The organism is Amycolatopsis sp. NPDC039088 (genome assembly GCF_055598845.1).
On sequence record NZ_JBVKAE010000003.1, the window covers coordinates 285,191 to 342,179 of the forward strand.

The following is a 56,989-nucleotide window of genomic DNA, read 5'->3' on the forward strand; positions in this document are numbered from 1 at the left end:
AACGACACCGTCCGTGGCTCAAGGTCGATCAGCCGGGCCTCCGCGGCGGGCGCCAGCGCTTCCGGCTCGACGGTTTCGCCCAACAGCGCACCGGCCGCCGCCAGCGTCTCGGTGATCGACCCGGTCTCGTTGAGCGCCGCGACCAGCAGGGTCGTGCGCACAGGTTCCGGCAGGGCGACGAACCGGTCACCGAACGTCCGCTCGAGTCGTTCGGTCAGCGGCAGCACGGGATCGGCCGCCTCGGTCATGGCCGACGGCAGCTCGGTCAGTGCCAGCGGATTCCCGGCGGCCTCGGCGAGCAGCCGGGTCCGGACGGGAGTCGTGAGCCTGGGGGCCACGGAGTCGAGCAGTTCGGCCGCGACCGCGTCGGGAAGGCGCTCCAGGTCCATCGAGGGCAGTCCCGCGTCGCGCAGTGGCGACGGCTCCCCGTCCCGCAGGGTCGCGATCAGGACGATCGGCTCCGACTCGATCCGCCTGGCCACGAACGTGAGGACGTCGGCGCTCTCCCGGTCCAGCCAGTGGACGTCCTCGGCGACGATCAGCAGCGGCTTGGCCGCCGCCTCCTCCGAAAGCAGCGTCAGTGTGGCGAGCCCGACGAGGTACGCGTTGGGCTCCGCCGCCTCGGCGAGGCCCAGCGCCGCCCAGAGCGCGGAACGCTGCGGCGCGGGCAAGGTGTCCGCAGCCGCTCGAACCGGGAAGAGCAGCTGGTGCAGACCGGCGTAGGCGAAGTTCCGTTCGGCCTCGACGCCGGTCGTGCGCAGTACCCGCAAACCGCCGACCGTCGCCGCGGCGACCGCTTCCGCCACGACGGCGGACTTGCCGACCCCCGGTTCGCCCTGGATGAGGACACCGCCGCAGCCCGCGGCAGGACCGTCGACGAGCTCGCCGAGGCCCTTCAGTTCGGCTTCACGCCCGAAAAGCTGCACTTGCGATCCTCACTCCGTGAGAAGTTCCGGCGTTCCCTTTGCCTTACCCCTCAAAAGTACGGTATTGACGACAAGGACGGCACCACGAGCCGACGGCGGCGTCGGCGTCCACTCTGGTCTTCAGGCACTGGAACCTCTTGCACGGCAACGGATTCGCCGAGCGGAACCGTCCGCCCGGGTGCCATATCACCCGGCGCTCAAGCCCGTGGATATGACCCAAATGGTATGTACCAGTTCCGTGATGCGCCTCGTACGGTCGGGAACGTTCCGTCTCCTCTCCCCCCGCCCGTTTCGAGGAAAGCGTCGACATGAACAGAAAGATCCTCGCCACCACAGCCGCGGCCATCACCGGCGCGGGCTTGGTCACGGCCATCGCCCTCACCCCGAGCGCGAGTGCCGGGCAACCGGCAACGGCCGCAGACCAGGCCCAGTCGGAAATGCTCGCGGCGATGTCGCGAGACCTGAAGATCAGCCCCGAACAGGCCAAGCTCCGGCTCGCGAGCGAGCAGCGTGCCGCGGTCACCGACAACACGCTGAAGAAACAGCTCGGCACGTCGTACGCCGGATCGTGGCTGGACACCACCGGGACTTCGCTGACCGTGGCCGTCACCGACGCGGCGCAGGCCGACCTGGTGCGCGCCGCCGGTGCGACCCCGAAGACCGTCGCCCGGAGCGCCGCCCAGCTCGATGCCGCCAAGCTGGCGTTGGACGCCAAGTCCACCAAGGCACCGAAGACCGTGCCCGGCTGGTACACCGACGTCGTCACCAACTCGATCGTCGTACTGGCCAACGCCGGCGGTGAGGCCGCCGCGAAGTCGTGGGCGGTCGAGTCCGGCGTGCAGGCCGGCCTGGTCCGCGTCGAGGCCAGCACCGAGAAACCGCGAGCGCTGATCGACATCATCGGCGGTAACGCCTACACCTTCGGTTCGGGCCGCTGTTCCATCGGCTTCCCGGTCGAGGGCGGCTTCGTGACCGCCGGGCACTGCGGCACCACGGGCACGCGCACCTCGAACCCGAGCGGGTCCGTCGCGGGCTCCAGCTTCCCCGGCAACGATTACGCCTGGGTCCGTGCCGACGCCGGCAACACCCCGCGTGCGCTGGTCAACCGCTACCCGGGCACCGTGCCGGTCGCTGGTTCGACTGAGGCCGCGGTGAACTCTTCGGTCTGCCGTTCCGGCTCCACCACGGGCTGGCACTGCGGCACGATCCTGCAGAAGAACACCTCGGTCACCTACCCCGAAGGCACCATCACCGGCCTGACCAGGACCAACGTCTGCGCCGAGCCCGGCGACTCCGGCGGTTCGTGGATCACCGGCGACCAGGCGCAGGGCGTCACCTCCGGCGGCTCCGGCGACTGCACCTCCGGCGGCACCATCTACTTCCAGCCGGTCACGGAGATCCTGAGCGTCTACAACCTGCGCCTGATGGTCACCGGCACCCCGCCGTCCAGCACCACCACGACGCCGACCACCACCCCGACCGGCCCGACAACCTCGAACCCGCCGGGCGGCACCTGGGCGCCGTACACCTACTACGGCTCCGGTGCGACCGCCACCTACGGCGGCAGCAACTACCGCGTGATCCAGCCGCACACCTCCATGCCCGGCTGGGAACCGCCGAACGTGCCCGCGCTTTGGGAACTCGCCTGACCTGGACCGCCCCCGGCGAACGCGCCTCGCCGGGGGCGGCTCCTTTTCCGGACGACGGTGCGCTGACGGAGGATCTCGAATCCCTCGTTCCCCGCGCCCGCGACGGTGATCCCACCGCGACCGAGGAACTGATGGAGATCGTCCAACCGGTCGTCGCGAGCTACTGCCGGAGCCGGATGGACGGGATCGACACGCGGGTCATCGCCGCGGAGGACGTCGCGCAGGAGACCTGTCTCGCCGTGCTCACCGCGCTTCCCACCGCCAAAGCCACCGGCCGCTCTTTTCTCACCACCGTTCTTGGGATCGCCTCCCGGAAGGTCGCCGCTGCCTTCCGGTGGCGGGCCCGGGACAGATCCGAACCCACCGCCGACTTGCCCGATCGCGCGACGCCCGAGCCAAACGAACCTGAACGGCAGGCGCTCGCCGCCGACGGGCACGACCGGTTGACCCGCCTGATGAGCACCCTGCCCGGTATTCAGCGGGAGATCATCCGGCTGCGCGTCACCGTCGGCATGTCGGCTCCTGAAACGGGTGCCGTCCTGCGGATGAGCCCCGGGCTGGTCCGGGTCGCCCAGCACCGAGCCCTGCACAAACTCCGCACGATCATCGGCGAGGACGACCTGTGATCAGCGCTGGATGCAGTCCAGCCCGAGGATGCCGAGACCGGTCACCACGTACTGGCAGATATGCGAGGCGTGTTCGACGCTCGTCTCCGTACAGCTGAGAGGCGTGCCGAGAAGATCGACCGCGCAGTAGGCGTAGAACTGGTTCGGGTTGCCGGGCACCGGGTCCGCGGAGGCGGGCGAGGCGGCGACGGCACCCGCCGAAATCATGAGCGTCGCGCTGGCCGCCAAGGCGGCGATCCGAGTCATCATTGCTCTCTCCTTTTCTCCGCCCCCAATCTGATGTCCTCGGTATTCCCCGCCTGGGGGGCCGCTACCTGGTGATCACCGGAAAGTGTCACGGTGACGTACACCGATGACGTCGCCCGACGGGCGCCGAGGCCCCCATGGCCGTCCTAACGTGACCGCATGCCCGTTCTTGGGAAGCTCGCCCTCGCCGCCGCCCTCCTCCTCGCCACCACCGCCTGCAGTGCCGCCTCGCCACCGCCGACGGCACCCGCTCCCCCTGCCGCCGTCGCCGCCGCCGACTGGTCACCCGCCCCCGTCGTGCCGTTGCCGTCGCAGCCGCCGCCCTCGCTGGTCGTGGACCAGCCGCTGCCCGACCAGCTCGCGATGGGCCTCGTCGTCCTGCGGTACCGGGCGGAGAACCTCCGGATCGTCCCGGTCTACGGCCCGGCCGCGCTCGATGTCTCGCCCCGGATCGGCCACATCCACGTGACGGTCGACGACGCGCAGTGGCACTGGGCGGACGGCAGCGGAGAGCCGCTCATCATCCAGTCGCTGCCGGCGGGACCGCACAAGGTGTGGATCGGCCTCGCCGACCCGACGCACAAGATCCTCGACGAGAAGACCGTCAGCTTCGTCGTCCCTGTCCACAGTGGACACCACTGAAACCCTGGAGTCACCGCCATGCCACTGGATCAGTACTATTCGCTCGGCCGGTCCGGCCTGCGCGTCAGCAGGATCGCCCTCGGCACGATGAACTTCGGCACCGGCGGTTTCCACGCCGCCTACGGGAAAACCGAGGACGAGGTCCGTCCGATCTTCCGCGAATACCTCGACGCGGGCGGGAACTTCATCGACACCGCCGACTTCTACACCGCCGGCGAAAGCGAGACGATCCTCGGCCGCCTCATCGCCGAAGCGAAGGTGCGCGACCAGGTCGTGCTCACCACCAAGTACACCAACAGCGTCGACCCCGGCGATCCGAACGCGGGCGGCAACGGACGCAAGCATCTGATCAGGGCACTTGAGGCGTCGCTGCGACGGCTGGGCACCGACCACGTCGACCTGTTCCTGCTCCACACCTGGGACCGCATCACCCCGCCGGAAGAGGTGATGCGCACGTTCGACGACCTGGTACGCGCGGGAAAGATCCGCTACGCCGGACTTTCGGACGTGCCCGCCTGGTACGCCGCGCGGGCACAGTCCTTCGCGGACGCGCACGCACTGACCCCGGCGGTCAACCTCCAGCTGCCCTACTCGCTCGTGGAGCGGACGATCGAGACCGAACACCTCCCGATGGGACAGCACCTCGGACTCGGCATCACCGCGTGGAGCCCCTTGGCAGGCGGCTTCCTCACCGGCAAGTACCGCCAGACCACCGAGACCCCCGCCGGCGAGGGCAGGCTGAGCGATCCGGGCAACGCCGGGAAGGCATGGACGGAGCGCGATTGGGCACTGCTCAAGCCACTGGAGGAGGTCGCGGCCAACCTCGGTGTCACGATGGCGCAGGTCGCGATCAACTGGGTCGCCACCCAGCCGGGCATCGCGTCCGCGATCGCCGGGGCGAGCAGCGCGGCCCAGCTGCGCACGAGCATGGCCGCGCTCGACTTCGAACTGCCGCCGGAGCTGCGGACGATCCTCGACGAGGCCAGCGCCGTGCCGCCGGAGTCGGTGTACCGGATGTTCACGCCTGAGTACCAGAACTGGGTGATCAGTCCTGGGGTGAAGGTCGGGGACAAGCCGGCGGGGTATACACCGGTTGTGCGGAACTGGTGATTGAGTAGGAAGGCTTGCGCCGGCGGGTTGCGCCGGCTCACGCCGTCGCCGCCGCCCGGATCGGTTGCCGTTTCGCGGCAACGGCTAAGGCGAAGCCGGTCTCACTGCCCTACAACCGCCGCCGTCACGCGGCGATGATCCGAAATGGCCAAGTCCCGACGCCGGTACCGCTACCGTCCCGGCTTGTCGCCGTTTCGCGGCAACAGAGCGGCCGGTCACGCCGCAAAGGCAGCGTTAACGCCACCACCCGAACCCGTTGCCGTACCCCGGCAACGCCCCCAAAGCGGCAATGCACGAAAAGCCACCACTCCTCCCCGAGTCCATCGTCGTTCAACGGCAACGGCTCGGCGGTCACCTCGCCAGACCGGCTTCGCACCACCACGTCGCCGTTTCGTGGCAACGGCCTAAGCGCCCAAGTCCCGAAGCCGAGCACGCCACAAAACACAACGCCGTCGAAACCGCACGACCCCGAGCCCACCGATGCGCTCAGAGAGCTCTCTTCCGCTGATTCGCGTTGAACCGTGCCTTCTTCTGCCGGTTCCCGCACGTGTTCATGTCGCACCATTTACGGGAGCGGCTTTGGCTGGTGTCGAAGAAGGCGGCCTGGCAGGTCGGCGACGCGCACAAGGCCAGCTTTCCGTCGCGTTCGCCGGAGATGATGCTGACCGCGTCGGCGGCGATCACGCTGAGGGCGTCTTCCACGCGGGAAGCCGGGCCAAGGTGCCATCGCCGCTTGCCTTCGGGCGTCAGAACGGCCGCGGCCCGGCCCTGGGTGCTGCGGTCGTTGATGACTTGGACAGCGGAAGCGGGGAGCACGTCCTGGAGCGCGGCCGCGGTCGCCGCGGCGTGAATCGACTCCCTCAGTTCCCGAGCGAGTTCGAGCTGGGCAGTGGTGCACGAGTCCACGGCGAGACCGTTCACCGCCAGCCAGTCGACGAGTCGGTGCGGCGTGGGAATGCGTTCCACCGCCTCACCACGACGCTCCGTCAGGGTCGCGGTGAAGCTGGTCGCCAGCACATTGCCGAGGCGGAAGTCAGGGAACCCAGCAGGCATGGAACCACCTTAGCCGGTTGTGTCTCGACGCGAGGGCCTGCTAGAACCGTCTTAGCCGGTTCTTCGATGACAGGAGGTCTCATGTCCAGCGACGTACACCCCTTCGAAGCCCACGCACCTGACGCCGACCTCGAAGATTTGCGTGCGCGCCTGGCCGCGGCACGGCTACCGGAGGCCGAGACGGTCGATCGCCGATGGGGCCAGGGTGTTCCTCTCGCCGACCTCGTCGATGTCGTGGATTACTGGCGCACCGGGTACGACTGGCGGTCCTTCGAGAAGCGCCTCGACCGGATCGGCCAGTTCCGCACGACCATCGACGGTGTGGGAATCCACTTCCTCCACCGCCGGTCCGCGCGCGCGGATGCGGTTCCCCTGGTCTTGACGCACGGCTGGCCGGGCAGCATCGCCGAGTTCGTCGATGTGGTGGACGAGCTGGCGGACCCGAAGAACGCGGACGCGCCGGCGTTCCACGTCGTGATCCCCTCGCTACCGGGCTTCGGCTACAGCGACAAGCCGTCCACCACCGGCTGGGGTACCGAAAAGATCGCGGCCGCGTGGGTGGAACTGATGGGCAGGCTCGGCTATAACAGGTTCACCGCCCACGGTGGCGACTGGGGAGGCGTTGTCACCACGGTTCTCGGCGGCCGGTTCCCGGACCACGTCCTCGGCATCCACACGACGTTCGCGGCGGGACCACCCGGGCTGACCACGGACGGGCTGACGGCGGCCGAACGCGAGTGGACCGAGGAAACCCACGATTTCTGGCACCACCGCGCGGCGTACGCGAAACAACAGGCGACCCGGCCGCAGACCATCGGCTACTCGCTCGTCGACTCACCGGTCGGGCTTCTCGCCTGGATTCTCGACAAGTTCGCCGAGTGGTCCGACACCGAAGACAGCCCGTTCGAGACGATCTCCCGAGACCGTGTCCTCGACGACGTCACCCTGTACTGGCTGACCCGGACCGGCGCGTCGTCGGCTCGCATCTACTACGAAAGCCACAACTCGCTCGATCCCGAACTCCGGGTCGACGTCCCGGCGGCGATCACCACCTATCCCCGCGACATCGAGAAGTATCCGCGCCCGTGGGCGCAGCAGCGGTACCGGCAGATCGTCCGCTGGAGGGCACCCGAAGCCGGGGGCCATTTCCCGTCACTGGAGATGCCCGGATACTTCCTCAAAGATCTTCTAGAGGGGCTCGCGGCAGTGCTGGCCACCAGCCGGCACGCGGTATAGGGCGTTATACGACCTCACGCCCGCAAGTGGGCCCGTTCCGGCGCGACGGCGTGCTGGAGCGGCTGCCCGAGGACGAACCGCCGCAGTTCCCGCGCGACGAGTTCCCCCATCCGCGCGCGCTCGGCACCCAGCGCCCCGGCCAGATGCGGGGTGAGGACCACGTTCGGCAGCGTGTACAGCGGTGAGTCCGGGGCGGGCGGTTCGGGCCAGGTGACGTCGAGGATCGCCGTGAGGTCCGGCCGCTCGCCCAGCACCGGGACGACCGACGGCTCGTCGACCACGGCGCCGCGGGCGGTGTTGATCAGGGTCGCACCGCTGCCCATTCCGGCCACGAGCTTCCCGTTCACCAGCCCCTCGGTCTCCGGCAGCAGCGGCGCGTGCAGGCTGACCACGGCACAGGTGCCGAACAGTTCGTCGAGGTCCACCAGCCGCACGCCGAGTTCCGCGGCGGCCGCGGCGTCGACGACGGGGTCGCTCGCCAGCACCTCGACGTCGAAGCTGCCCAGGTGAGACGCGACGAGAGCACCGATCTCGCCGAGGCCGAGCAGTCCGACCTTGGAGCGGTAGGCCCCGGCGACCCTCGGGTCGGCCGGGTAGGCCCGCCGCTCCCGGATCTCGCGGGAGATCCGGTGCACCTGCTTCAGTCCCAAAAGGATCTGGGCCAGGGTGAACTCGGCGACCGGGACGGCGTTCGCGGCCGCCGCGGACACGATCGGGATCTCGCGCGCCCAGAACTCGGGTGTGGTCAGCGGGCGGACCGATCCGGCGGCGACGAGCACCGCGCGCAGGTCCGGTGCCGCCCCCAGCAGGGTGGCATCGAGGACCGGCGCCCCCCAGCCCGAGAGCAGGATCTCGACCCCGTCGAGGGCCTCCGGACGCTCCGCCAGCCGCTCGCGGGTGAGCGGCTCACGCAGGTCCACCAGCGCCCCGATCTCGTCGCGTACGGCCTCGGGGTAAACGTCGTCACGACGACGTTCCTCCATCACGAGGATCGCCGTCGGCCGGTGTCGCAGCTCCGTCATCCCTACCTCCGAGGGCACCATACATCGGATGCTTAACCCACCCCAAGGGCGGTGAGCCCCACCCCGAGGCAAAGTCGGCCGATTGAAATTCGTAATCATCGGACCATTGACCCCGAGCCGGGAAAGCGCTTACCGTCCCTGCGGAGTAGACGGCGTGGTCCACAGTGAACAGGAGAAGCGATGCGGAAATCGCGGTGGATCGGCGTGGGACTCACTGTCTCAGCGCTGATTCTTTCGGGCTGCTCGGCAGGCCCCGCAGGCACGAACGTCGCGCAGGACACCAAGGCCCCACTGGAACTGTGGACCCGGACAACCCCCGGCGGCGCCGGTGAGCAGGCCACGAAGCGGCTCGCGGAAGCGTTCGAGAAGGCCACCGGGTTCAAGGTGCAGGTCACCGCGATCTTCGACGACTTCGAGACGAAGCTGGCCCAGCGCGCCGCCCAGCGCGACCTGCCGGACATCGTGATGAACGACGTCACGCAGGTCGGCACCCTGAAGAGCCAGGGTCTCGTACGTGAGATCGAGCAGGGCAAGATCAAGCACGCCGCCGAGCTGACCGAGCAGGCGTTGAAGTCCAACCAGACCCCGGACGGCAAGCTGTACGGCCTGCCCTACAGCGCGCAGGCTTCGGCGCTGCTGATCCGCAAGGACTGGCGGGAGAAGCTCGGCAAGAGCGTCCCGCAGAGCTGGCCCGAGCTGGTCGACCTCGCCAAGGCCTTCACCACCGGCGACCCCGACGGCAACGGCAAGAACGACACCGCGGGCCTGAACGCGACGCTGTCGACCAAACGCGGCTACGCCTCCTGGTACTTCTCCAACTTCCTGTGGGCCGCCGGCGGCGACTTCATCACCGAGGCGGGCGGCGGCAAGTACAAACCGTCGATGAGCACCCCCGAATCGCTGGCCGCGGTGCAGTGGTTCCGCGACCTCGGCTGCAAGGACAACGTGATCCAGCCCGGTTCGGTCACCATGCCGACCCCGGCGACCAACGAGACCTTCGAAGCGGGCAAGGCCGGGATGTACGTCGTCGGCCCGTACCTGCTGCCGCGGTTCGACAAGGCGCTCGGCAAGGACAAGTACGAGGTCGTCCCGATGCCGAAGGGCGCCAAGAACGCGGACGTGCTCGCCGAGGGACTGTCGATCTACATGATGGCCGGTTCGCCGAATCAGGCCGGGCAGGACGCCTTCGGTGACTTCGCGATCTCGGCCGACGGCCAGAAGATCGGCATGGAGGGCGACACCGCCTTCATCGTCCAGCTCCCGGTGAACAAGAACGTCGACATCACCCAGGTCCGCCCGGACCCGCGCTGGAAGACCTACGCCGAGATCTACGCCAAGTCCGGCCACTACGCGCCGTCCATCCCGAACTGGACGCCGGTCCGCCAGGACACCGCCGACACGGTCAGCGCGCTCGTCGCCGACTGCAAGCTCGACACCAAGGCGGAACTGGCCAAACTCGACACCAAGCTCACCGCGACCTTGCAGCAACAGGGGATCAGCGCGTCATGACGGTAGATCACGCCAAGCCGGCGGCCGTCGGCGCGGACCGTACCGCCACCCGGCGGACGCCCGCGCCGAAGGCCCGCGGGCGCAGCGACCGCGACGGGAAGTGGTGGACGCCGTGGCTGTTCCTGGCCCCCGCCCTGATCCTGTTCGTGTACTTCAAGTTCATCCCGATGATCACCGCGGTGACGATGTCCTTCCAGGACGTCCAGCCGTATCTGGGCAACCAGTGGGTCGGCGGGCAGAACTACGGCACCGTCCTCGGTGACGAGGCGTTCCACTCCGCCATCTGGCACACCGTGATCATCGCGGTCGGGCAGACGGTCGGGTCGATGGTCATCGGCCTCGCGCTCGCGCTGCTGATGGAGGGCCAGAGCAAGCGGCTGAAGTTCCTCCGCTCGGCGGCGTTCCTGCCGGTGGTCGTCCCGATCGCGGTGGTCGCCGAACTCTGGCGGATCATGTACCACCCGACCGAGGACGGGATGCTGAACTCGATCCTCGGCCTGGTCGGATTGGGACCGTCGGGCTTCATCAACGATCCCGACAGCTCGATGGTCTCGGTCATCATCACCGGCATCTGGCGCGGCGCGCCGTACGACATGATGATCTTCCTCGCCGGACTGGCCGGAATCGACCGAGGGCTCTACGAAGCGGCCACTGTGGACGGTGCCTCCCGCTGGCGCAAGATCCTCCACGTGACCTTGCCGGGCCTGCGGTCGGTGTTCTCGATCCTGTTCGTCCTCGCGGCGATCCGCGGTCTGCGCGTGTTCACCGAGGTGTTCCTGCTGACCAACGGCGGGCCGAACGGCTCGACGGAGGTCGCGATGACCCTGATCTACAAACTCGGCCTGGAACAGAACCGGCTGGGCGTCGGCGCGGCGGGAGCGGTCCTGCTGTTCCTCGCGACGCTCGTGCTGACCCTGTTCGTCCAGGTGCTCCGACGGAGGCGAGACGCATGACCGCGGCCAACGATTCGGCACTCGGCCTCGACGCCGTCAAGTCGCCGGGCGGACGGATCCTGAAGTTCGTCCTGTACGCCCTGCTGCTCCTGGTCTTCGCCGGACCGCTGCTGGCCCTGCTGGTCAGCGCGTTCAACGACGTCTCCGATCCGACGGCGCTGAGCGTCGTCCCGTCGAGCCCCACCCTGGGCAACTTCGGCATCGCCTTCGACCTCGGCGTCGGGAAGTACCTGCTCAACTCGTTCCTGGTGGTCGGCTTCGGCCTGCTGCTGCAGGTCATCGTCTCGGTGCTGGCCGGATACGCGTTGGCGCGCAAGAAGTTCCGGTTCATGACCTTTGTGCTGGTCGCGATCCTGGCGACGCTGATGCTGCCGGAGGAGATCCTCGCGATCCCGCTGTCGCTGATCCTGTCGGATCTTCCGGTGGTGCACTTCAACCTGATCGGCAGCCTCGCCGGGATGATCGTGCCGCTGGGCGCGTGGGCCTTCTCGATCCTGGTGATGACCGAGTTCATGAAGGACGTCCCGCGTGAACTCGAAGAGGCCGCGCGGATCGACGGCGCCGGAGATCTGCGGATCTTCGCGCAGATCATCCTGCCGATGTGCAAACCCGCGCTCGGGGTGATCGGCGTCTTCGGCTTCACCATGATCTGGGACCAGTATCTGCTGCCGCTGCTGGTGTCGACCGACGCGTCGACCTACACCCTGCCGCTGGCCCTGCGGACACTGCGGATCGACACGAACGTCACGCCGGGCGTGATCATGGCCGCGTCGCTGCTGGCGCTGCTCCCCTCGGTCGCCGCGTTCCTCTTCTTCCAGCGTTCGTTCGTCCGCGGGCTCGCCTCGGGCGCGCTCAAGGGCTGACCGAGACAAGCAAGGAGCGATCCTGAAGTGAGTTCCACCGCCTGGTTCACCCACGACCGGTTCGGGATGTTCGTCCACTGGGGACTGTATTCGCTGGCCGCCCGGCACGAATGGGTGCAGAACCGCGAAAAACTGACCGACGAGCAGTACCGCGTCTACTTCGACCACTTCGAGCCGGACAAGTACGACCCGCGGTCCTGGGCGCGGGCCGCGAAGGCCGCGGGCATGACCTACGTCGTGCTGACCACCAAGCACCACGACGGTTTCTGCCTGTGGGACAGCGATCTCACCGACTTCAAGGTCACGAACACCCCCTACGGCAAGGATCTGCTCGGCCCGTTCGTCGACGCGTGCCGCGAAGAAGGCTTGAAGGTCGGCTTCTACCACTCGCTGATCGACTGGCACCACCCGGCGTTCCCCGTCGACGGCACCCATCCCCGCCGCGACGACGCCGAGTACATCGCGGCGCACCAGTACGCCGACATCGCCGAGTACCAGCTCTATCTGCACGGCCAGGTCCGCGAGCTGCTCACCCGCTTCGGCACGATCGACTACCTGTTCTTCGATTTCTCGTACCGGGGCCGCAAGGAATGGTGGGGCGGTAAGGGACCGGACGACTGGGACTCCCCCGGCCTGCTCGCGCTGGTCCGTGAACTGCAGCCCGGCATCCTGGTCAACGACCGCACCGGCATTCCCGGCGACTTCATCACGCCGGAGCAGTACCAGCCGTCCGGTCCGATGACCCGGGACGGCGTGCCCGTGGTGTGGGAGGCGTGCCAGACGCTGAACGGCAGCTGGGGTTACGACCGCGACAACCTCGACTACAAGAGCCCCGAGCTGCTCATCCGGATGCTGGTCGACGGCGTGTCCAAGGACGGCAACCTGCTGCTCAACGTCGGACCGAACGGCCGGGGTGAGATCGACCCGCGAGCGCTCGAAGTGCTCGCCGGGATCAGCCGCTGGATGGACCGGCACGAACGCTCCATCCGCGGCTGTGGCCCGTCGGAGTTCACCGCGCCCGCGGACTGCCGCTACACCCAGCGCGGGGACCGGCTCTACCTGCATCTCTTCAGCTGGCCGATGAACCATGTCCACCTGCCCGGGATGGCCGGGCGAGTGCGCTACGCCCAGCTGCTCGACGACGCCTCGGAAATCCGGCAGGTGCACACCGACCCCGGGCAGACCGCGCAGAACACCCAGATGGGCGGGCAGCCGGAAGGCACGCTCACCCTCAAACTCCCGATCCGGAAACCGGGCACCCCGGTCCCGGTGATCGAGCTGTTCCTGAATACCGAGAGCCCCGCCGCCGAAACCCTCCCCACCGATTGAGCACGGAGGCATCATGGATCGCAGAAGGTTCCTCAGCGGCGCCACCCTCGGCGCCGCGCTGATCACCGTCCCCTGGGTCACGTCCGGGACAGCGTCGGCCAAGCCGAAGGGGCTGTGCGCCCTGAACGTCAGTTCGCTGACCGAACTGCAGAACGCGATCAATCAGGCGGGCCCCGGTGCCGTCATCACGGTGAACAACGGCACCTACACCGTGCCGACGGGGTCGCCGATCAGCATCAAGGGCAGGCGCGGCACCAAGGACCAGCCGATCACCATCGTCGCCCAGTCCCGCGGCGGCGTGACGCTCAACGGTGAGCAGAGCTTCGTCTTCGACGACTCCACCGGTGTCACGATCAGCGGGTTCAAGTTCCGCCAGAGCACCACGCTGGAGATCCCGACGAACTGCTCGCGGATCCGGCTGACCCGCAACGATCTCCAGTTCGCCGACATCACCGGCCTGGACTGGGTGATGGTCCGCGCCGACAACAGCAAGATCGACCGCAACCACTTCCACCACAAGACGACACTCGGCGTCATGCTCTGCATCGAGGGTGCGGACGAGGACAAGATGGCCGTGGACGTCGAAGTCTTCCGGAACTACTTCTCCGACCACACCTTCCCCGGCGACAACGGCGGCGAGCCGATCCGGCTCGGCCTCAGCCCGCGTGCGCTCAGCACCGCCGGCGCCAAGGTCGAGTTCAACCTCTTCGAACGGGCGAACGGCGACCCGGAGGCGATCTCGATCAAGTCGTCGGGCAACTTCATCCGCAACAACACCATCCGGAACAGCAACGGCGGCATCGTGCTGCGCCACGGGAACAAGACCGTCGTCGACTCCAACTTCATCCTCGGCGGCAAGGAAGGCATCCGGATCTACGGCAACGACCACAAGATCGTCAACAACTACGTCGCCGGACTGTCCGGCAGCGCACTGGTCGTGGGCAGCGGCTCCGTCCGGGACCACTTCCCGGGTGAATCCAAGGAATCACGGCGCGGCAACGACGCGGCGGACCGCGTGCTCATCGCGCACAACACCCTGCTGAACAACAGCGGCACGCTCGCCGGCGAGACCAAGCGGACGATCGAACCGCGTGACTGCACGATCTCGGACAACCTCTTCGTCGGCGGCAACGGCGATCTGGTCGCGATGAGCACCACGGGCAACTTCACCTGGTCGGGCAACATCCTGTGGGGTTCGGGCGCGGACGGCAACATCCCGGCAGGCACCTTCCGCCGGGTCGACCCGAAGCTCGTGCAGGGCACCGACGGGATCTCGCGGCTCGCCGCGGGCAGCCCCGCGATCGACGCGGCCACGCTGACCACCGCGCCGACCACCTTGGACCTCGACGGCCAAGCCCGCGGCAGCCTGCGCGACGTCGGCGCCGACGAGTACTCGACGGCCGCGATCGCCAACCGGCCGCTCACCACCGCGGACGTCGGACCCGGCGCTCCGTAGCCAGGCGGTCAACATCAGAGCCGGGCTCACGCCGGCGTCCGTCCTCGCCGGCGTGAGCCCACCGCACCACCGAGGAGGAACCATGCCGCAGCGCGCCGCGGGTTCGGTCACCTTGGCCGATGTCGCCCGTGAGGCGGGAGTGTCGCTCGCGACGGCGTCGAGGGCGCTCAACGGTGGCACCAGACAGGTCAGTGGGGGTCTGCGGGAATCGGTGCTGCGGGCGGCGGAACGGCTGCGGTACACCGCGAACGTGCCCGCGCAGGCGATGGCCCGCGGCCGAGGCGACGTCGTGGGACTGCTGGTACACGACATCGTCGACCCGTACTTCTCCTCGATCGCCTCCGGCGTGATGCGCGTGGCCGCCCGGCACGGGCTGACGGTCACCATCGCGAGTACGGAAAACCGGCCGGAGAAGGAACTCGAATACGTCACGACGTTGCGCGGGCAACGGGCACGCGCGGTCATCCTGGCCGGTTCGCGGAACGAGGACAGTGCCCTGCAACGGAACCTGACCAAGGAACTCAAGGCTTTCGAGGCAGCCGACGGCCGGGTCGTGGTGATCGGGCAGCGGAAACTGCCGTTCGACACCGTCATGCTGGAGAACCGGCCGGGTGCGGCGGCACTCGGTGAGCGGCTCGCCGGACTCGGGCACCGCGACTTCCGGGTGCTCGCCGGACCGCCGGGACTGCTGACCTCCCGCGATCGCGTGCTGGGCTTCCGCGACGGGCTCGCCCACCACGGCGCCTCCCTGCCCGCGCACCAAGTCCTGCACGCGGAGTTCACCCGGGACGGCGGGTACGCGGCGATGGTGCGGGCACTGGAAAGCGGTTTCCGGCACGGCTGTGTCTTCGCGGTCAACGACGTGATGGCCGTCGGCGCGATGGCCGCCTGCCGCGACCACGGGCTGGAGGTGCCGTCGCCCATCGCGGTCGCGGGGTTCGACGACATCATCACCTTGCGCGACATCAGGCCTTCGCTGTCCACCGTGCGCGTCCCGATCGAGACGATGGGCGAACAGGCACTCGACTTCGTCCTCGCCGACCGCGCGGACAGCCCTCGCGTCCGGCCGGTCACCGGCGAGGTCGTGCTGCGGGAAAGTACTCGACTGTTGGAGGAACGATGATCCGCCCGGGACTGTGTTCGGTGACGCTGCGGCGGCTGGACGCCGACGAGGTCGCCCGTCGTACCGCGGAAGCGGGGCTGCGGGTGATCGAGTGGGGCGCCGACGTCCACGTGCGCCCAGGTGACGACTGGGCGGCCGACCGCGCGCTCGAAGCCATGGCACGGCACGGACTGACCTGCGGCTCCTATGGTTCCTACTTCCGCGCCACCCCGATGGAAACCGGGAAGTTCGGTGACATCGCCGCGACCGCGGTCCGGCTCGGTGCCACCAGGATCCGGGTGTGGGCGGGCAAAGCGGGCTCGGCCGACGTCGACCCCGACGAGCGGGAGCAGGTCGTCGCCGGTCTCCGCGAGGCCGCCGACGTCGCGGAGCGGCACGGTCTCGAAGTCGCGCTGGAGTTCCACGGCGGGACGCTGACCGACACCGCCGAATCGACCGTCCAGCTGTTGGAAGAGGTCGGCCGCGACAATCTCGGCACCTACTGGCAACCGCCGCAGGACCTGCCGGACGAACCCGCTCTCGCGGGACTGGAGCTGGTCCTCGACCGGGTTCGCGCGGTGCACGTCTTCTCGTGGTGGCCCAGCAACGAACGGCACCCGCTGACCGCGAGGACGGAGTTGTGGACGCGGGCGTTCGCGCTGCTCGCGAAGACCGGACGCCCGTTCGACGCGTTGCTGGAGTTCGTTCCGGACAACGATCCGGCCCTGATCCCCGGTGAGGCCGACTCCCTCCGCAAGCTGATCGAGGTGGGCGCGTGAGGTTCACCGGAACCGACCGGCTGCTGTTCGCCGGCGACTCGATCACCGACTCCAGCCGCGACCGCACCGATCCGGCGTCGCTCGGCAAGGGCTACGTCCGGCAGATCGCGGACCGCTTGAGCGACGGGCCGGTGGTGCTCAACAAGGGCCTCAACGGAAACCGCGTCTACGACCTGGAAGCCCGCTGGACCACCGACGTCCTCGCGGAGCGGCCGACGGTGCTGACCGTGAAGATCGGGATCAACGACACGTGGCGGACCTTCGACCGCGGCCTGCCGAGCCCGATCGACAAGTTCCGCGCCGCCTACCGCCGTCTGCTGGATAGTGCGCGGCGGAATCTCCCGGCGGAGTTGTACGTCATCACACCGTTCCTGCTGCCGGTCGAACCGGAGCAGCACGAGTGGCTGGAGGATCTGGCGCCTCGGATCGAGGTCGCGTTGGAGGTCGCCGCCGAGTTCGGCGCGCGGCCGGTGCGCGCGGACCTGTTCATGCCGCGGGCGGCGGAAGAGCACGGCGCGGCGACCCTCGCGCCGGACGGCGTCCACCCGAGCCCGCTCGGTCACCGGCTGCTCGCCGAGGCGTGGCTGGCCACGGCCGGTGCGCCGGTCGAGGAGGTTCACCGGCCTTAGCCGATACAGTTGTCCCCGTGTGAACCGGAGCGCTATCGGATCCGTGTGCTCTCAAGAGATCAGGGGGCGGCGTGACACGTGAAGGCGAGCTCGTCGCCGGCCGTTACCGGTTGGAGCGCAAGGTCGGCCGGGGCGCGATGGGCGTGGTGTGGCAGGCGCGGGACGAACGGCTCGGCCGGACGGTCGCGGTCAAGCAGCTGCTGCCGGGCACCGTGCCGGACGACGCCCCGTTCCGGTCGATCGTGCGCGCGATGCGGGAAGCCAGGGTCGCCGCCCGGCTCAAGCATCCGCACGCTGTCACCGTGTACGACGTCGCCGAGCAGGACGGAAACCCGTTCCTGGTCATGGAGTTCCTGCCGTCGCGGCCGCTGACGGACCTGCTCGCGGACGACGGCCCGCTCCCGGCGGGCCGGGTGGCGGAACTCGGCGCGCAGGTCGCCTCGGCGCTGGCCGCCGCCCACGCGGACGGGATCCTGCACCGCGACGTCACGCCCAACAACATCCTGATCACCGAAGACGGCCGGGCGAAGATCGCCGACTTCGGGCTTTCCCACGCCGCGGGCGAAGGGACCATGACCGGTGGCGGGCTCGTCGTCGGCACCCCGGCGTTCCTCTCCCCCGAGGTCGCCGACGGCGAGGAACCCGGTTATCCCTCCGATGTGTTCTCCCTCGGTTCCACGCTCTACACCGCGCTGGAGGGCGCGCCGCCGTTCGGCACCGACGGCAACCAGATCGCGCTCCTCAAACGCGTCGCCCGCGGCGAGATCACCGCGCCGCGGACCACCGGCCCGCTCACGGACGTCCTGCTGCGGCTGCTCCGGCGCGATCCCGGCGAGCGGCCGGACATGGCCGAGGCCGAGCGCCTGCTCAACGCGGTCGCGGACGGCCGTCCGGCGGTCCTGTCCGGCACGAAACGACTTCCCGCGCCGACCGGCCGTTCGAAGCTGCCGCTCGCCATCGGCGGTGGTGTGGCGGTGGCCGGTGCTGTCCTGGCCGGGCTCCTGCTGTTCGACGGCGGTCCTCCCGACGCTCCCGTGGCGCCGCCGCCCGTGGCCGAACAGAGCACCACCGCGGAGAACCCGGTGTGCGAAGCGCGCTACGAGGTGACCAATCGCTGGCCAGGCGGTTCGGAGATCCGGGTGTCCGTGCGGAACCCCAAGGACACCAGGCTCACCGGCTGGGAAGTCAGCTGGACCCTGTCTCCCGGAACCCGCATCGCCAATCTGTGGAACGGTTCTTTGACACAGGAAGGCGACCGCGTGCGAGTGTCCGAAGTGGACTGGAACGCGGTCCTGCCCGCGGGCGGCACGACCACCTTCGGCTTCATCGCGACCATCGACGGCGAGGGCGGGGAGACGCCGGTCGCGGTGTGCCGGAGTTCCTGACGACGACACGACCGAAAAAATGTGACATAACTCACGTCTTATTTGTCCGATTACCGGGGTCCTCCGCACCGGCATGCTGCGAGCGCGAAGCATTCGACAGCAAGGAGAAACGTGTGGACGACGACCAGGCGAGCACGCGGCGGTTCCCGATGGCGCGCGCCGCGGGCCGCCCTTTCGACCCGGCACCGGAACTGCTGCGACGGGCCGCGGAGGATCCGGTGTCCCGGGTGAAGCTGTGGGATGGCGGCACGCCGTGGCTGATCACCCGATACGAAGACGTGCGCACGATCCTGGCCGATCCACGGGTCAGCGTCGACGCCACCCACCCGGACTTCCCGCACACCAACGCGGTGAGCAAGGCACGCGACACCGGGATGAAGACGTTGATGCAGATGGACGCGCCGGAACACACCGTTCAGCGGCGCCTGCTGACCCCGGAATTCACGATCGAGAAGATGGCGGCTCTGCGGCCCCGGATCCAGCGCATCGTCGACGACCTCATCGACGGAATGCTCGCCGGTCCCCAACCGGTGGATCTGGTGGCGGCGTTCGCGATGCCGGTCCCTTCACTGGTGATCTGTGAACTGCTCGGCGTGCCCTACACCGACCGCGGTTTCTTCCAGGAGGTGGCCCGCACCCTGGTCATGGACGAGCCCGATCCCGAACGGGCGCTGGCCGCCAGTGAGGAGCTGAACGCCTATCTGGAAGAGCTGGTCCTCCGTAAGAACGCGGAACCCGCCGAGGATCTGCTCAGCACGCTGACCATCGAGCAGTTCCGGACCGGCGCGATGACCCCGCGTGAGATCGCCATACTGGGCCAGCTCCTGCTGGTCGCCGGGCACGACACCACCGCGGGCATGATCGCGCTGGGCACGGCGGCGCTTCTGGCGAATCCGGATCAGCTCGACCTGGTCCGTGACGGCGACCCCGCGCGGACGGCCGGCGCCGTGGAGGAGCTTCTGCGCTACTTGTCCATCACCCACACCGAAGCGCGCCGCGTCGCGCGGGAGGACCTGGAGATCGGCGGCAGGCTCATCCGGGCGGGCGAGGGCATCATCGCGGTGAAGAACACAGCCAACCGGGACCCGGCCGCTTTCCCGGATCCGGACACCGTCGACGTCCGGCGCAAGGCCCGCCACCATGTCGCCTTCGGCCACGGCAGGCACGTATGCCTCGGCGCCCCACTGGCCAGGGTGGAACTCCAGGCCGTCTACGGCACGCTCTTCCGGCGTATCCCCACCTTGAAGGCGGCCACCCCCTGGGAGGAATTGCCGTTCGACGAGAACGCGGTCTTCTACACGGTGCGGGAACTACCCGTCACCTGGTGAACCGGTGAGGCGCGCCGCTCGGTGGACTCCCGTGCGTTCAACCGCACCGGCACCTCGATCCGGCGCGGCTCGCCGTCCGGGGCGGGGCCCTCGACGAGGTCCATCAGCGCCGCGGCCGCGCGGCCGCCCGCCTCACGCGGGTGCACGAACATGCCGGTCACCTGCGGTGAAGTGAGGCGAAGCGACCCACTGTCGACCGCGCTGCAGATCCCGAGTTCGGCGGGCACCGCGAGCTGTCGGCGGCGGGCCTCGTGGAGGACGCCGAGGGCGAGGTTCTCCGACGTAGTGAAGACTGCGTCCGGTCGCACCGGCCGTCCGAGCAGTCTGCCCAACGCTTCCGCCGTGCCTTCGGTGGTCGGTGGTTCGTCGATCTCGACGACCACCGGCTCCAGTCCCCGGTCCCGCGCCCAGCCGGTGTAGCCCGCGACGAGATCCGCGGCGTAGGAGCGGCCGGTGTCGGTGGTGATCATCGCCGGTCGCTCGTATCCGTTGTGCGCCAAGTGATCCAGCATCAGCCGGGCCGCCGCGACGAGGTCGTTGTCGACGACGACCGGCACGGGGCACGGCGCGGCCAGCGGGCGCCCGATGGTCACCAGCGGCCGGTCACGGCACCAGCCACTGGCGAAGAACGGCTCGTCGCCGCGTGGGTCCACGAGGATCGCGCCGTCGAGGGCGAAGGCGTTCAGCCGGTCGAGGTCGGCGTCCAGCGGGGTCAGCAGCAGGCCGTACGACCGTTTCGACGCGGCTTCGGCCGCCCCGTTGAGCACTTCGAGGAAGTAGTCGGAGTTGGGCACGAGTGCGCAGGCGCTGCTCGCGTCCACCGAGTTCGCGAGCTGGATCGCCAGGGTGCGGCTGCGCCGCGTGACCAGTTGCCGAGCGTGGACACTGGCCTGGTAGCCCAGGTCGGCCGCCGCCCGCGCGACCCGCTGCCGCGTGTCCTCGGAGATCCGTCCCTGTCCGCTGAGCACATGGGACACGGTCGTGATCGAGACCCCCGCGGCGGCGGCGACGTCACGGATGGTCGGTGACACTCAGGCCTCCACGGGCGGTCCCCAGACGCGGTTCGGCCGGTCGGTGTCCAGCCGATAGTCGGTGACATGGGCGTCGCCCAGCCTACGTCCGAGATCCGCGGCCGCCTCCAGGGGCCGGGCGGGATCGCGTTCCACTTCGCCCCGGCTGTTGCCGACGCCGACCACGATCCCGGCGAGGTCCTGACGCAGGTACCGGGTGAGTTCCTGGAACTGGGCTTCGAGGCCGAGCGTCGCGCCGCGATAGCTTTCCTCGCAGGAGATCAGCACCGCGGCGCGTTTGTTCATCAGCCCCGGCACGACCCGCGCGGTATGCGGCGAACTGCCTGAGGTGTAACAGAAAAGCCGGTCGAAGAAGGACTTCAGCCGCCCGGTCATGCCGTACCAGTGCAGCGGCGTCGCGTACACGATCGCGTCCGCCGGGAGAACGTGGTCGAACAACAGCCGCTCGTAGCCGTCCGCGATGCCGCACGAACGATCGCTCAGACGGCAGCTGCGGCAATCCCCCAGCGGCGCTTCGACGAAGTCGTCGAGGCGGACGAAGTCGATCGCGTGTCCAGCCTCCTCCGCGCCTTTGGCCAGCGCTTGGGCGAGAGCCCAGGAATTGCCTTCACGACGCGGGCTCGAATCGAGCACCAAGACCTTCACGTGCTTCTCCCCGGAGAGACTGCAAAAACGCTTTTGCAGTCTCTCCGGGGGAGGATTCACCTGTCAAGCGACCAAGGTCAGGCGACCTTGGCGGCCGCCGCGAGGATGACCTCGGCGACCACGTCCGGGCGCGAAACCGAAACGGCGTGCGAGGCGTCGACCCGGGTGACCTCCGAACCGGCACGCTCGCTCATGAACTCCTGCGCGGCGGCGGGAATCGCGTGGTCCTGCTCGGCGATCAGCGCCCAGGACGGCACGGTCTTCCATGCCGGCTCGCCGTCGAACGGCGTGGCCAGCGCCCGCTCGGTGACCGGACGCTGGGTGACCGCCATGACGTCGGCGGTCTCGGCGGGGACGTCGGCCGCGAACACGTCCGAGAAGTTCTCGGGCTTGATCGACAGCTCACCCTGGGACGCGAGGACGTTCGTGGTGTCCGGGCCGAGCTTGCTTCCCTCGAAGCGGCCGGAAAGTTCGAACACGCTCTCCCCCGCCTCCGGCTGGAAGGCGGCGATGTAGACGAGCGCCTTCACGTTCGCCGCGGTGGCCGCCGCACGGCTGATCACCACGCCGCCGTAGGAATGCCCGGCCAGCACCACCGGACCGGACACCCCGTTGACGAAATCGGAGACGTACTCCGCGTCGGACTCGATCCCGCGCAGCGGGTTCGGCGCCGCCAGCACCCGATAGCCCTGCTCACGCAGCTTCGGGACCACGCCGTTCCAGCTGGACGAGTCGGCGAAAGCGCCGTGGACCAGGACGATGGTGGGCTTCTGGACGCTCATGGTTGCTCCTTCAGAGCTAGGAGAGAACGATCGGTCTTTCTTCCTGAACAATGCTCGACGGGGACACCTTCCGCAAGGTGACGCAGCCGACCTGGCGGAATGACCGTTCTTTCTCTAAGGTCGGGGAATGTCGACTGTCGACCGGGGAGTGCACCCGAAGATCCGGCTGCTCGAGACCGCGTCACGGCTGTTCTACGCCGAAGGAATTCACGCTGTCGGGGTGGAGCGCCTGGTCTCGGAGGCGGCCGTCACCAGGGCGACGTTCTACCGCCACTACCCCACCAAGGACGATCTCGTCGCCGCCTACCTGAGCACCACGAGCGAACGGATCCGCGAGGGTGTCGGCGAGGCGACCCGCGGGAAGCCCGCGCGTGAAGCGCTACTCGCCGCGCTGGGCATCATCGGCGACCGGACCCTCGACGACGACTTCCGCGGCTGCCCCTTCCTCAACGCCGCCGCCGAATACCCCGACCCCGAACACCAGGTCCGCCAAGTCATCGACGACCACCGCGAGTGGTTCCTCGGCGCTCTTCGCGACCTTGCGCGCGACGCGGGACATGCCGACCCCGAGCACGCCGCCCGCACCCTCGTCCTCCTCCGCGACGGCGCGCTTCACGGCGGGAACCTCGACGACGCCGAGACCGTCCGCGACACCCTGCGCCGCGCCGTGACCGACGTCGTCGCCTGACGGCCTCCGCTCAGATCTCCGGGGCCGGCGGACCCGGTCATTGCGTCTTCTCGACGGTCGTAACAAATGCTACCTTCGCGGAAGGGGGCCCGGCCGGACCGAGGAGTGGCGACCATGAGGCTTTCCCCCAGCGCGCACGCCGACCCGTTCTGCCGTGAGCGGCTGCCTCCCGCCGACCAGTGGCCCCGGCTGCACTTCGACCTCCCCGAACTGCGCTATCCAGACCGGCTGAACGCCGCGACCGCTTTGCTCGACGAGACCGTGGCACGCTTCGGCCCGGACAGGGCCTGCCTCCTGTCGCCGAACGAAACCTGGACGTACGGCGAGGTTCTCGCCCGCGCCAACGGCATCGCCCACGTCCTGGTCGCCGACTTCGGCGTGGTGCCGGGGAACCGGGTGCTGCTGCGGGGCACCAACACACCGTGGCTCGCGGCGTGCTGGCTGGCCGTGCTCAAGGCGGGCGCGGTGGCCGTCACGACGATGCCGATGCTCCGGCGGAACGAGCTCGACAAGATCGTCGGCCGCGCGGAACCCACGCTCGCGATCTGCGACGAACGCCTGCTCGACGAACTCCCGCCCGGACTGCCCGTCGTGTCCTACGGAACGGACCTCGCCGCCAGGATGGAACGGCGTCCGTCGACGTTCACCGATATCCAGACCGCGGCGGACGACGTCGCCTTGCTCGCCTTCACCTCCGGCACGACGGGATCCCCGAAGGCGACGATGCACTTCCACCGCGACCTGCTCGCGATCGCCGACACCTTCTCCCGGCATGTCGTACGCCCGACCTCCGACGACCTCTTCGGCGGCACGCCACCGCTGGCCTTCACCTTCGGCCTCGGCGGGCTGCTGCTCTTCCCCTTGCGCGCGGGAGCGGCGACACTCCTGGTCGAACGCGCGACGCCGTCGGAACTCGCCGCCATCGTCGCCGAGAAAGGCGTCACGGTCCTCTTCACCGCCCCGACCGCGTATCGGGCGATCTTGAACTCCGGCGACGCACGGCTCCTGGCCGGCGTGCGCCGGGCGGTCTCGGCGGGCGAGTCGCTGCCCGCTCCGGTCGCCGAACAGTTCCGGGAGATCGTCGGACGCCCGCTCATCGACGGTCTCGGCAGCACCGAAATGCTGCACGTCTTCATCTCCGCCGCGGACGAGGCCGCCCTTCCCGGCGCGACCGGGAAGGTGGTGCCCGGCTACCAGGCCGCCGTCCTGGACATCGACGGCGCGCCCGTTCCGGACGGCACGCCCGGCTTCCTCGCGGTGCGCGGCCCCACCGGCTGCCGTTACCTGGAGGATCCGCGCCAGCGCGACTACGTGCGCGACGGCTGGAACATCACGGGCGACACCTACGTCCGCGACGCCGACGGCTACTTCAGGTTCGTCGCGCGCAGCGACGACATGATCATTTCGTCGGGATACAACATCGCCGCCCCCGAGGTCGAAGAAGTCCTTCTCACGCATCCCGACGTGGAGGAATGCGCGGTGGTCGGGACACCGGACCCGGACCGGGGTTCGGTCGTGACCGCTTTCGTCGTGCTCCGGTCCGGGGTCGCGTCGGGTCCCGACGTCGCCCGAGCGTTGCAGGAGCACGCGAAGGCGAACGCGGCGCCGTACAAGTACCCGCGGCGCGTGCGGTTCATCGAGGCGTTGCCGCGTAACCCGAGCGGGAAACTGCAGCGGTACCTGTTGCGGACTGTCGAGTGAACGAGTCCCTCAGCGGATACCGCGCCGCCGGTTCGCCACCACCAGCGCGACGATGCTGAGCGAAGCGGTCAGCAAGAGGTAGTAGCCGGGCGAGACCGGCGAACCGGTGGCCGCGATCATCGCGGTCGCGATGGTCGGGGTGAACCCGCCGAAGATGCCGACCGTCGCGTTGTAGGAGAACGAAAGGCCCGTCGCCCGGGTGTGTGCCGGAAAGGCGTCCGCCATCACCGAGGGAAGCGCTCCGAAGTAGACCGCCTTCGCCAGCCCCAAAACCGCCATCGTGGCGGTGAGGGTCAGGAACGATGGCGACTCGGTGACCCAGATGTACAGCGGCACCACCCCGATCCCGATGGCCGCCGCGGCGCCGATCATGATCTTGATCCGGCCGAGCCGGTCGGTGAGCAGGCCGACCACCGGTGTCACGAAGGTCAGGATCGCCGCGGTGATCATCAGCGCCACGAACGACAGCGAGTCGTCGATGCCCAGGTTCTTGATCGCGAACGTCGGCAGGGACTGCAGGATGAAGTTCAGCGAGGTGGAGACGACCAGCACCCCGCCGGCGATCAGCAGTCCGCCCCATTCGAACCGGAACAGCGTGCGGATGGCCGACGTCTTCGGCGCGTCCGGATCCCTTCGCACCGCAGGAGGTTCGTCGACGTGGCGCCGGATGTAGTACCCGACCGGGCCGACCAGCAACCCGAAGACGAACGGGACGCGCCAGCCCCACGACGTCATCGCGTCGGTGGTCAGTACCGCGGTCAGCCCGGCGGCGAACCCCGCGGACAGCAGCGTCGCCAGACCTTGGCTGGCGAACTGGAAACTACCGAGGAAGCCCTTGCGGCGATCGTCCTGTTCGATCAGGAAGGACGTAGCCGCCCCGAATTCGCCGCCTGCGGCGAAACCTTGGATCAGCCGGGCGACGATCACGCCGATTGGCGCCAGGAAGCCGATCGTCGCGTAACCCGGCATCACCGCCAGCAGGAACGTGCCGATCACCATCAGCCAGATGGTGACGACCAGTGCCTTCTTGCGGCCGAACCGATCGGCGTACGCGCCGAGGATCAGGCCGCCGAGCGGACGGATGAGGAACGTGATCCCGAAGACCGCGTACGCCTGGACGAGCTGGACGGCCGCGTTGCCGCCGGGGAAGAAGGTCTTGCCGATGTAGGCCGCCATGAGCGCGTACACGGCGAGGTCGAACCATTCGAGCGCGTTGCCGATGGTCGCCGCGGCGATGGCGCGTTTGGTGGACGACGGCGTACGAGGCTTCGTCGTCTGATCGCTGTCGAGCATCAGACCTCCTTTCCGCGCCGCCCGAGCGCGTGGAACAGCGCCATGGCCAGAACCACGCCTTCGCGGGCGATCGGGGCGAGGAGATGCTCATCGGGCGCGTGCTGCAGGCAGCCGGGATAGGAATGCGGCACCCACAAGGTCGGCAAGCCGAGCAGGTCGGTGAACACGTGATTCGGCAGCCCGCCACCGAAACTGGGCAGGATCGCCACCGGCCGGTCGGAGACCTCGTCCAGCACGCCCTTCGCCCAGCCCACCCAGGGATCGTCGACAGGGGTGCGGCTGGCGCTGAAACTGCTTTCCGTGGCGACGTCGACCATCGAGAACCCGTGCGCGGCAAGGTGTTTCGTGACCGCGTCCGCCACTCCACCGACGTCGGTGCCCGCGACATAGCGGAGCTGCAGCATCGCGCGGGCCCGGCCGGGGATGGCGTTGACGGGCCGCTCGATGTCCGCGGCTCCCAGGGAGAGGACTTCCAGGGTGTTCCACCCGTACAACCGCTCGGCCACGGTCAATTCGGTATCGCCCCAGCCTTCGTCGGGCACCGGATCCCCCGGTGCTCCCGCGATCTCGAGGCCGGCGAGCGCTTCGCGGACGCTGCCGGGGAGCCCGGGCGGCAGGAGTTCCGGGACCCGGATACGGCCGTGCCCGTCGACCAGGCACGAGATCGCCCCGGCGAGCGTGGTGGCGGGGTTGCGCAGCACCCCTCCCCAGTTCCCCGAGTGGTAGGCGTCGGGGCGCAGATCGACGTCGAGCGCGATCCGGACGCTGCCGCGCGCGCCGAGGAACACCGTCGGCGTCGCCGCGTCCAACCGGGGCCCGTCGGAGGCGATGAGGACGTCGGCGCGCAGTGCATCGCGGTGCGCCGCGACGAACTCGTCCAGGCCGGGTGAGCCGATCTCCTCGCCGGTCTCGAACAGGAATTTGAGATTGAATCCGAGGGAGCCCTGGTCGGCCAGCAGGAGCCTCAACGCCGTCAGGTTGATCAGGTGCTGCCCCTTGTTGTCCGCCGAGCCGCGGCCGTACCAGCGCTCGCCGTCGGCGGTCAGCGTCCACGGGTCCCGGCCTTCGCTCCACTGGCCTTCGTGCCCGTCGACGACGTCGGCGTGCCCGTAGCACAGGAGCGTCGGAAGCTCCGGGGACTCGATCCGGGTGCCGATCAGGAAGGGACCACCCGCCGGATCGGGGTTGGGATTAGTCGTCACCGAGCAGCCGAGCGCGGTCAGCGCCGGGGTCAGCACGTCGTCAAGGTATGCCTTGATGGCAACGCGTCCGGCTGGCCGGTCGCTCACAGTGGGGTACCGGACCAGTTCGGCCAGCTCGGCGAAGAAGGCCCCCGAGTCGACGTGTTCCCGGGCTTTCGAAACCAGTTCTGCGGGGACTGCCACGTGCTCTCCCGATTCACTCGCCGTGTGTTGCCGAGGAGCGTAAGCCGGTTTCCCTACACTGACCATTGCCGTTTGCGGCGGTCCGCGTTCTGATTAGGGCAAACCGACTCTCGAGAGGGAGACCGATGCGGCTGCTTCCCATCGCGCTGACGTACTTCCTCGAAGTCGCCCGCACCGGCTCGGTCTCCGAAGCGGCGGCCGAACTGACCGTGGCGCCCTCGGCGATCAGCCGTCAGATCGCCAAACTCGAAGCCGGGCTCGGGGTTCCGCTGTTCGTCCGGCATCCGCGCGGCATGGTGCCGACCGAGGCCGGGAACCGCCTGCTCGACCACGTCCGCCGCAGTGAAGCCGAATCGGCCGTCCTCGTCGACGAACTCCGCACCGGCCGCGGTCTGCACGCCCGTTCGCTCACCGTCGCCTGTTCCGAGGGATTCGCGCGGCGCGTCGTCCCCCAGGCGATCGCCGCGTACCGCCGCGACCACGACGTCGTGTTCCACATCGACGTCGTCAACCGCGAGGAAGCCACCCGGCGGGTCCTCGACGGCGGGGCCGACATCGCCGTCACCTACGCGACCGGCCCCCAGCACGGCGTACGCGTCGAAAGCGCCGTGGTCGTCCCGGTCTACGCGATCGTGCCGGTGGATCATCCGCTGGCGGACCGCGATTCGGTCGGCCTCGCCGAACTGTGCGACCACCCGCTCACGTTGCCCACTCCCGGCCAGAGCCTGCGCGACCTGTTCGACATCGCCACCCGGATCGAGAACCTCACGGCGGAGCCGGTGCTGGCGTGCAACGAACTGAGTCCCCAGTACGAGTTCGTCCGCCGCGGTGGCGGGATCGCGCTCGTCGGCGGACTGGGCGACATCGGGCAGGACGCGGCCACCGAAGGCGTCGCCTACGTGCTCCTCGACAACGCGGTGTTCCGCAGGCGCGAGGCGCAGGTGCAGACCATGGCTGGCCGGACCTTGTCGTCGGCCGCCACGCGGTTCGCCGCGCTGCTGACCTCGCTGGTCCGGGCGCCGGTCAGCGGACCAGCACGCCGGGATTGAGGATGCCCGCCGGGTCGAGCGCGGTCTTCGCCGCGGTGAGCGCGGCAGCGAACGGATCGGGGCGCTGCCGGTCGTACCAGGGCCGATGGTCACGGCCGACGGCGTGGTGATGGGTGATCGTGCCGCCGTGGCCCTCGATCGCCTCGGACACCGCGGCCTTGATCTCGTCCCACTGCGCGACCGTGCTTCCCCAGCGCCCGGCGGCGTAGATGCCGTAGTAGGGCGCGGCCCCATCCGGATAGACGTGGGTGAACCGGCAGGTCACGACACCCGCGCCGCCGCACACCCGGTCGATCGCGGCCCGTGCCGCCGAGGTGATCGCGTCGTGGAACTCGTCGAAGCGGTCCCAGGTGCACGCCGTTTCGAAGGTCTCGACGATCAGCGACCGGCGGGCGAGCGCGTCACGCTGGTACGGCATCCGCAGGAACGACGATCGCCACGCCGAAGCGCTGTCCTGGCGGGCGGAATCCTTGCTGCGCCTGGTCTTCACCACCCCGCCGTGACCGATGGCCAGTTCCAGCGCGCGATCCAGCAGGCCGTCGACCGGATGGTCCGCGGACTCGAACGCGACCAGCAGCAATCCGCCGCCCACGCTCGCGCCCGCGTTGATGAACGCTTCGGCGGGATCGAGCAGGCGGCAATTCGACGGGTAGAGACCGGACTGCGCGATCGCGCGCGTGGCGGCGACCGCGTCTTCCTGGCGTTCGAAGGTGATCGACGCGGTGACCTGCCAAACAGGCCTGTCCTGCAAGCGCATCCACGCTTCGGTGATCACGCCGAGCGTGCCCTCGGAGCCGAGGAACATCCGGTCCGGCGACGGTCCGGCGCCCGATCCCGGCAGCCGCCGCGATTCGCTGATCCCGGCCGGAGTGACCACGCGAAGCGACTCGGTGAGATCGTCGATATGGGTGGCGAGCGTGGCGAAATGCCCGCCGGCGCGGGTCGCGAGCCAGCCGCCGAGGGTGGAATGGGCGAACGACTGCGGGAAATGCCGCAGTGTCAGCCCCAGCGGACGAAGCCGGTCTTCCAGGGCGGGCCCGAAGATCCCGGCCTGGATCCGGGCCGCGCGGCTGACCGTGTCCACTTCGAGCACGGTGTCGAGCCCCGACAGATCCATCGAGACCGCGGGCCCGTCGAAGCGCGGTTCGACACCGCCGACCACGGAACTGCCGCCACCGTAAGGAATCAGCGGCGTGCCTGACGTCGAGCACCAGTCGAGCAGGTCGACGACGTCCTGCTCTGAACGTGGGCGGGCGACCAGATCCGGGACGTGATCGAGCTGTCCGAGCAGATTGCGGACGACGTCGCGAAAGGCCTTGCCCCGGGCGTGGGACAACCGGTCGGCGGGGTCGTCGCTGCACAACGCGGCCAGCGCCGGGGGCGGACCGAGCCGCGATGGCGGAACAGCGAGGTCCGCCGGTTCGGGCGGGGTGTGATCGGTGAAGTCGTGGCCGGGAAGAACCGCGGCCGTGCGGGCGACGAGCGCGTCGGCTTCCTCCGTGGTCAAAGCTTCGGCGACGTGTCCCCAGCCCCACCACGACCGTTCTCCGGCAGGCATCGGCGCCTCCGTTCCAGCTGACTTGCCAGTAAGTTACCGATCGGTCAATTCCCGTGTCAACGCAGGAGGCAGGGAGGTCGCGAGTGGCGATTCGGGCTAGAGCCAAGAGTGTTTTAGGTACCAACGTGGTTCCGGCTGCGGTTTGATGCCAGGCCTGGGTCCGTGAAGGCCTCCTTGAGGGACTCTGGGTCCCTCAAGGAGGCCCTCACGGACTACGCGATCGCCACCGGCAGCCCCAGCAGTCACAGCGGTCGCGCATGTTAGAACCCGAATCGCCACTCACGACTTACCCCAGGGCGATTCGAGCCATTCGACGCTTTACAACGTTGTATCAACGATGTAAACAGTTTCTGACGGCTTGCCGTGGCCTGCCTCACAGTGGTCCCCCTCGGTCGCGGGGTCGTCGTTTCACGCCTGCACAGGTCCAGCGGGAGGCGCACCTCCGCCGAGGTGGCCGTCCCCGGAGAAGGGTGTCGAGCAGATGTTGTCAACGTTGTCACCGCATCGCCCCAGAGGTAAGTCCCGAAGTTCCAGGCGGTTCCGCAAGCCCCTGACCGTCGCGGTGGCCGCCATCGCGGCGTGGGCGCTGACGTCGGGTTCCGCGACGGCCGCGGAGAGCGGCTGGAAGATGGGCAAACCGCGCCTGACCACGCCGTGGACCAACCAGGTGTCGCCTTCCCACGCGCTGCCCGAGTACCCCCGGCCGCAACTGGTGCGCGAGAACTGGCAGAACCTCAACGGACTCTGGGAGTTCGCGGGCGCCGCTCCCGGCGAGGTCCCCCCGTTCGGCGAGCGGCTCGCCGAGAAGATCCTGGTCCCCTACCCCGCCGAATCGGCGCTTTCCGGCATCCAGCGGCACGAGGACTACATGTGGTACCGCCGCACGTTCACGGTGCCGAGGAACTGGAACGTCGGCAAGGACAACACCCTGCGGATCAACTTCGGCGCCGTCGACTACAAGGCGAAGGTCTACGTCAACGGCAAGGAGGTGGCCTCGCACCAGGGCGGCTACGGCGCGTTCTCCGCGGACGTCACCTCCGCACTGAAGCCCAAGGGAGAGCAGGAGATCATCGTCGGCGTCGAGGATCGCGCCGACGCCACCTGGCAGCCCGTCGGCAAGCAGCGACTCGTCCCCGACCGCGGCATCTTCTACGAGGGTGCCTCGGGCATCTGGCAGACGGTGTGGATGGAGCCGGTCGCGGCCCAGCACGTCGGCACGCTCGGCATGGTTCCCGACCTCGAGTCCTCCACGCTCAAGCTCACCGTCGGCACCGGCGGGAACCCCGGCCTGACCGTCGAAGCCGTGGTTCGCGACGGCCACAAGGTGGTCAGCCGCAGCAAGGCGTCCGCCTCCGGGACGATCTCGCTGCCGGTGCCCAAGGCGAAGCTCTGGACGCCGGACTCGCCCTTCCTCTACGACCTCGACGTCGAGCTGAAGAACGGGCGCCGCACCGTCGACAAGGTGTCGTCCTACTTCGGCATGCGGGAATTCGGCACCACGAAGGGCGCCGACGGCAAACTCCGGTTCACCCTCAACGGCAAGATCCTCTTCCTGCAGTCCACTTTGGACCAGGGCTACTGGCCGGACGGCATCTACACCGCGCCGACCGACGAGGCGCTGCGCTTCGACCTCGAACAGCACAAGGTCCTCGGGTTCAACACGGTCCGCAAGCACATCAAGACCGAACCCGACCGCTGGTATCACCACGCCGACAAGCTCGGCCTGCTCGTCTGGCAGGACATGCCGTCGATGCGCACCGGCGGCCGCCCGCCCGTGGATGCCCAGCAGCAGTTCAAGGCCGAACTGAAGGAACTGGTGGAGCAGAAGAAGAACTGGACCTCGATCGTCGGCTATGTACCGTTCAACGAGGGCTGGGCCGAGTGGTCGCGCAAGGAAACCGGGAAGATCGCCGACAGCGTCAAGGCACAGGACCCGACCCGGCTGGTCAACGCGCACAGCGGGGTCAACTGCTGCGACTCCCTCGGCGACTCCGGCAGGGGTGACGTCATCGACTGGCACGCCTACCCGGGACCCGCGAAGCCGATGCCCGACGGCAAGCGGATCTCGATCGACGGCGAACACGGCGGCTATGGTCTCGAGGTCAAGGACCACATGTGGTTCGGCGAAGGCCACGCCTACGAGATGGTGAAGGACCAGGCGACCCTGAACAGCCGCTACGTCCAGAACCAGCGTGACGTGCTCACGTCGGCGCAGAGCTGTGGCATCAGCGGCTCGATCTACACGCAGATCACCGACGTCGAACACGAGGTCAACGGCTTCTTCACCTACGACAGGCAAGTGAAGAAGATGGACTTCGCGCAGGTACGCGCGGTCAATCAGGCGATCATCCGTAACGCCGACGGCAGCGGCTCCGGCGCACCCGACCCGGGACCCGGCACACCTGGACTCACTGGCGTGCACGCCTACAAATTCAATGAGGGCACCGGGTCCCGGGCCGCGGACTCGGTCGGCAGCGCGCACGCCACGCTGACCAACGCGCAGTGGGCAGGCGGGGTCCAAGGCGGTGCGCTGGCCTTCGCGGGTAACGGGCAGGCCGACACCGGCGCCGGCCTCGTCGACACGGCGGGCAGCTACTCGGTCTCGGCGTGGGCGAAGCTGGACGAGGCGAGCGGCGCGTTCCAGACCGTCGTCAGCCAGGACACCGGCCGCGACAGCGCGTTCTTCCTGCAGTACTCCGGGCAGGACCAGCGGTGGGCGATGAGCTTCGTCGGTCTCCGCGCCCTCTCGCCGGAGAAGCCGGAAGTCGGTCGCTGGTACCACCTGACCGGGGTCCGCGACGCCAAAGCGGGCACGTTGTCGCTCTACGTCGACGGCAAGAAGGTCGCCTCGCAGAACGCCTGCTCCGCCGCACAGAGCACCGGCCACACGGTGATCGGCCGCGGTCAGTACGGCGGTCAGCAGGTCGACTTCCTGCGCGGCGCGGTCGACGACGTCCGGCTCTACGACCGGTCACTGTCCGACGCCGAGGTCGCGACGCTCGCCAAGCGCGACTGAGGCGGACCACGCGGCTCCGTGAAGGCCTCCTTCCCTACTCTCAAGGTAGGGAAGGAGGCCTTCACGGTGGTCAGCCCACCTCGGATTACTCGGACGTCCTACTTTAGGATGTCCGCAGGAGGCTTCATGAACGACGTCCTGTTCTTCGTCCACAGTGGAATCGGCCGGATCACCCTGAACCGGCCGCGCGCGCTCAACTCGCTGAACCACGACATGGTCCGCGCCATCACCGAGCGCCTTGAGGCATGGCGCGCCGATCCCGCGGTCCACGCCGTGCTGATCGACGGCGCCGGCGAGCGCGGGCTCTGCGCGGGCGGCGACATCCGCGCCATCTACGAGGACGCCCGCGGCGGCGGTTCCGCGTCGCTGCGGTTCTGGGCCGACGAATACCGCTTGAACGCGCTGATCTCGCGCTACCCCAAGCCGTACCTGGCACTCATGGACGGGCTCGTCATGGGCGGCGGGGTCGGCGTCTCCGCGCACGGCAGCCACCGGATCGTCACCGAACGCTCCCGCGTCGCCATGCCCGAGGTCGGTATCGGTTTCGTCCCCGATGTCGGCGGCACGTACCTGCTGTCCCGTACGCCAGGACAGCTCGGCACGCATATCGCCCTCACCGCGGGGTCGATCAGTGGATCCGACGCGATCCACTGTGGACTCGCCGACCACTTCCTGCGCAGTGAAAGGATTCCCGACCTGCTCGACGCGCTCGCGTCACACACACCGGACGCCGCGCTGGAGCTGATCAACGAATCCGCGCCGCCGAGCGAACTGGCCGCCGACGCGGAATGGATCGACCATTGCTACGCGGCGAACGTGGTCGAGGAGATCCTCTCCCGGCTCCACGCCGGAGGCGACGCGGCGGCCACCACCGCCAAGGAGATCGAAGCGAAGTCACCCACCGCCGTGAAGGTGACCTTGCGCGCGCTCCGCACCGCGGCCGCGCTACCCGATCTGGAAACCGTGCTGGCACAGGAATACCGCGTCTCGCACCACGCGTTCTCCTCGGCCGAGTTCGCCGAGGGGATCCGCGCGCAGATCATCGACAAGGACCGCTCCCCGCGCTGGTCCCCCGCGACACTGTCCGAAGTGGACGACGCTGTGGTCGATTCCTACTTCGCCGATCTCGGGGACGCCGAACTGAGGTTCTTCACTCCTGACCGGTGAGCGCCCGGTACAGCGGCCGGAGCAGTTCGGTGACCGAGGTTCCGTCCACCGTCGCCGCGAGCGGTGATACCTCGCCGAGCAGTCCCAGCGCGGCCCCGGCCGGTGGCTGCCGCTTGGCCGCCCTCGTGACGTCACCCGCCGGGCCCCAGCCGAAGAAGTCGTCCATGACTTCGGCGAGGCCAGGTGTCTCCGTGCCCGTGGGCGGCGCCGTGATCCTGGCGCCCGCCTGCCGTCCGATCTCTTCGAGCAGGGTGGTCCGGTCACGCCCGCGGAGGGTGAACATCGCGAACGGATCGCCGTCGGTCTCGTCCACCAAGGCGATCAGGCCCGCGACGAGGTGATCGCACGGGACCTTCGTACCGGGGCACGTGCAGTCCAGCGACAACTCCCTCGTTTCCGGGAACAGCGGCACATCCTCCGCGAGGAAGAAGCGTTCGATGTCGTCCGGAACCCGCCCGTCGAGCAGCGCCGCCGTCGTCACCTCGTCCTCGACGACGGCAGCGGTCACCGCCGTCCACACCTGCTTGCCGAACGTCGGAAGTCCGATGCGGACCTCGTAGAACCGCTGCCGCGTCACGCGCACCTGGGCGACCGCGGCGCCGGGCCCGACGACGAGGGTGTCGACGCGACAAGGCGGTACAAGTCCTTTGTGGACGCCGAGTTCGTCGAGGGTGCGACGGAATCGGTCAGTCATCGGCCGCCTCCCGTCCCAACGCGAAGACCTCCCGCAGTGAGTCGGTGGACAGGCCGGTGAGCCAGTCTTCGCCATCGGTGACGACCATTCCGGCCAGCGACTCCTTCTTGGTGATGACGGCGTCGATCCGTTCCTCGATGGTGCCGGGGCAGACGAACTTCCGCACCTGGACGCTCCGCCGCTGACCGATGCGGAAGGCACGGTCGGTGGCCTGTTCCTCGACCGCCGGATTCCACCAGCGGTCCAGATGCAGGACGTGGGTGGCGGCGGTGAGGGTCAGCCCCGCTCCCCCGGTCTTCAGCGACGCCAGCAGGATCGGTGGTCCGGTGCCGGATTGGAAATGTTCGACGATCGAATCCCGGCGCTGCTGGGACAACCCGCCGTGCAGAAACGCGATCTTCGCGTTCAGCCTGCTCGACAGATGCGGCACGAGCAGATGTCCGAACTCGGCGTACTGCGTGAAGCACAGCGCGCGGTCGCCCGAATCCAGGATCTCCGCGAGGAGTTCTTCGAGCCGGTTGACCTTTCCGGAGCGGTTTTCCAGCGGCGAGCCGTCGTGCAGCAGATGCGCGGGATGGTTGCAGATCTGTTTGAGCTTGGTGATCGCGGCGAGGATGTTGCCGCGCCGTTTGACCCCGGCGCTGTCGGTGATCTTGGTCATCATCTCGTCCACGGTCGCGCGGTAGAGCGTCACCTGCTCGCGCGTGAGGCGATATTCCTGGACGATCTCGATCTTCTCCGGCAAATCCACGAGCACGGTGGGGTCGTTTTTGAGACGGCGCAACAGGAAAGGCCGGGTGAGCCGGCGCAGTTCGGTGGCCGCGGCCAGGTCGCCCCGGCGTTCGATGGGTACCTCGAACCGCTCGCGGAATTCTTGCCTGCCACCGAGTACGCCGGGATTGAGCAGATCCGAAAGCGACCAGAGATCGGCGAGCCGGTTCTCCACCGGCGTGCCGGTCAGTGCGACCCGGTGGCCCGCCGGGATCCGCCGCAGCGCCTGCGCCGGACCGGTGTTCTGGTTCTTGACCGCCTGCGCCTCGTCGAGCACCAGCCGGTGCCATCGGGTGCCCGCGAGTTCGTCGGCGTCCCGGGCCGCGGTCGAATAGGTGGTGACGACGAGATCGGCGGCCGCGACGCGCGCGGCCAGCCGGGCGCTGTGGTCCCGCGCGGCCCCGTGATGGATGGTCACCCGGAGATCGGGGGCGAACTTGGCCGCCTCCCGCTGCCACGTCCCGAGCAAGGACATCGGGCAGACCAGCAGCGTCGGTCCGCATTCGGCGCGGGTCCGCTCGATCGCTTCGAGCGCGAGAAGCTGGATGGTCTTGCCGAGCCCCATGTCGTCGGCGAGACAGGCACCGAGCCCGATCGACGCCATGAACGAAAGCCAGGCGACGCCTCGTTCCTGGTAGGGCCGCAGGGTTGCCAGGAAACTCGGCGGCGGCTCGACCGGTTCGATGACGCGGTGGACCCGCCCGGCGAGGAAATCATCGATCCAGCCGTCGGTCGTCACCTCGGTGACCGGCAAGGGCGTGTCGTCGAATCCGTGGAGCAGGGCGAGCAGCTCCGCCGGGGTGGGCAGCGGCGGCTTCTCGCGGTCCGGGTCGCGGCGCAGATACTCGAGACCGGCGCGCAACAGCTCGGGATCGACGCTCACCCACCGGCCGCGCAGCCGCACCAGTGACGACTTCGCGGCGGCGAGGCCGGCCAGTTCCTCGTCCGTCAGCGCGTCCTCCCCGACGGCGAGCGACCAGCGGTACGAGGCGAGCTGGTGACGGCCGAGCCGGTACACGGCGGCCTGGTCGACGGGCGCGCCGCGGACGGACAGTTTGAGCGCGAGCTTGCGCTTGCCGCCCCAGCTCGCCGGGAGTTCGACGTCGAAACCGGCCGCGACCAGCCGCTCCGCGCCACCGTCCAGGAAATCGACGGTTTCGGCGACGGTGAGGTCGTAGATGCCCGGCTTCTCCGTTTGGACCGCTGGAGCGAGCAGCGGCAGCACCCCCGCGGCACGCCCCAGCTCGGCGGCGAAGAGCCCTTCGGGGTCGGTGAACCGCGCGCCCGCCTTGCCCGACCAGACGTCTTCGGCCGGGAGAAGAAGGCTCGGATCGGCTGTGGAGCGCAGGAGGAACCGCAGCTGCCACTTGGTTCCGTCGCCGGTCTGGTCGTCGGGATCGTCGACCGGGCCGTACAGGGTGGGCACCTCGTCGAGCCGGATGCAGACGGTGCCCTCGGTCAGGTCGGTGTCGGTGACCGCGTCCCAGGCCGCGATACCCTCGGCGACGATCCCCATCCGTCCCGGCGCTTGGCCGATCCGGTCGTCGGCGCTCTTCAGCGCGTGGAGCCACGATCCGAACGGTCCTTCGCGCCCGTCGCTCTCCGTGGCGTGGCCGGCGGCGGCCAGCCGATCACGGACGGCGGCGTCGACCAGGCTGTGGAGCGCGTCGGTGACGAGCGCCGCCGGATCCGGTTCGGTGTGTTCGGCCCGGCCGACCGGCGGGGTGGCCGCGATCAGTGCCCGGAGCGCGACCGCGTCGCCGCCTCTGGCCACCGGCCGCCAGCGCGCTCGCGCCACGATCTCGGTCCGCACGAGGGTGGGCAGCACCCGGCCGCGGCGCACGAGATCGTCCGCGAACCGGGCGATGGCGCGAAGGTGCCGGACAGAGGTGCCGTAGCGGACCGAGTCGACCGGATCGTCCAATTCGGACGGATCGATCAGGATCGCGGGCACCGACCAGGGCTCCAGCGACAGTTCCTGCTGAGGACGGCCGCGGACACCCAGTTCGGGCGAGGCGACGGGGCCACCACGTCGCGACGGCAACAGCAAGGTGGCCGACGCCGGCTTGCCCGGATGCAGCGCGGTCAGGTCCGCCACCGACGCCGCGAAGGGATGCGGCCGGGCCGAACTCGACGGCCGCATCGACGTCGTCGCGGGCCGGTCAGCGTGCTCACCCCACAGCACGATCCCCCGGCGAGGGGACCACAGGCCGTGCACGACGAGTGGCGGCATGTTCCCCCTTTCCGTGGTCGTCCTCCCAGCATGCCCGTACCCGATCAGCGTCCGGTCAGCGCCTCACCGGATAGGATTCCCCGGTGGAACCAGCCGCCGCTCTGAACGCGATCGATCCGCGCACCGCGCTGACGATCCTCGGCTGTTCGAAGAGCAAGACCCGCGGTGGGGACGCTCCGGAGACCGGCACCGGCTGGCCCGAACCGATGCTGCGCGCCCGTGCCGACGTCCTGGCGCGCTCGAAGGTCGACGAGCGAGGCCTGCGACCCGCGTGGCTCCGCTACAACGGTCACTTCTACCGGAACGTGGGCAGCGCGCTCGGCGAAGCCGTCGGCAACGGGCGGACCCTCATTCTCAGCGGTGGCTATGGCGTCCTGCGGGCCGACGAGCCGATCTCCTACTACGACCGGAAGCTGCGGCTCGGCGACTGGCCGTCCGGTGTGCTCGAACGCGCCATCATCGAGGAAACCCGGCGCGCCGGTGCCACGCGAGTGGTCACGTTCGTGTCCTCGAGCGCCGACTACGCCAAGCTGGTGCGACGAGTCCCCTGGGCCGACGCGGAGATCGACGCCCTGCTGGTGACGATCGACTTCCATGGCGGCGGGGCTCAGCTCGAGGTACCCCGGCGGCTGGCCCAGGCGTTCAGCGCTTGGTGGCGGGGTTCGCCGTCGGACTACCCGCCGGGCATGGTCACCGAAGCACTGAGCTGAGCGAGCGCGACCTCGGCATCCAGCACGCCCCGAAGACTCGGGCAGTCCCGGCCTCAGGGACCTGACACCTCGGACAGCACACGCGCGGCGCGGAGGAACGCCTTGCGGTCACCAACGGGCAATCGCTCCAGCAGCTGCTCCTCCTGCTCCTGAATCCGCGCCTGAGCCGACCGGCGGGCGGTGCGCCCCGCGTCGGTGATCTCCAGCAGCCGGACCCGGCGGTCGTTCGGATCCGGCTCGCGGTTGATCAGCCCATCCTCCTGAAGCTGGTCGAGGGTGCCGATGATCCGCGTCTTGTCGGCGCCGATCGCCTTCGCGAGCGCGGCCTGCGCGCGGACGGGTCCGTCGTCGAGCGCGCTGAGCACCACGTAGCCCCACATGGTCAACCCGTGCTCGGCCAGCACCGGCGACTCGGCCGCCATCAGCCGTCGCATCAGCCTGCCGAGCATCGCCGCGAGATCCGGCCTCCGCTCCTCCGCCATGCGCAGACCATACCGACCCGGTCCGCGAATCCTGTTGACGAACTCATATGCATGTGTAGATGATATGCGCATGCACACCAACGAGCTCCGCTTCCTCGACGCCGTCGCGACCCGCAAGAGCCTCGACCTCGTCGAGCGCATCACCCCCGAAGACCTGACCAAGACGACGCCGTGCGCTTCCTGGACCTTGCACGGCCTCCTGTCCCATATGGCCACCCAGCACCACGGCTTCGCCGCCGCGGCCGACGGCGACGGCGCGGATCCCGCCCACTGGCGCACGATCCGGCTCGGTGAAGATCCCGTCGCCGACTACCGCGCGTCGGTCAATCGGGTGCTGAGCGCCTTCGCCGTCCACGACCTCGAAGACCGCAAGTTCACCCTTCCGGAGTTCGCCGCCGACTTCACCTTCGCCGCGGACAAGGCCCTGGGCTTCCACTTCATCGACTACGTCGTGCATTCCTGGGATGTGGCCAAGACCCTGGGCCTGCCCATCAGCTTCGAGAAAGAGGTGCTCGACGTCGCACTGAAGCTCACGGAGTCGATTCCCGACGGAGAGAACCGCGTCGCGCCGGGAGCCGCTTTCGGGCCGGCCGTCCAGACGACCGGAACGTCTACTTTGGACACGATTGTGGCGATGCTCGGACGATCCCCGTCGTGGCCGGACCCCGCACCGAGTCAGTCCGCCGCGTCGGCGTGACGTTCCCGCGCCGCCTCGAGAATCCGGGCGGTGACGAGTTCCGGCTTCTCGAGCGACAGCCCGTGCGTGGTCTTGGGCACGACCTCGACACGAATGTGCGAGCTCAGTGACGCGAGCCGCGTAGCTACCTCGCCGGCGTCGTGGATGACACTGCGTTCGGCGACGACGATCCGGGTGGGCACGTCGATCGACGCCAGCTCGTCGTCGTCGAACAGGTGCATCTCGGGCAGTTGATCCTTGTATTTGAGGGCGGCGAAGAGGAGGGGGCGCACGCTGTGCCGCACCTCCGGATCCCCCGAGGCGATCAGCCGGAGGACCCACTTCGGCAGGAACCAGCGGAAGATCTCCCCCAGGCTCCACCAGATGAAGCTCCGGCCGATCACCCCGAACCCGGACGCCTCGAAGGTGACGACACCGGCGATGCGTTCGGTGTTCCGGGAAGCGAGATTGAGCGAAAGCCAGCCACCACGCGAAACGCCGGCGAGGTAGGCCTTGTCGTGGCCGGAACCGGCGAGGACACCGTCGAGCACCTCCGAGAGCCAGTCCGCGCAGTCTTCGGAGTTCTCGAGAGGAGCTGTCTGCACCGACCGGCCCGGTTCGCCGAGCGTGTCGACGGCGTAGATCCGGTGCCGCTGGGCCAGTTCGGCGATATGCGGATACCGCGACAGCGAGGTGCCCCGACCTCCCGGCAGGAGCACGATCGGCGTGCCCCGCTCGGCGCCACACCGCCGGACCCTGGTCGGGCCGAACCTGGTTCCGATGTCCAGCTCCTCGGCGGGAACCGGCCATCTCCGCAGGATGTCGTCGTAGACGGCGAAGAACCCGAAACGTGTGGACCACCAAGAGCGCAGGCGCGAGATCGCGGAAGCGCTCTTCCGGATCGCCGCCGCCCAGGGCCTGCAAGCGGTCACGCTGCGTGCGGTGGCCGCGGAGGCTGGCATTTCGATGAATCTGGTCCAGTACTACTTCCCGACCAAGGAGGAGATGCTGCGGTTCGCCTGGCAGCGAATCGTCGAGCTGACCGGGGAGATCGCCGGCGAGAGCATCGGACAGGCGATGAAGACCGGCGACGAACGCGCGATCGTGCGGGCCTACCTGACCGGCGTCCTGCCCACCGACGACCGCGGCCGCATGCTGGCCGCGGTCCAGATCGCCTACTTCGCCGTCGATGTCACCCGGGGTGGCCAAGCACCGGATCAGGAGGCGTTGTTGCCCCATCTGGTGCGAGCACTCGCCGGACTACCGCGGCAGGCACAGGCGAAGGGCGCCGTTCCGGCACACCTCGACCCTCACCGGGAGGCGGACACCCTCGCGACCATGTCCGCCGGGCTCCTCACCGGGATCCTGGTCGACGCCTACACCACCGAACAGGCGGCGAAGATCGTCGACTACCGGCTCGGCGGCCTGTTCACCGGCGGCTGACGAGCGCCTCGATGCCGTCCAGGATGCGACCGAGACCGAACTCGATATCGTCGTCCTCGACGCCTTCTTCACCGTAAGCCTCGCCGGAGACCACAGCGGCGACACGCGAGTAGCCCCGTTCCTCGAGACGCGGTCGCAGGAATTCACTCACCGCCTGAACCCGCTCGGGTGAACTGGCGTGCACATCGCGCAGCAGGGCGGCAGTACTGCGCACCCAGCCGTCGACCAGCACCGCGCAACCGACCACGTCAGCGGTGCTCAGCCCTGAATCCGACATCCCGTCGAGGAAGTTTTCCAGCCAGCCCAACAGATTCGGCGTCGTCGGCGCGCTGCGCACCGGCAGTTCGATCAGCCAGGGATGACGGCGGCAGCGGTCAAGGAGCGCGTGGGCCCAGGCGGTGACCGCGGCACGCCAATCACCGGACACCGGCTCAGGCGGCGGCCCCCACGCGGCTTCGGCGACGAGGACGAGCAGTTCCTCTTTCGAACTCAGGTAGCGATAGAGCGCGTTGGCGGTGACGCCGAGGCGTTTGGCGATCGACGGCATGGACAGTGCCGCGAAGCCCTCGGCGTCCGCCTGCGCGATGGCCGCGTCGACGATCTGCTCAAGGCTGTATCCCGGTTTCGGCCCGCGCCGGGGCGCCGGGGCCTGCCCCCAGGCCAGCGCGGTGCCCGGCGGCAGCGAGTCGATCTTGTCCTCGTTCACCGGGGCATTGTTGCACTCAAAACCGGTAAAGCCATACACTGTTCATGCCATACACAGTTACTCTCGATCTTGGGGGATCACATGACCGAACCGAGCAGACGGAACGTGCTTCGCGGGGCGGCCGCGCTGGCCATCGGCGGTGTCGCCGCGACCTACGGCAGCCTTGACGCGGCCTCGGCGGCGCAAAGTCCGACGATCGAGACGGCGAAGGAGCACTACCCGTTCCTCGAAGGGGCGTTCACGCCGGTGCGGGAGGAGGTGACCGCGTTCGACCTGCCGGTCACCGGTCGCATTCCCCGGGACCTCCGCGGCCGGTATCTGCGCACCGGGCCGAACGTGCTCGGCCTCGAGGATCCACGCGCGCACCACTGGATGCTGGGTGAGGGGATGGTGCACGGCGTCCGGCTGCGCGACGGGAAGGCCGAGTGGTACCGCAACCGCTGGGTGCGCTCGTCCGGCGTCGCGGCGAAACTCGGCGAACGGTACCCGTGGCCGGTGCCCGCGGAGGACTTCGCGCCGAACACCCATGTGATCAGCCACCACGGCCGCATCCTCACCCTGCAGGAGTCCGGCGCTCCGCCGTATGAGCTCGACGGCGAGCTGAACACGCTGGGGCCGTTCGATTTCAGCGGTTCACTCGAGGGGTCGTACACGGCGCACACCAAGTTCGACGCCCAGGCCGACGAGTTGCACGCGGTGACCTATCACCCGACCTGGGATCACGTGCGGCATCTGATGGTCGACCGGACCGGCCGCGTGGTGCGGACCACCCGGATCCCGGTCACCGACAGCCCGATGATGCACGACTTCGGGCTCACCAAGAACTACGTGGTCGTCTTCGACGTGCCCGTCACCTTCGATCCACAACCGGGCAAAGTGGTGCCCTACAAGTGGAATGCCGGCCATCCCGCCCGGGTCGGGGTCATGAAGCGCGAAGGCGGACCGGTCCGCTGGTTCGGTGTTGATCCGGTGTTCTACTCGCATACGCTCAACGCCTACGAGCAGGGCTCCACCGTGGTGGTGGACCTCACCACCATGCCGGCGCCGTTCGAAGTGTCGGGCAAGCAGGGCTTCGGCGGACCGTCGGCGTCCGGCCCGCCGGTGCTGGAGCGGTGGACGATCGACCTGGCGCGTGGCCGCGTCCGGCGAAGCGTGCTCGACGACCGGCCGCAGGAGTTCCCCCGGGTCAACGAAAGCCTGGTCTCACGGCGGCACCGGTACGGCTACTCGGCCTCGCCCGGCGAGCTGTTCGACGTCTATCTCGACAAGCCTGCCGACTTCTTCGGCAACGCGCTGATCAAGCACGACCTGAACACCGGACGTTCGGAGGTACACCGATTCGGCCGGGGTGCCGACGCGAGCGAGGCCGTCTTCGTGCCCTCGGCCCGCGGCAAGTCCGAGGACGACGGCTACGCCCTCGCCTACGTGAACAACCCTGATCGCAACGCTTCGGACCTCGTGATCCTCTCGGCGCAGGACTTCACCGCGGAGCCCCTGGCCCGCATCCACCTGCCAAGGCCCGTGCCCTTGGGCTTCCACGGCAGCTGGGTGGCCGACTGACGATCGGTGGTCACCGGCGCCCCGTGCGGGCGCCGGTGACCGTCCACTCCGGTCACACGCCCGTGAGCACCTCCTCCAGTGCCGCGGCGGTCTGCGGGTACTGACCGACCAGTGCCGCACCGACCGGAGCCGAGCCGGGGGTGACCCACTCGCCGTCGCAGCCCAGCAGGTTCGCGGCGGCGTCGCAGGTCGCCGGATGCCCGGCCAGCAACGCCAACCCGGTCCCGGTGGTCTTCCTCGCCACGGCGACGGGTTCCGGTGGGGTCTTCCACGGCGGAACCCAGGCGTCGAGCGCCGCGAGACGGCCGGGAAAGAGCCGCCCGGCCTCACGGACGAGCAGCGGCACGAGTTCCGCGCCCCGGGACCGCAGTGTGGTGATCAACGTCGGCAACCACGGCAGCAGCAATCTGTCCGGAAGCTCGGCGAAGGCGTTCGATACCGCCTCGACGACAAAGTCGGCCAGCCCTGGCGCCGGTTCCAGCGCGTGGACGAACCCGCTGAGATAACGCGGATAGGCGGGCAGTACCAACGGATTCGCCAGCAGCCCGGCGCACCGCTCGCGCAACTCCGCGCGTGAGAGCCGGCCGAGCTGGACCTGGGCCGCCCACAGCAGCGCCACCTTCGACGGCTCCTGCGGATGCGACCCGGCGATCGCCAGTTCCAGCTGGGTCCGGTCACACCCCAGCGACAGGGCGAGCGCCTCCATGCTGAACAGGAAGCCCAGCATGGCGGCGACCTGCTCGACGCCGGCCTCCTCGTCGGCGAAGGCCGCCGGCAGCAGGGTGCAGTAGTGCGCGTACCCCGTCCGGACGAACTCTTCGATCCACCGGGGCAAGACCGGCTCGCTGGTCCGGTAGTGCGCCAGCAGCCGTCGCACCCGGCGCAGCACCTCCGGCGCGCCGTCGACCGTGCGTTCGGTGGCCAGCACCTCCAGTGCACGTGTGCCCAGCTCTCCCGCCAACCGGGCACTGCGCAGATAGAGCGTCGCGTCCTCGACCGCTCCGAGCACCTTCGCCGCGGTGGCCTGCGGATGGTAGGCGGCACGCCGAAGCCGTTGCTCCAGCACCTGTTCGATGCTGACGCCCTCGTAGCCCAGTTCGATCAGTGCTCGCTGGTGAGTGCCCAGCGCCAGATCCCACGATTCCTGGATCGGCCGCTCGCCGAGCCGCCGCTCCCCCATGATCGGCCGCGCCGCACCATGCGGCATCAGGTAGCGCAGCATCCACAGCAGATCGGAGCAGGCCTCCAGCTCCGGCCGTGCCGCGATGTCGAGCAGCGCCCGCTGCACCCCTCGTTGCTGCAGCTTGAGGTTCAGCGGTTCGAGCCTGTCGTGCACGTCGCGCGCCAGCGGCGGAAGCGCGTCGTAGCCGACCTGGCCGATCCGGTCGCCGCCCATCATGATCTCGACCAGGCGGCGCACGTCGCGCCTGCCGGGTACGACGTCCTTCTCGATGCAGGTGACCGCCGCGTCCTGGAAGTCGTACGGCGTCGGCTTCGCCCGGTCGCGCAGACCCGCCAGCAGGATCGACGTCTCGAACACCGCGATGGCGTCGGCGGTCGAGGACAGATACCCGTTGCGGCGCGCGGCGCGCACGATCTCGACCGACCAGCCCAGCAGCTCGGCCTCGTCCAGCCTGTCCAGAACCGGCGGCCGCCGCAGGAATCCCGTCAGCTGATCCGAGGAGACCGGATCCGCTGTGGGCTCGGGCAGCTCGGCGGCCTTCTTTCGCTTCGGCCCGCCCACCTGCCCTTCCAGCTGGAACTGCTTCACCCGGGTGCGCTTGAGGTTCTTCGCCCATTCCGTCGCCGCGATCGAAACCGATCCCCCGGCCAGCCCGAATTGCGCCTCGATCGACGCGTGGCTCGACGGGATCAGCCCGTACTGCCAGGTGCTCGCGCTGCGCGGGCTGATCACGAACCCGTCCGTGCCCTCGACGCCGAACTCCGCGACCCGGCTGGCGGCGTGGAACGCGCCGCAGACGTAGAGGCAGTCCGCGGGGTCGGCACCCGAAGCGGCGAGGTGCTCGCGCATGCGGGTCCACATGTAGCGCTCGCGGTCCTCATCCACCCGGACACGGCGAGTGTCTCCGGGAGCGAGCCGCCGGAACAGGCTGCCGATCAGGAACATGACCTGGCGATAGGTGTCATGGTCGCTGTCGCCGAGCGGCAGCTCGACGTACTGGTGCCACCACTCCGACCAGTGCCGCACCCGCCCGTGACGCAGCAGGTGTTCCTCGAGTTCGGCGAACCGGGGCCGCAGATCGCCGATCTCGACCCCGACCGCGTCACCGTGCAACGCCGCTTCCTCCTCGGCCGGCGGCGCGTCCGGATCCGCGGGCTGTTCACGCTCGTCCCACTGGAACACGTGGTCGGCGGACCGATCGACAAGGACGAGTTCGACCCCCGGGGTGTCCAGCGCGTAGGCGATCGCCTGGTACTCGGCCGAAGCCTCGGTGATCGGCGCGACCACCGACAGCGGCGCCCACTCGGCCGGGAACCCTTTCACGTCCGTCGCGAAAGCCTGTACCGCCACGGGAAGACGGCAGTTGCGCAGCTCGGTCAGCAGCGGGGCCATGTCCTCGCACAGTTCGAGGTAGACGACCTTCGGCTGCTTCTCTCGCAGCCGCCGTGCCATCGCCACGGCCGATGCCGGGGAATGGTGGCAGACCGGGAAGATCTCCAACGGCTCCCGCACCGCCCGATCGACGTCGTCGACGAGCCCGAGCAGGATGCCCTCCAGCGCGCCGGGCCCGTCGGCGAAGGCGGCCGCGGCCTCCCGTAACTGGCCGCGCAACGCCTCGAAGGCGCCGCTCACGACAGGGTGGCGATCGCGTCGCGGCCGCCGTCGAGGAACTCCGGCCAGTCCCCGCCCTCGTCCTTGCTGCGCGGTTCGACGACGCCGTGCAGGTACTTGTTGAGGATCGCCAGATCCTCCGGCTCACGACGGGCGAGGGAGCCGACGAGGGAAGACGCGAGTGTGCGGGCGGTCAAGGCGCGTTCTCCGAAGAAGTTGCTGTGCAGCACCGCGTCTTCGAGGACGCCGATCTGTTCGGCGGTGGACAAGGCCGACTCCAGCTTCTCGTCGTCGCTGCCCGCCGACGCCGCCGCGGCACGCAGGTCACCGAAGCTGCGCAGCAGCACGTCGAGCAGCGTCGGCGGCACGTCCAGCTCGATCTGGTGTCGGCGCAGCAGTTCCTCGGTGCGGAAGCGGACGATCTCCGCCTCGCTCTTCTTGTTCGTCACCACCGGGATGCGGACGAAGTTGAACCGGCGCTTGAGCGCGGAGGACAGGTCGTTGACACCGCGGTCGCGACTGTTGGCGGTGGCGATCACGGAGAACCCTGGCTTGGCGAAGACGATGCCGTCACTGTCCAGTTCCGGCACCGAGATGTACTTCTCGGACAGGATCGAGATCAGCGCGTCCTGCACATCGCTGGTGGACCGGGTCAGTTCCTCGAAGCGGCCGATCGATCCGGCCTCCATCGCGGTCATGATCGGCGACGGGATCATCGACTCGCGCGACTGCCCCTTGGCGATGACCATCGACACGTTCCACGAGTATTTGATGTGGTCCTCGGTGGTGCCCGCCGTGCCCTGCACCACGAGCGTCGAGTTGCGGGAGATCGCGGCGGCCAGCAGTTCGGCGAGCCAGCTCTTGCCGGTGCCGGGATCACCGATCAGCAGCAGCCCTCGATCGGACGCGAGCGTGACGATGGCCCGCTCGACGATGCTGCGGTCCCCGAACCACTTCTGCGAGATCTCGCGGTCGAGGCCGTCGGCGCGCTCGGCGCCGAGGACGAACAGGCGCACCATCTTCGGGGACAGGCGCCAGGCGAACGGCTTGGGGCTGTCGTCGATCGACTCCAGCCAGTCCAGCTCTTCGGCGTACTTGAGTTCGGCGGGGGCGCGCAGGACGTCGGACATGTCGTGCCTTTCGGGAAGTTCAGGAAGTCAGGAGGTGAGGAAGGTCTTGAGTTCGTGGACGAGCTTGGTGATGTGGCCGGAGATCACCGGTGTGCCGAGGTCCTTGAAGCGCTCACGGAACCACGGGTTGACGCTGCCGCGGCCGGCGCTGGTGACCGAGCCGACCGGGATGAACTTCGCCCCGGAGCGGTGGATCGCGGCCATGCTTTCGAAGAGCTGCTCGACGCGGGTCTCGTAGAAGTCGGAGATCCACACCACCACGGTGTTGGCGGGCTCGGCGATCTTCGGCTGGGTCAGCGCCATCGCGACCATGCCGTCGTTGCCGCCGCCGAGATTGGTGCGCAGCAGGGTTTCGAACGGATCGTGCACCCATGGGGTGAGGTCGAGTGCCTGGGTGTCGTAGGCGATCAGGTGAACGTCCACTTTGGGCAGTCCGGCGAAGATCGAGGCCAGTACCGCGCAGTTGACCATCGAGTCGACCATGGAGCCGGACTGGTCGACGACCGCGATGAGCCGCTGAGGCGTCGTCTTCTTCGCGGTCTGCTTGTAGTAAAGGCGATCGACGTAGAGCCGCTCCTCTTCCGGGCTCCAGTTGGTGAGGTTCTTCCAGATCGTCCGATCGAGGTCGAGGTTGCGGAACACCCGCTTCGGCGGGACCGAACGATCCACCTTGCCCGTCGAGGCCTTCTCGACCTGGGTGCGCAGGACTTCCGCGATCTCGTCGACGTAGCGGCGGATCAGCGACTTGGCGTTGGCCAGTGCCACGCCGGACAGATTGTCCTTGTCCCGCAGCAACTGTTCGATGAGCGACATACTCGGGCTGAGCTTCGCCGCGAGCGCGGGGTCGGCGAGCACCTCACGCAGATGCATCCGCTTGACGAGGTCGGCCTCGATGGCGCCGAGCTCCGGGCCGATCACCGGGAGCAGCGTGCTCAGATCGGGTGCCCCGCCCCCGCCGGTGCCTCCGAGCCCGGTCGGCGCTCCCCCGGGCCGACCGCCCCGCAGCTCACCCGGACGGCAGCCCAGCGCGCGCTCGAACCAGCCCGCGTCGGCCTGCCAAGACGACAGCTGCCCGGCGGTCACCGTGCTGGGCGCCTGAGCGAAGACGTTGAGCAGCACCTTCGACACCAGCGCCGCGCGACGCACTTCCGCGGCCTTGTCCCGGCCGTCCTCGGCTTCGGGGACCATCAGCCCGTCGAATTCGGCGACCAGCTCCGGATGACGCTGGACGATCGAGTCGACGGCGACGTTCGGGTCCAGCACCGCGGACGGGAGGCCGATGTCCTCGACCACGGCCACGCTCGCCGATTCGAGCGCGGCCTGCTCGTCGTTGTCGAAAAGGCGGGCGAGCAGACGCCAGTACAGGACCTGGCGGCGGTTGTCTTCGGGATCGGTCATTTCCGCAGCAGCCTTCCGGCGCGTTCGCGCAGTACGGCCGCGGCGTCGGTGGCCGCCTTTTCGGCTTTCAGCCCGGCCTTGTCCGTGGTGCCTCCGGCCCAGGCTCCGGCGTGCACGGCGGTGGTCTTCTTGCGCACGGTGGTTTCGACGGCGAGCGGCTGAAGCCGGAAACCACCGTCGTCCCACCGGATCAGGCCGAGACACGCGCTTGAGGTCGCGACCGCCTTCGGGGTGAGCGGACCGGCGACGGGGATGCGATCGGTGTCGACGGCGAGGTGATTTCCGGCGAAGGTGAACGCGAGTGCGTCTTCGTCACCTTCGATGCCGTAACCCTCCAGGAAGACGGGGACGGCGATCCGCGCCGGATGCCGGTCGAGTGGCACGACCGCCGGAGTGGTGGCGGTGGCCAGGGCGACTCGCGCGGTGGCGAAGGCGTCCGCGGGCTCACCGATGCGGGCCTGCTCGTCCAGCCAGAGAAGATCACCCTCCGCGGTGATCGGCATGTCGACAAGGTCCATCGAGCGGCCCTCGCTGACCGCCGCGAGCAATGACAGCCTGGGGCGCAGCAGCTGCCAGATCCCGGCGCCGATGATCGTGTCCGGCTTAGGCGCCGTCACGCTCGCGCGCACGAGCCGCGGCGCGCCGCCATCCTCCGGTTCGAACACCGCGTGGACCTGGGCTTGCGCCGCGGTCGCGTGTTCGAGCAGGTCGACGCCGAGCGGCAGAAGACGGCCGGTGACCGTAGCCATCGCGGGCGTCGCCGCGACCCCGGGCACGGTCAGCAACATCCCGCGCGACCAGAGATCAGCCCAGCGCCGAACCGGGACCCGGTCCAGCGCCGCGCCGGGACAGGACGCGGCGAGTTCCGCCGCGAAACCGTCGAGCAGGACCGCCAACCTGCGCAGGCCGGGTTCCGCGAGCAGCGCGGAGATGACCGGCGCGGACGCCGAAACGAGGTCGTGATCGATGCCTTGCCAACCGGCACGGGCCAGGTCGGAGAGCCAGGACCGGGCAGCGGCCAGCAGATTCGGCGACTCGGCCGCCTCGGCATCAGGTGCGGGCTCCTCACCGGGCGGCCGCCCGGTCGCCTCGGCCAGACGGGCGGCGAGTGCGTCGTGGACCGAACCGAACACCGCGATCCTCGCCGCGGCAAGGGAAACGAAGTGCTCCTCCCCCGCCGCACCGGCCGCTGTCTTCTCGGCCGCCTCGGCGACGCGCACGGCCAGCGGTGACCCCGCGACGGCGTCGGCCAGCTCGGTCAACCCGGCGACCTTCTGTGGCCGCAGCAAACCCCCCACAAGCACGTGATCGAAGGCGTCGACCGCCGCCAAAGCCTCGTCGAGCCCGGCGATCGGGTCGGTGAGCAGATCGATCCGCATCACACCACCGCCCTGGTCTGCGGGAACCAGTGTAGCTCCGGCACGGGCGCCGTCGACGGCTCGAATTCCAGGTACGCCAGATGCCGCAGGAACTGGCTGAACACCGACGCGGCGGCACTGTCGCCCTGAGACGGTCTGGTGGCACTCATGGCCTGCGCGATGGCCTGTCCTGTCAGTTCTTCGGCCGCGACCTCCACCCGCAGATACCGCGCGACCCGCTCGGCGCCGTATTGAAGGGCGGCTTCGTTGAGCAAGGCGAGGATGTGGTTGCAGAACATGCCCCGCGCCCCGCCACAGGGCCGATTGTTGTTGGTACTGCAGGCGAATTCATACGTGCCCGCCGCGACCGACGAGACGTACACACGCCCGATGTCCGAACCGCTGGACACCACGCCCTGCACCCGTCCGTCGGCCAGTTCGACGAAGGGGACCTTGGCGAGCTTGCGCGGACGGGCGGGTGTCAACACCCTGGCCGTGCTCGCTCTTTCCCAGTCTGACAACGCATCTTCTCCTTGCGGGGGTGCCTCGGTAGGGACTGGGAAGAACCTAGCGGGAGGCACCGACAATTCCGATCAGGTCCCCGCGACCTCGCCCGCGAGGCGTGACGGGGGCCGGTCGTGAGTGGCGATGACGGCTACTGAGCAGGTTGCCCAAAGGGGGCGTGTCCGTGAAGGCCTCCTTCCCTACGCTCAGGGTCAGGTCGCGGCAAAGTCGGGGTAGGGCTCCCTGTGCATGTCCTGCGCGAGGGTGACGGTTCAGCGGATGTTGGGATCGATGACGGAGGATTGGGGACGTCGAGTGGCCCCGATCCTCCGTTGATCAACGTCCGGTCGGCCATGACCTTCGGCAGACCCTGAGCGGACGTCCAGGCTGCCGAAGATCGGCGATGAAGGAATCAGGATCCTCAAGCGGGATGGGGTAAACGTGTCGTGGGGTGAGGGGGTGTGTGGATTTCGGGTCATCTAACGCGCAAAAATCCACACAGTGAGGGGACACTGTCCGCCGGGACCCCGGTCACCGGCACACCGCACCCCGAACCAGCACTCCCGACTTCGCCACGACCCTGACCCTGAAGGCAGGGTCTCGGCAAAGTCGCATAACTGCTGGTCGGCTCCGCCGCTAGAGCGGGACAGGGCGAACGTGTCGTGGTGGCCCCGGCGGGAGCGGGCTCACGCAAAGGGCCTCACCCGGCTCTTGACCGTCTATAAGGGACACTTTCCGGGCAAATGTGCCCGATTTGGGAGACTTGCACGGTTTCGAGAGGGGGTCGTGAGTGATTTGGGTCGTTCTAACCCTCATTATCACTCACGACCCCGCACAGAAACGTACATAGCGACACCAATCGGACATCTAATCGCCCGGTAGTGTCCTTTGTGGACAGTGAAACCTCTCCGGCGTCCAGAATCAGGCCTGCCCTAACTCAACCTCCACCACCCGATGCGTGCGGCCCCACGACAGTGCAGAAATAGTCGACCGACCCGCAAGATCTCGACTTTGCCGCGACCCTGACCCTGAAGGCAGGGAAGGAGACCTTCACGGGACAGGCAGAGTTACGCCACGTTGCCCTACCCCTCACACCACCGGCTCACGGGGTCCGGTGCGCCGCGATGTGGTCGCGGTACCAGTGGTAGCTGGCCCGCGGGGTGCGCCGCTGGGTCGGGTAGTCGACGTGCACCAGCCCGAACCGGTGTTTGTACCCGTGCGCCCACTCGAAGTTGTCCAGCAGGGACCAGCAGAAGTACCCGCGCAGGTCGACCCCCGCCGCCACGGCCGCACGGGCCGCTTCGACATGCTCCCGCAGGAAGGCGATGCGCTGGTCGTCGGCCGCCATGCCCCGCTCGTCGACGAGGTCCGGGTACACACAGCCGTTCTCGGTGACGTACATCGGCGGCAACCCGGGATACTCGTCGCGCAGACCGACCAGGGCCTCGGTCAGGCCGTCGGGCTCGACAGGCCAGCCCATACCCGTCCGCGGCACATCCGGCAGGCGGGTCGTGTCCACCCCGATGTCGGCCGCCGTGCGCCGCGCCGGGTCCGGCTCGCGGTGCGGCGCGTCGGCGACGTGGAGCCGGTAGTAGTAGTTGACACCCAAGTAGTCGAGCGGCTGGCCGATCGTCTCCAGGTCTCCGTCGCGGCGGAAGGAGAAGTCCGAGACGCCGTCGAACATCGCGGTGAGCCCGGTCGCGTACCGGCCACCGAACAGCGGGTCCGTGAACTGGCGGCGCAGCAGTGTGTCCTGCCGGGCGGCCGCGGCGATGTCCGCGGCCGACGGGGACACCGGAACCGCGGGCGATTGGTTCAGCACGACCCCGAACCGGTGCCCGGGCATCGCCTGCGCCCGCATCACCCGGATCGCCAGGCCGTGGCCGAGCAGCAGGTGGTGGGCGGCGGCGAGGGCGCCGTGCCCCTCCCGCGCGCCCGGCGCGTGCCGTCCTTCGCCATAGCCCGCGATCGCGCACGGGTACGGCTCGTTCAGCGTCGTCCACTGGTCGACGACATCGCCGAGTTCGTCGTGCACCAGCGCCGCGTACTCCGCGAACCGCTCGGCGGTGTCGCGCGCACGCCAGCCGCCTTCGTCCTCCAAAGCCTGTGGCAGGTCCCAGTGGTACAGCGTCAGGAACGGCTCGATTCCCCGCGCCCGCAACGCTTCCACGACGCGCCGGTAGAAGTCGATCCCCCGCTGTTCGACACGGCCGCGCCCGGACGGCTGGATCCGGGGCCAGGACACCGAAAACCGGTAGGAGTCGACGCCGAGGCCGGTGAGCAGGTCGAGATCGCGCGGCCAGAGGTGGTAGTGGTCCGCCGCCGGTTCGCCGGTGTCACCGCCCGCCACCGCGCCGGGCACGGTGGCGAAAGTGTCCCAAATGGACGGTCCGCGTCCGTCGGATCGGGTGGCGCCCTCGATCTGGAACGCCGAGGTGGCGACGCCCCAGCGGAAGCCGGGCGGGAAGGTGGATGTCACGGTCAACTCCGGGAGGGTCAGCCCTTGAGCGCGCCCTGCATGATGCCGCCGACGATCTGGCGGCCGAACAGCAGGAACACGACGAGGACGGGGATGGTGCCGATGGTCGCGGCGGTGAGCACGAGGGTGTAGTCGGTGGTGTAGCCGCTGGCCAGGGTGGACAGTGCGGTTTGGACGGTCGGGTTCTCCGGCACCAGCACCACCAGTGGCCAGAAGAAGTCGTTCCACGCCTGCATGAAGGTGAACAGGCCGAGTACCGCCGCCGCCGGGCGGGCGGTGGGCAAGGCCACGTGCCAGAACAGCCGCAACGACCCGCAGCCGTCCATCCGCCCGGCCTCCAGCAGCTCCAGCGGCAGCGCCCGCTCGAAGTACTGGCGCATGAAGAACACGCCGAACGCGGTGACCAGGCCGGGCACGATCACCGCTTCCAGCCGCCCGGCCCAGCCGAAATCGGCCATCATCATGTAGAGCGGGACGACGCCCAGTTCGGTCGGGATCGCCTGGGTGGCGACCACGAGGAGCAGCAGCGCGGTCCGCCCCCGGAAGCGCATCTTGGCGAAGGCGAACCCGGCGAGCGTCGAGAACAGCACCACCGAAACGGTGATGGTGCCCGCCACGATGAGCGAATTCCCCAGTGCCAGTGCGAAATCCGTCTCGTCGAAGACGCGGGCGATGTTCTCGAACAGGTGCCCGCCGGGTACCAGAACCGGCGGCACGCTGCCGACGGCCTCCGGGGTCTGCGACGAGACGACGAGCGACCAGTACACCGGGAAGGCGGAACCGGCCAGGATCGCGATCAGCGCGGCGTAGGTCCACGGGCTCGCGACCCGCCGCACGAGCCGCCGGGCCCGCCCGGGCGAGACCGGCGGCGCGGGCGCGGCGGGAGTCAGCACGGAGGTCATATCGCTCCTCAGAGTCTTTTGGTGAACCCGCGTCCGCGATCGACGTCGGCAGGGCGCTGCCTGGCAGAACACGTCGCGGTGGGCAAAGAGGGCGCCCTGCCACCGCGATAGCGGGGCCTACGGCCAGGGCGGGTTCACGCGTTTGGTCACTTTTGAGGCACATCTTCAGCTCCGCCGACAAGCTCAGTCCGTTTGGATGCGCCGGGTCACCAGGTATGACACGCCCGCGACGAGCATCGTCGCGACCGCCAGCACCAGTGCGATCGCCGAGCTGTAGCCGAAGTCGTACTTGGTGAAACCCTGCTCGTAGAGGTAGAGCGCGGCGGTCTGGAACTGCCGGTCGGAGCCACCGGTCGCGGCGGCGGTGCCGGGGTTGAACAGCAGCGGCTCGGCGAGCAGCCGCATGTTCCCGGTCGTCGCGATCACCGTCGAGAAGATGATCTGCGGCCGCAGCAACGGCACGGTGATCCGCCAGAACTGCTGCCACCCGCGGGCGCCGTCGAGGGTGGCGGCCTCGTACATGGCCGACGGGATCGCCTGCATCGACGCGAGGAAGATCAGCGCGTGGTAGCCGGTCCAGCGCCACACCACCATCGCCGCGATGGCGGTGTGCGAGCTGGCGGTGCCCGCCTGCCAGTCGATCTGGCCGGCGCCGAACCAGCTCAGCACCCAGTTGACGAGGCCGAAGTCCCGGCCGAACAGCTGCGCGAAGATGATCGTCACCGCCGCCACCGAGGTGATGTTCGGCAGGATCATCCCCATCCGGAACAGCGTCCGCCCGCGCAGCCTGCGGTTGAGCAGGTGCGCGATGCCGAGCGCGAACAGGATCTGCGGGATCGTGGTCAGCAGCCACAGGCTGACCGTGTTCCCCATCGCGTTCCAGAAGTACGGGTCGTGGAACAGCAACTGTTCGTAGTTCCCGAAACCGATGAACGTGGCGCCCTCGGCGTCGAGCAGGTTGCGCTGCTGCAGCGACACGAACGCCGTGTAGAGCAGCGGGAACAACCCGAAGACACCGAAGATCAGGAAGTACGGGCTGATGAAACCGAACGGTGAGAGCTTGACGTCCCAGTGGTGCCGCCGGTCGGCGAAGCTCAGCGTCTTTTCCGCCATCACTTGATCTTCGCGACGTCACCGACCAGCTGCTGCCACGCCGCCGCGCCGTCCTGCTTGCCCTGCTCGACGCGCTGCATCGCGCTGCCGAACTCCGTCTGCACGTCACCGGCCTTCGGGCCCTGGTACTGCGGCTTCAGCTTCTTCGCCGCGTCGGTGAAGAGCTTGCCGACCGGCGCGTCCGAGAAGAACGGGTTCGTGTAGCCGGTGATCTTCGGGTCGTCGTAGAGCGACGGCGTCGAGGGCAGCAGGCCCTGGCTGGTGAAGACCTTCGCCTGCTGTTCGGGCGCGGTCAGCCACGCGGCGAGCTCGGCGGCCTCCTCGGTGTGCTTGCCCTGCTTGGGGACCGTCAGGTACGAGCCGCCCCAGTTGCCGCCCCCGCCGGGCACGGTCGCGACGTCCCACTTGCCCGCCGTGTCCGGCGCCTGGTCCTTGATCTTGGTCATCATCCAGGCGGGGCAGGTGACGGTGGCGAACTGGCCCTGGGTGAAGCCGGTGTTCCAGGTCGGCGTGCTGTAGAGCAGTCCGGCGCTCAGGTTCGCCTTGACGGCGTCGACGACGAGGTCCCAGCCCTGCCGCAGCGCCTGGTTGCCCTCCAAGACGATCTTGTCGCTCTGGTCGTAGTACCCGACCGGCGCCTGGCCGACGATCGCGTTCAGCACGGTCGGGCCGCCGTCCATCCACTTGACCCCGTCCGGCGCCTTGGCCTGGAACCGCTTCCCGGCGTCGAAGAACGCCTGCCAGGTCGGCCAGAGCGCGGAGACGGCCTCACGGTCGGCGGGCAGCCCGGCGTTCTGGAGCAGGTCACGGCGGTAACAGATGGCCAGGCCGCCGACGTCGGTGCCGTAGCCGATCTGCTGTCCGCCCTTGGCCAGCGACGCCGACCATTTCCAGTCCAGCCAGCGGTCCTTGAGCTTGTCGCCGCCGACGGTGTTGAGGTCGACGAACTTCTCCGGCGTGGCCTTGAACTGCGCGACGTACCCGGTGTCGACCGCCTCGATGTCCGCGGCTCCGCCGCCGGTGGCCAGATGCGCGGCGATGTTCTTGTGGTGGTCGGAATAGGCCGCGGTCCGCTCGGTGATCTCGATATCGGGATGCGCCGCCTGGTACTCCTTGATCAGGTCGCTGTAGCCGAAGTTGCCGAACAGGCCGAGGCTGAGCTTGATCTTGCCGCCGCCGGCGCCGCCGTCACCGCAGGCGCTCAGCGCGGTGACCGCGGCCAGGGTGACGCACACCCCGGCGAGCAGGCGGGTACGGCGGTTCCTCGTTTTCGGGCGCATGAGATCTCCGTTGTTCTGCGGGGCGCACGGGGACACCGCGGCCGGGGACCGGCCGGGGCGGGAAACGTGGCACCCATGAGAGCGCTCCCGATGCTGATCAGTCAAGTAACGAACTTATAACGCAGCTGAGAGTTTCCGCAGTAAGAGATCATGTGCTAGAGATGTAACCGGTTACAAACCAGGAGGTCAGCATGGTCACCGCCCGCGAGGTCGCCCAGCTCTGCGGGGTCTCTGTCGCCACTGTTTCGCGGGTGTTCAACCGCCCCGCCACGGTGAGCGCACCGACCCGTGAACGCGTCGAACGCGTCGCCCGTGAGCTCGATTTCTCGCCGAACGAATCGGCGCGGGCGCTGTCGCGGCAGCGGTCCGCGATGATCGGGCTGGTCTGGGACACCGACCACCGCCGCCCCGGCTGGCGGCATCCGTTCCTGCAGGATCTGTTGCTGGGCCTCAAATCCGCGTTGAGCTCGCACGGCTACCACCTGCTGCTGCTCGCCACGAGCGACGACGCCCGCAACCGCACCGCCGGCGTCTCCCTCGCCGACCCGGTCGCTTACGTCGGTATGACGCGCCGCCACCATCTGGCGGGGCTGGTGCT

General features: G+C 68.9%; 49 protein-coding genes (2 of these 49 cut by a window edge). 25 read left to right on the plus strand and 24 right to left on the minus strand.

The genetic code is table 11. From position 1 onward, the window contains the following. A protein-coding gene (locus tag ACZ7KI_RS06120; protein ID WP_470272109.1) for a helix-turn-helix transcriptional regulator crosses the window boundary here: on the minus strand, positions 1-926 show its 5' end (the start). The gene continues 1,762 nt to the left of window position 1, outside the view; 926 of the gene's 2,688 nt are visible here — the first part of the coding sequence; its start codon is at positions 924-926; its stop codon lies off the left edge, out of view. A gap of 308 nt (positions 927-1,234) precedes the next feature. Between ACZ7KI_RS06120 and ACZ7KI_RS06125 the strand changes: the two genes are divergently transcribed. Continuing rightward, positions 1,235-2,575: an alpha-lytic protease prodomain-containing protein gene (locus ACZ7KI_RS06125; RefSeq protein ID WP_470272110.1), complete on the plus strand. Its 1,341-nt coding sequence runs from the start codon at positions 1,235-1,237 to the stop codon at positions 2,573-2,575. Further along, entirely contained in the window at positions 2,560-3,201 is a 642-nt protein-coding gene (locus ACZ7KI_RS06130) for a sigma-70 family RNA polymerase sigma factor (protein ID WP_470272111.1), read from the plus strand. The genes ACZ7KI_RS06125 and ACZ7KI_RS06130 overlap by 16 nt, the downstream gene beginning before the upstream one ends. Here the strand turns inward: ACZ7KI_RS06130 and ACZ7KI_RS06135 are convergent, their stop codons facing one another. Continuing rightward, entirely contained in the window at positions 3,202-3,450 is a 249-nt protein-coding gene (locus ACZ7KI_RS06135; protein WP_470272112.1) for a hypothetical protein, read from the minus strand. 156 nt (positions 3,451-3,606) lie between these two features. Here ACZ7KI_RS06135 and ACZ7KI_RS06140 point away from each other — a divergent pair, with 156 nt between their 5' ends. Then, complete coding sequence (locus ACZ7KI_RS06140; RefSeq protein ID WP_470272114.1) at positions 3,607-4,089, plus strand: DUF6130 family protein; 483 nt, start codon at positions 3,607-3,609, stop codon at positions 4,087-4,089. A gap of 18 nt (positions 4,090-4,107) precedes the next feature. Further along, positions 4,108-5,199, plus strand: coding sequence for an aldo/keto reductase (locus ACZ7KI_RS06145; RefSeq protein ID WP_470272115.1), 1,092 nt, complete (start codon positions 4,108-4,110; stop codon positions 5,197-5,199). Positions 5,200-5,685: 486 nt separating this feature from the next. Here the strand turns inward: ACZ7KI_RS06145 and ACZ7KI_RS06150 are convergent, their stop codons facing one another. Next, positions 5,686-6,252 carry a CGNR zinc finger domain-containing protein gene (locus ACZ7KI_RS06150; protein ID WP_470272116.1) on the minus strand — a complete coding sequence of 189 codons (567 nt, stop codon included), beginning with the start codon at positions 6,250-6,252 and terminating at the stop codon, positions 5,686-5,688. Between the two features lie 81 nt (positions 6,253-6,333). Here ACZ7KI_RS06150 and ACZ7KI_RS06155 point away from each other — a divergent pair, with 81 nt between their 5' ends. Further along, complete coding sequence (locus tag ACZ7KI_RS06155) at positions 6,334-7,488, plus strand: epoxide hydrolase family protein (RefSeq protein ID WP_470272117.1); 1,155 nt, start codon at positions 6,334-6,336, stop codon at positions 7,486-7,488. 14 nt (positions 7,489-7,502) lie between these two features. Here the strand turns inward: ACZ7KI_RS06155 and ACZ7KI_RS06160 are convergent, their stop codons facing one another. Continuing rightward, positions 7,503-8,510 carry a hydroxyacid dehydrogenase gene (locus ACZ7KI_RS06160; RefSeq protein WP_470272118.1) on the minus strand — a complete coding sequence of 336 codons (1,008 nt, stop codon included), beginning with the start codon at positions 8,508-8,510 and terminating at the stop codon, positions 7,503-7,505. A 180-nt stretch (positions 8,511-8,690) separates the two neighbouring features. Here ACZ7KI_RS06160 and ACZ7KI_RS06165 point away from each other — a divergent pair, with 180 nt between their 5' ends. The 10 genes from ACZ7KI_RS06165 (at position 8,691) to ACZ7KI_RS06210 (ending at position 19,843) form a co-directional block, all read left to right on the plus strand. After that, entirely contained in the window at positions 8,691-10,019 is a 1,329-nt protein-coding gene (locus ACZ7KI_RS06165; protein ID WP_470272119.1) for a sugar ABC transporter substrate-binding protein, read from the plus strand. After that, on the plus strand, positions 10,016-10,972 hold the full coding sequence (locus tag ACZ7KI_RS06170) for a carbohydrate ABC transporter permease (RefSeq protein WP_470272120.1): 957 nt from the start codon (positions 10,016-10,018) through the stop codon (positions 10,970-10,972). The genes ACZ7KI_RS06165 and ACZ7KI_RS06170 overlap by 4 nt, the downstream gene beginning before the upstream one ends. Then, positions 10,969-11,835, plus strand: coding sequence for a carbohydrate ABC transporter permease (locus ACZ7KI_RS06175; RefSeq protein WP_470272121.1), 867 nt, complete (start codon positions 10,969-10,971; stop codon positions 11,833-11,835). Before ACZ7KI_RS06170 ends, ACZ7KI_RS06175 begins: the two co-directional genes overlap by 4 nt. A 27-nt stretch (positions 11,836-11,862) precedes the next feature. Further along, positions 11,863-13,164 (plus strand): alpha-L-fucosidase, encoded by a 1,302-nt coding sequence (locus tag ACZ7KI_RS06180; RefSeq protein ID WP_470272122.1) that lies wholly within the window; start codon positions 11,863-11,865, stop codon positions 13,162-13,164. Positions 13,165-13,177: 13 nt separating this feature from the next. Beyond that, entirely contained in the window at positions 13,178-14,620 is a 1,443-nt protein-coding gene (locus ACZ7KI_RS06185; RefSeq protein WP_470272123.1) for a polysaccharide lyase 6 family protein, read from the plus strand. An 82-nt stretch (positions 14,621-14,702) separates the two neighbouring features. Next, entirely contained in the window at positions 14,703-15,743 is a 1,041-nt protein-coding gene (locus tag ACZ7KI_RS06190) for a LacI family DNA-binding transcriptional regulator (RefSeq protein WP_470272124.1), read from the plus strand. Further along, the gene (locus ACZ7KI_RS06195) at positions 15,740-16,501 is read left to right on the plus strand and encodes a sugar phosphate isomerase/epimerase family protein (RefSeq protein ID WP_470272125.1); all 762 of its coding nucleotides are present in this window, start codon (positions 15,740-15,742) and stop codon (positions 16,499-16,501) included. The genes ACZ7KI_RS06190 and ACZ7KI_RS06195 overlap by 4 nt, the downstream gene beginning before the upstream one ends. Continuing rightward, entirely contained in the window at positions 16,498-17,130 is a 633-nt protein-coding gene (locus ACZ7KI_RS06200; RefSeq protein ID WP_470272126.1) for an SGNH/GDSL hydrolase family protein, read from the plus strand. Before ACZ7KI_RS06195 ends, ACZ7KI_RS06200 begins: the two co-directional genes overlap by 4 nt. Before the next feature lie 71 nt (positions 17,131-17,201). After that, entirely contained in the window at positions 17,202-18,515 is a 1,314-nt protein-coding gene (locus tag ACZ7KI_RS06205; RefSeq protein ID WP_470272127.1) for a serine/threonine-protein kinase, read from the plus strand. Positions 18,516-18,628: 113 nt separating this feature from the next. Beyond that, entirely contained in the window at positions 18,629-19,843 is a 1,215-nt protein-coding gene (locus tag ACZ7KI_RS06210; protein WP_470272128.1) for a cytochrome P450, read from the plus strand. On the opposite strand, the gene ACZ7KI_RS06215 is transcribed toward ACZ7KI_RS06210, so the two are convergent. The 3 genes from ACZ7KI_RS06215 to ACZ7KI_RS06225 all read right to left on the minus strand — a co-directional run bounded on the left by ACZ7KI_RS06215 (position 19,810) and on the right by ACZ7KI_RS06225 (position 22,301). Then, entirely contained in the window at positions 19,810-20,874 is a 1,065-nt protein-coding gene (locus tag ACZ7KI_RS06215; RefSeq protein ID WP_470272129.1) for a LacI family DNA-binding transcriptional regulator, read from the minus strand. The genes ACZ7KI_RS06210 and ACZ7KI_RS06215 overlap by 34 nt on opposite strands. Continuing rightward, positions 20,875-21,519, minus strand: coding sequence for a flavodoxin family protein (locus ACZ7KI_RS06220; protein WP_470272130.1), 645 nt, complete (start codon positions 21,517-21,519; stop codon positions 20,875-20,877). It abuts the gene before it with no gap. Positions 21,520-21,596: 77 nt separating this feature from the next. Then, positions 21,597-22,301: an alpha/beta fold hydrolase gene (locus ACZ7KI_RS06225; protein ID WP_470272131.1), complete on the minus strand. Its 705-nt coding sequence runs from the start codon at positions 22,299-22,301 to the stop codon at positions 21,597-21,599. 127 nt (positions 22,302-22,428) lie between these two features. Here ACZ7KI_RS06225 and ACZ7KI_RS06230 point away from each other — a divergent pair, with 127 nt between their 5' ends. Both ACZ7KI_RS06230 and ACZ7KI_RS06235 read left to right on the plus strand, forming a co-directional pair. Next, complete coding sequence (locus tag ACZ7KI_RS06230) at positions 22,429-22,989, plus strand: TetR/AcrR family transcriptional regulator (RefSeq protein ID WP_470272132.1); 561 nt, start codon at positions 22,429-22,431, stop codon at positions 22,987-22,989. Positions 22,990-23,103: 114 nt separating this feature from the next. After that, complete coding sequence (locus ACZ7KI_RS06235; RefSeq protein ID WP_470272133.1) at positions 23,104-24,690, plus strand: AMP-binding protein; 1,587 nt, start codon at positions 23,104-23,106, stop codon at positions 24,688-24,690. A gap of 9 nt (positions 24,691-24,699) precedes the next feature. Here ACZ7KI_RS06235 and ACZ7KI_RS06240 read toward each other — a convergent pair whose 3' ends face one another. Together ACZ7KI_RS06240 and ACZ7KI_RS06245 are read right to left on the minus strand one after the other, a co-directional pair. Beyond that, positions 24,700-25,983 (minus strand): MFS transporter, encoded by a 1,284-nt coding sequence (locus ACZ7KI_RS06240; protein WP_470272134.1) that lies wholly within the window; start codon positions 25,981-25,983, stop codon positions 24,700-24,702. Then, complete coding sequence (locus ACZ7KI_RS06245; RefSeq protein ID WP_470272135.1) at positions 25,983-27,368, minus strand: M20 family metallopeptidase; 1,386 nt, start codon at positions 27,366-27,368, stop codon at positions 25,983-25,985. The genes ACZ7KI_RS06240 and ACZ7KI_RS06245 overlap by 1 nt, the downstream gene beginning before the upstream one ends. Positions 27,369-27,493: 125 nt before the next feature. Here ACZ7KI_RS06245 and ACZ7KI_RS06250 point away from each other — a divergent pair, with 125 nt between their 5' ends. Then, positions 27,494-28,417 (plus strand): LysR family transcriptional regulator, encoded by a 924-nt coding sequence (locus ACZ7KI_RS06250; RefSeq protein ID WP_470272136.1) that lies wholly within the window; start codon positions 27,494-27,496, stop codon positions 28,415-28,417. On the opposite strand, the gene ACZ7KI_RS06255 is transcribed toward ACZ7KI_RS06250, so the two are convergent. Beyond that, complete coding sequence (locus ACZ7KI_RS06255) at positions 28,392-29,975, minus strand: FAD-binding oxidoreductase (protein WP_470272138.1); 1,584 nt, start codon at positions 29,973-29,975, stop codon at positions 28,392-28,394. The genes ACZ7KI_RS06250 and ACZ7KI_RS06255 overlap by 26 nt on opposite strands. Positions 29,976-30,603: 628 nt before the next feature. Between ACZ7KI_RS06255 and ACZ7KI_RS06260 the strand changes: the two genes are divergently transcribed. Together ACZ7KI_RS06260 and ACZ7KI_RS06265 are read left to right on the plus strand one after the other, a co-directional pair. Further along, positions 30,604-32,991: a LamG-like jellyroll fold domain-containing protein gene (locus ACZ7KI_RS06260; RefSeq protein WP_470272175.1), complete on the plus strand. Its 2,388-nt coding sequence runs from the start codon at positions 30,604-30,606 to the stop codon at positions 32,989-32,991. A 126-nt stretch (positions 32,992-33,117) separates the two neighbouring features. Next, the gene (locus ACZ7KI_RS06265; protein ID WP_470272139.1) at positions 33,118-34,158 is read left to right on the plus strand and encodes an enoyl-CoA hydratase/isomerase family protein; all 1,041 of its coding nucleotides are present in this window, start codon (positions 33,118-33,120) and stop codon (positions 34,156-34,158) included. On the opposite strand, the gene ACZ7KI_RS06270 is transcribed toward ACZ7KI_RS06265, so the two are convergent. Continuing rightward, complete coding sequence (locus tag ACZ7KI_RS06270; protein ID WP_470272140.1) at positions 34,142-34,852, minus strand: SWIM zinc finger family protein; 711 nt, start codon at positions 34,850-34,852, stop codon at positions 34,142-34,144. The two genes, ACZ7KI_RS06265 and ACZ7KI_RS06270, sit on opposite strands and share 17 nt — an antisense overlap. Further along, positions 34,845-37,856, minus strand: coding sequence for a DEAD/DEAH box helicase (locus tag ACZ7KI_RS06275; protein ID WP_470272141.1), 3,012 nt, complete (start codon positions 37,854-37,856; stop codon positions 34,845-34,847). Before ACZ7KI_RS06275 ends, ACZ7KI_RS06270 begins: the two co-directional genes overlap by 8 nt. Positions 37,857-37,939: 83 nt before the next feature. On the opposite strand from ACZ7KI_RS06275, the gene ACZ7KI_RS06280 reads away from it, so the two are divergent. Then, the gene (locus ACZ7KI_RS06280; protein ID WP_470272142.1) at positions 37,940-38,566 is read left to right on the plus strand and encodes a YaaA family protein; all 627 of its coding nucleotides are present in this window, start codon (positions 37,940-37,942) and stop codon (positions 38,564-38,566) included. A 53-nt stretch (positions 38,567-38,619) separates the two neighbouring features. On the opposite strand, the gene ACZ7KI_RS06285 is transcribed toward ACZ7KI_RS06280, so the two are convergent. Further along, positions 38,620-39,048, minus strand: coding sequence for a MarR family winged helix-turn-helix transcriptional regulator (locus ACZ7KI_RS06285; RefSeq protein ID WP_470272143.1), 429 nt, complete (start codon positions 39,046-39,048; stop codon positions 38,620-38,622). A gap of 70 nt (positions 39,049-39,118) precedes the next feature. Here ACZ7KI_RS06285 and ACZ7KI_RS06290 point away from each other — a divergent pair, with 70 nt between their 5' ends. Beyond that, positions 39,119-39,745 (plus strand): TIGR03086 family metal-binding protein, encoded by a 627-nt coding sequence (locus ACZ7KI_RS06290; protein ID WP_470272144.1) that lies wholly within the window; start codon positions 39,119-39,121, stop codon positions 39,743-39,745. Here ACZ7KI_RS06290 and ACZ7KI_RS06295 read toward each other — a convergent pair. Then, positions 39,724-40,686: an alpha/beta fold hydrolase gene (locus tag ACZ7KI_RS06295; protein ID WP_470272145.1), complete on the minus strand. Its 963-nt coding sequence runs from the start codon at positions 40,684-40,686 to the stop codon at positions 39,724-39,726. The two genes, ACZ7KI_RS06290 and ACZ7KI_RS06295, sit on opposite strands and share 22 nt — an antisense overlap. Here ACZ7KI_RS06295 and ACZ7KI_RS06300 point away from each other — a divergent pair. Next, complete coding sequence (locus ACZ7KI_RS06300) at positions 40,667-41,167, plus strand: TetR family transcriptional regulator C-terminal domain-containing protein (protein WP_470272146.1); 501 nt, start codon at positions 40,667-40,669, stop codon at positions 41,165-41,167. The two genes, ACZ7KI_RS06295 and ACZ7KI_RS06300, sit on opposite strands and share 20 nt — an antisense overlap. Here ACZ7KI_RS06300 and ACZ7KI_RS06305 read toward each other — a convergent pair. Further along, on the minus strand, positions 41,154-41,873 hold the full coding sequence (locus ACZ7KI_RS06305; RefSeq protein ID WP_470272147.1) for a TetR/AcrR family transcriptional regulator: 720 nt from the start codon (positions 41,871-41,873) through the stop codon (positions 41,154-41,156). The genes ACZ7KI_RS06300 and ACZ7KI_RS06305 overlap by 14 nt on opposite strands. Before the next feature lie 81 nt (positions 41,874-41,954). Here ACZ7KI_RS06305 and ACZ7KI_RS06310 point away from each other — a divergent pair, with 81 nt between their 5' ends. Beyond that, positions 41,955-43,433 carry a carotenoid oxygenase family protein gene (locus ACZ7KI_RS06310; protein WP_470272148.1) on the plus strand — a complete coding sequence of 493 codons (1,479 nt, stop codon included), beginning with the start codon at positions 41,955-41,957 and terminating at the stop codon, positions 43,431-43,433. 52 nt (positions 43,434-43,485) lie between these two features. On the opposite strand, the gene ACZ7KI_RS06315 is transcribed toward ACZ7KI_RS06310, so the two are convergent. From ACZ7KI_RS06315 to ACZ7KI_RS06355, 9 genes are all read right to left on the minus strand, one after another. After that, positions 43,486-46,248 carry a DUF5682 family protein gene (locus ACZ7KI_RS06315; RefSeq protein WP_470272149.1) on the minus strand — a complete coding sequence of 921 codons (2,763 nt, stop codon included), beginning with the start codon at positions 46,246-46,248 and terminating at the stop codon, positions 43,486-43,488. After that, a complete protein-coding gene (locus ACZ7KI_RS06320; protein WP_037305392.1) occupies positions 46,245-47,357 on the minus strand; it encodes an ATP-binding protein in 1,113 nt (370 codons plus the stop codon). Before ACZ7KI_RS06320 ends, ACZ7KI_RS06315 begins: the two co-directional genes overlap by 4 nt. A gap of 27 nt (positions 47,358-47,384) precedes the next feature. Beyond that, a complete protein-coding gene (locus tag ACZ7KI_RS06325) occupies positions 47,385-48,755 on the minus strand; it encodes a VWA domain-containing protein (RefSeq protein ID WP_470272150.1) in 1,371 nt (456 codons plus the stop codon). After that, positions 48,752-50,134, minus strand: coding sequence for a hypothetical protein (locus tag ACZ7KI_RS06330; protein ID WP_470272151.1), 1,383 nt, complete (start codon positions 50,132-50,134; stop codon positions 48,752-48,754). The genes ACZ7KI_RS06325 and ACZ7KI_RS06330 overlap by 4 nt, the downstream gene beginning before the upstream one ends. Then, a complete protein-coding gene (locus ACZ7KI_RS06335) occupies positions 50,134-50,634 on the minus strand; it encodes a hypothetical protein (RefSeq protein ID WP_470272152.1) in 501 nt (166 codons plus the stop codon). Before ACZ7KI_RS06335 ends, ACZ7KI_RS06330 begins: the two co-directional genes overlap by 1 nt. A gap of 1,085 nt (positions 50,635-51,719) precedes the next feature. Then, positions 51,720-53,096 (minus strand): GH1 family beta-glucosidase, encoded by a 1,377-nt coding sequence (locus ACZ7KI_RS06340; protein WP_470272153.1) that lies wholly within the window; start codon positions 53,094-53,096, stop codon positions 51,720-51,722. Positions 53,097-53,113: 17 nt separating this feature from the next. Then, positions 53,114-53,998, minus strand: coding sequence for an ABC transporter permease subunit (locus tag ACZ7KI_RS06345; protein WP_044852981.1), 885 nt, complete (start codon positions 53,996-53,998; stop codon positions 53,114-53,116). 183 nt (positions 53,999-54,181) lie between these two features. Then, positions 54,182-55,111, minus strand: a complete 930-nt coding sequence (locus tag ACZ7KI_RS06350) for a carbohydrate ABC transporter permease (RefSeq protein ID WP_470272154.1) — start codon at positions 55,109-55,111, stop codon at positions 54,182-54,184. Next, positions 55,111-56,391, minus strand: a complete 1,281-nt coding sequence (locus ACZ7KI_RS06355) for an ABC transporter substrate-binding protein (RefSeq protein WP_470272155.1) — start codon at positions 56,389-56,391, stop codon at positions 55,111-55,113. Before ACZ7KI_RS06355 ends, ACZ7KI_RS06350 begins: the two co-directional genes overlap by 1 nt. A gap of 191 nt (positions 56,392-56,582) precedes the next feature. Here ACZ7KI_RS06355 and ACZ7KI_RS06360 point away from each other — a divergent pair, with 191 nt between their 5' ends. After that, positions 56,583-56,989, plus strand: partial view of a LacI family DNA-binding transcriptional regulator gene (locus ACZ7KI_RS06360; protein WP_470272156.1) — the 5' end (the start) only. 640 nt of this gene lie beyond the right edge of the window; 407 of the gene's 1,047 nt are visible here — the first part of the coding sequence; its start codon is at positions 56,583-56,585; its stop codon lies off the right edge, out of view.

Excerpts from the sequence above, each read along its gene's own strand:
- ACZ7KI_RS06350 (WP_470272154.1), bottom strand. The coding sequence starts at position 55,111 with ATGGCGGAAAAGACGCTGAGCTTCGCCGACCGGCGGCACCACTGGGAC.
- ACZ7KI_RS06285 (WP_470272143.1), bottom strand. The coding sequence starts at position 39,048 with ATGGCGGAGGAGCGGAGGCCGGATCTCGCGGCGATGCTCGGCAGGCTG.
- ACZ7KI_RS06325 (WP_470272150.1), bottom strand. The coding sequence starts at position 48,755 with ATGACCGATCCCGAAGACAACCGCCGCCAGGTCCTGTACTGGCGTCTG.
- ACZ7KI_RS06155 (WP_470272117.1), top strand. The coding sequence starts at position 6,334 with ATGTCCAGCGACGTACACCCCTTCGAAGCCCACGCACCTGACGCCGAC.
- ACZ7KI_RS06290 (WP_470272144.1), top strand. The coding sequence starts at position 39,119 with ATGCACACCAACGAGCTCCGCTTCCTCGACGCCGTCGCGACCCGCAAG.
- ACZ7KI_RS06265 (WP_470272139.1), top strand. The coding sequence starts at position 33,118 with ATGAACGACGTCCTGTTCTTCGTCCACAGTGGAATCGGCCGGATCACC.
- ACZ7KI_RS06140 (WP_470272114.1), top strand. The coding sequence starts at position 3,607 with ATGCCCGTTCTTGGGAAGCTCGCCCTCGCCGCCGCCCTCCTCCTCGCC.
- ACZ7KI_RS06270 (WP_470272140.1), bottom strand. The coding sequence starts at position 34,852 with ATGACTGACCGATTCCGTCGCACCCTCGACGAACTCGGCGTCCACAAA.
- ACZ7KI_RS06230 (WP_470272132.1), top strand. The coding sequence starts at position 22,429 with ATGTCGACTGTCGACCGGGGAGTGCACCCGAAGATCCGGCTGCTCGAG.
- ACZ7KI_RS06255 (WP_470272138.1), bottom strand. The coding sequence starts at position 29,975 with ATGCCTGCCGGAGAACGGTCGTGGTGGGGCTGGGGACACGTCGCCGAA.
- ACZ7KI_RS06185 (WP_470272123.1), top strand. The coding sequence starts at position 13,178 with ATGGATCGCAGAAGGTTCCTCAGCGGCGCCACCCTCGGCGCCGCGCTG.
- ACZ7KI_RS06260 (WP_470272175.1), top strand. The coding sequence starts at position 30,604 with ATGGGCAAACCGCGCCTGACCACGCCGTGGACCAACCAGGTGTCGCCT.
- ACZ7KI_RS06295 (WP_470272145.1), bottom strand. The coding sequence starts at position 40,686 with ATGCCAGCCTCCGCGGCCACCGCACGCAGCGTGACCGCTTGCAGGCCC.
- ACZ7KI_RS06345 (WP_044852981.1), bottom strand. The coding sequence starts at position 53,998 with ATGACCTCCGTGCTGACTCCCGCCGCGCCCGCGCCGCCGGTCTCGCCC.
- ACZ7KI_RS06145 (WP_470272115.1), top strand. The coding sequence starts at position 4,108 with ATGCCACTGGATCAGTACTATTCGCTCGGCCGGTCCGGCCTGCGCGTC.
- ACZ7KI_RS06160 (WP_470272118.1), bottom strand. The coding sequence starts at position 8,510 with ATGACGGAGCTGCGACACCGGCCGACGGCGATCCTCGTGATGGAGGAA.
- ACZ7KI_RS06235 (WP_470272133.1), top strand. The coding sequence starts at position 23,104 with ATGAGGCTTTCCCCCAGCGCGCACGCCGACCCGTTCTGCCGTGAGCGG.
- ACZ7KI_RS06125 (WP_470272110.1), top strand. The coding sequence starts at position 1,235 with ATGAACAGAAAGATCCTCGCCACCACAGCCGCGGCCATCACCGGCGCG.
- ACZ7KI_RS06310 (WP_470272148.1), top strand. The coding sequence starts at position 41,955 with ATGACCGAACCGAGCAGACGGAACGTGCTTCGCGGGGCGGCCGCGCTG.
- ACZ7KI_RS06330 (WP_470272151.1), bottom strand. The coding sequence starts at position 50,134 with ATGCGGATCGATCTGCTCACCGACCCGATCGCCGGGCTCGACGAGGCT.
- ACZ7KI_RS06195 (WP_470272125.1), top strand. The coding sequence starts at position 15,740 with ATGATCCGCCCGGGACTGTGTTCGGTGACGCTGCGGCGGCTGGACGCC.
- ACZ7KI_RS06170 (WP_470272120.1), top strand. The coding sequence starts at position 10,016 with ATGACGGTAGATCACGCCAAGCCGGCGGCCGTCGGCGCGGACCGTACC.
- ACZ7KI_RS06165 (WP_470272119.1), top strand. The coding sequence starts at position 8,691 with ATGCGGAAATCGCGGTGGATCGGCGTGGGACTCACTGTCTCAGCGCTG.
- ACZ7KI_RS06250 (WP_470272136.1), top strand. The coding sequence starts at position 27,494 with ATGCGGCTGCTTCCCATCGCGCTGACGTACTTCCTCGAAGTCGCCCGC.
- ACZ7KI_RS06240 (WP_470272134.1), bottom strand. The coding sequence starts at position 25,983 with ATGCTCGACAGCGATCAGACGACGAAGCCTCGTACGCCGTCGTCCACC.
- ACZ7KI_RS06150 (WP_470272116.1), bottom strand. The coding sequence starts at position 6,252 with ATGCCTGCTGGGTTCCCTGACTTCCGCCTCGGCAATGTGCTGGCGACC.
- ACZ7KI_RS06175 (WP_470272121.1), top strand. The coding sequence starts at position 10,969 with ATGACCGCGGCCAACGATTCGGCACTCGGCCTCGACGCCGTCAAGTCG.
- ACZ7KI_RS06135 (WP_470272112.1), bottom strand. The coding sequence starts at position 3,450 with ATGATGACTCGGATCGCCGCCTTGGCGGCCAGCGCGACGCTCATGATT.
- ACZ7KI_RS06275 (WP_470272141.1), bottom strand. The coding sequence starts at position 37,856 with ATGCCGCCACTCGTCGTGCACGGCCTGTGGTCCCCTCGCCGGGGGATC.
- ACZ7KI_RS06190 (WP_470272124.1), top strand. The coding sequence starts at position 14,703 with ATGCCGCAGCGCGCCGCGGGTTCGGTCACCTTGGCCGATGTCGCCCGT.
- ACZ7KI_RS06320 (WP_037305392.1), bottom strand. The coding sequence starts at position 47,357 with ATGTCCGACGTCCTGCGCGCCCCCGCCGAACTCAAGTACGCCGAAGAG.
- ACZ7KI_RS06225 (WP_470272131.1), bottom strand. The coding sequence starts at position 22,301 with ATGAGCGTCCAGAAGCCCACCATCGTCCTGGTCCACGGCGCTTTCGCC.
- ACZ7KI_RS06355 (WP_470272155.1), bottom strand. The coding sequence starts at position 56,391 with ATGCGCCCGAAAACGAGGAACCGCCGTACCCGCCTGCTCGCCGGGGTG.